Here is a 42,054-nt window from a genome sequence, read left to right as displayed (position 1 = left end):
CCAGTTGAACTCAGTTGTATCGGTGCGGGCGCCAATATGAAAAATGAATTCCACTTCCTGATAATTCTGATCAAGCCAGTCAAAAAAGGCTTCCCGATCTACCCGTTCCTGAATCCGCTTTCCGGTCAGATTAGCTTCTTTCTCAGGATTCGAGAAATCATCAACAGCAATGATGAAATTGAAATTTTCCTGATTCAGTTTGCTGATCAAACAACTTCCGATAAAACCAGCGGCTCCCGTAACTATGATCATAAAGCGGTAATTGTAAAGGTATTCGATCCGATAATTCAGTAAGTATCAGTGGAAACGAAACGAAATTGGCTGTAAATATACACTTTTTAAATTGGACTATAGAATAGCGTTTTTAGGGATTAAATTGTATTTTTCTTATATAGAACGATGGGTGTCATCATAACACTTATCGGAATCGTCGTTTTCATTTTTGTGAGCCTGGAACAGTTTGTACCTTTGCACTTCATTAACCAATCGGCGTTTCTGGCAACCGCCCTATCTAAACCAGAAAAATGGTATACATTAATCGAATAGAGCATTTTAACGCGGCTCACAGGCTCTTTAATCCAGCCTGGTCGGAAGAGCGTAATCAGGAAGTTTTTGGACCCTGTGCCAATGCCAACTGGCATGGGCACAATTTTGAACTCATCGTAACGGTCAAGGGAGAACCCGATCCTGACACGGGTTTTGTTATTGACCTGAAAGTGTTGGGTGATATCATCAGGCGGGAAGTGATTGAGAAAGTTGATCACAAAAACCTGAATCTTGATGTCGACTTTATGCAGGGGAAAATGGCCAGTTGCGAAATTTTTATTAAGGAAATCTGGAAAATTCTCGAACGCGCTCTTGAGCCCGTTACAGAAGCACATCTGCACCAGCTTCGGTTATACGAAACTCCGAAAAATTTTGTGGATTACTTCGGTGAGTAGAGACGCAACCGAGACGTCGGACCGCCCTTGCGTCTCATTGGCGTCAGCAGCAAACCATCCGGATAGGAGACGACGGGCATTGACTCTCTACAGATACTAATGACGTACTACGTAATTGCTGGTGAACGTTCGGGCGATCTTCATGGCGCTAACCTGATAAAAGCGATTCGGCATCATGACCCTGAGGCACAATTTAGAGCGTATGGTGGTGAACAGATGGAAGCGGCTGGCGCAACGCTCGTTCGGCATTACCGCGACATGGCGTTTATGGGCTTTTGGGAGGTTGCAAAGAACCTTGGCACAATCCGGCGTATCATGCGCGAGTGTCAGACTGATTTGCTGGCCCATCGCCCTGACGCGCTGATTCTAATCGACTACGCTGGTTTTAACCTTCGGATGGCCCGTTTCGCGAAAAAAAACGGCATCCGGGTGTTTTACTATATTTCGCCGAAGGTCTGGGCCTGGAATCAGCGTCGGGCGCTAAACATCAAAGCCAACGTAGATCGACTATTCACGATTCTACCATTTGAAACGGAATTTTTTGCCAAATACGATTATAAAGTCGACTACGTCGGAAACCCATTGCTGGATGCCCTCGCTGATTTTCAACCTGATGTAGCGTTTGCACAGCGAATCAATAATCCTTCCAAACCAATCATCGCTTTATTGCCAGGTAGCAGGCGTCAGGAAATTACGTCTATATTACCTACAATGCTGGCTGCTACGCGTCAGTTCCCAGACTATCAGTTTGTGGTGGGCACAGTAAGCAACCTTCCCACTACGTTGTATGATAGCTTTATGGCGGAATTTCCAGACGTATTGCGGGTCAGTGATGCCGCTTATGATTTGTTACACGTTTCGACGGCTGCGCTTGTTACATCGGGTACGGCTACACTCGAAACAGCTCTGTTGAACGTACCGCAAGTGGTCTGCTACAAAACAACGGGCGTATCCTATGCTATTGCCAAACGACTGATTGCGGTGCCCTTTATTTCGCTTGTCAATCTGATTGCGGGAAGTGAGGTGGTGAAGGAATTGATTCAGGACGATTTAACGCCTGCTAAGGTAACTGCCGAATTAAAGAAAATAATGCCGGGTGGCTCAGGTCGGGAGAAGCAATTGGCGGGTTACGGAGAGATACAGAAAAAAATGGGCGAACCAGGTGCTTCTGAACGTGCTGGAAAGCGAATGGTGGAAGAATTGTTACCGGCACAGGAAGCGTAGTACGTCTGACTAGTACGAACCTATCTGCGTTTTACTGCGTATATAATTCACATGTATCAACGGGTTGATCACTAACCTATTACTGTATGCTCTATTACACCCAACTTATTTTTGTGAAAGAAGGACAGGAGGCTGTTTTTCAGTCTTTTGAAGAGAAGGTATTGCCTTTACTGGAAAGCCACCACGGCGAATTGCTTCTCCGGGTAAGACCGTCCGACTCGTCAATCATTGCCGCTACGTTCGATAAGCCGTACGAGATACATCTGGTCAGTTTTCGTAGTCGGGAAGATTTCGAGACGTACCGGGACGATCCGCAACGGATTCAGCACATGCACCTGAAAGACCAGTCAGTCAGTCGTATGATACTGATTGAAGGCAAAGCCCTTTAGTGAACGGGGCACGGTTTATAGCTAACTCTTTGCTCAGTTCATTACCAGGGTGTAGGTTTTATTCGGCTGAGTCGGGAAATCATAAACCTGCGTAGTCGACGGTCCCGTCGCTGGCAACGTAGCATTGCCATAAAATGGGTTCGGGTTATTGCCCTGAGCGGGTTTAAGAGACACTCCATTGGCCGCCTTCAATCTATTCGGAACGCGGATTCGACAATTTCCGCCGAGCATAGACCGAATAACAACTTTATTGATCTTTCCTTCCTGCCAGTCCAGCGAAACGATTTCGAAACCACCTCTTGCACGTAGCCCTTTCACTTGTCCTGCTTTCCACTGATCGGGGAGAGCCGCTAATAACCAGATATCGCTCAGATGACTTTGCAGCAACATTTCGGTCATGCCCGAAATGCCGCCGAAATTACCGTCGATCTGAAAAGGCGGGTGTGCGCAGAACAGGTTTGGATACGTACCGCCAGCTTTGGCGTACTGGGTGCCTTCTACGCCGGAAATTTTCAGTAATTCACGCAGCAGTTTGTAGGCATGATTTCCATCGTTCAGGCGAGCCCAGAAGTTAATTTTCCAAGCTTTGCTCCAGCCCGTACCATCGTCGCCCCGCAGTTCCAGGGTTTTCCGGGCGGCAGCTGCCAGATCGGGCGTCGTAAGCGGAGCAATCTGACGGCCGGGGTGAAGAGCAAACAAATGGGATACGTGCCGGTGAAGCGGGTCAACATCGTCAAAATCTTTGTACCATTCCTGCAAATTGCCTTTTTTGCCAATCCTGAAAGGATACAATTTACTACGTTTCTCAATGAGCTGCCGACGGAAATCCGGATCGTTATTGAGTGCCATCGACGCTTCAATTACGTTCGTAAACAAATCCCGGATGATGCTTATATCCATTGTCGTCGCTACCGAAACCTCTCCTTTTTTGCCATCGGGCGCAATGAACACGTTCTCAGGCGTAGTGGAAGGAGCCGTAACCAGATAACCATCTTTGTCGGCTATTAACCAGTCGGAGCAGAACTGAGCTGCCCCTTTCATTAATGGATAGGCTGTTTCGCGTAAGAACTTCTGATCGCCTGTAAAGCGGTAATGATCAAATAAATGCTGACAGAGCCAGGCGCCCCCCATTGCCCAATTGGCCCACAATGGACTGCCTTTGCCCATATTGCCAACCGGATTCGACAAGCCCCAGATGTCGGTGTTGTGGTGGGCGACCCAACCACTGGCGCCGTAGAAATTTTTGGCCGTCGCCTGTCCCGTTGACGCTACGTCCTTAATCAGTTCAAATAAAGGCCGATGCAGTTCCGAGAGATTACTCATCTCGGCGGGCCAGTAGTTCATCTGGGTATTTATGTTGATCGTAAAATTGCTGCTCCAGGGTGGACGAACATGCGGATTCCAGATACCTTGCAAATTAGCTGGCGTACCGCCCGGACGGGAACTGGAAATGAGCAGATAACGGCCAAACTGATAATACAGGCTCTCTAAAGTCGGGTCGTTGGCTCCGTTCGTATATTGCATCAGCCGTTCGTCGGTCGGTAAAGATTCAGACGCAGCTTGGTTGGAAGGCTTCGCGGCACCGTTCGTCAGACGTAGCGATACGCGGTTGAAAAATGAATGATAATCGGTCAAATGTTCCTGATAAAGAGCATTGTATGATTTGCTGGCCGCTTTATTCAGATAATTTTCAACCAGCAATTTTTCGTTTTTGCCGTCTTTATCCGGGCACTTGTCGAACCCATTAAAGCTTGTAGCGGCTGAAAGCAGTAGTACTACGTTTGTAGCGTTGCTGATACGCAAACCCGCCGTATCGGCGACTGAAACGCCGTCGTTCGACAGGACGCGGACGCGTAACGCAAAGCGCATCCCACGGCACTGCGACGAATCATCATAGACAACAGGCTGAGCGTTTTCATTGAAGTAATTAGGATCAGTATGGGCAGGTGCTTTGCCGTTGAGGGAAATCTCCCGATTGTCGACTACGGCATTCCGATAACGGAGCTTACTTCGCGTAGAGGCTGTAAAATTCAGCTGGCCGGGTTTATCGGCCATTAGCCGAACCACAATCACCTGATCGGGTGCTGATACAAACAACTGGCGGGTATACGTAACGCCGTCTATTGTAAATCGGGTAGTGGACGTTGCCTCAGTAATGTTCAGGTCGCGGTAATAATTGGTAGGTTGTCCAGTGAACGGCTGCCGAATAACCAGATCGCCCAATGGTTCGTAGGACTCTGTGTAGAGCCCCTGCATTTTTTGGGTCAGCGACGTAGCAAGTTCGTAATTTTCCTCAGTCAGCGCTTTTCGGATTTGCGGCAGATAAGTAGGGGCTTCAGGATTGGGATTCGAATTAACCGGACCGCCTGACCATAGCGTGCTTTCATTAAGTTGTAGTTGTTCCTCCGCTACGTTTCCCCATACCATAACCCCTAAGCGTCCATTACCAATGGGTAAGGCTTCATTCCAGTTACGGGCTGGCTGTTTATACCAGAGCTTGAGCGATTGAGCAATGGTCGGGTGAATCAAAAAAGTGAAGAGGGAAATCAGAAGTATAAAAGCACGCATGTAGTTAAAGAACAGAGGCTAGACAACCTGTAGAGCGATATGTGAGCTAAGCGATTCCGGGTAACTTTTTACTGGTATATAGCACCATTTCGTTCCCAGCCGGAAATTTAGTGATTAGAACGACTTACTGCTCCGTCGATTCGATAAAATCCAGGTTTTCGGTGATACGTTCTTTCGTTAAGGAACGTATTGGTGTAGATAGTAATCGCCGTATAATTCATCCAGGTAAATCAGGAATTGTAAAAACGGGTCTCGTATTTTATTGACCAAACCCTGCTTACTTTTACCTTATCTAGTGGCAAGATAGTAAACCTTCTATGCGTATGAAACGGTTTTTTCTCTCGGCTATAATCGTAATGGTTGGCTACGTAACAGCATCGGCACAATGCTGGCAAGGCCAGATTGGCACAAATCTCGCTACGTTGCCGGGGCGTTCCATTGAACTCGCTACAGCCTGGAGCCCCGACCTGAATCGGTGGGCGTTAACGATTAATGCAGGCTATACGTATCGAAATCATTTCAGTGCCGCTCCGTCCGGTTATATGTGCGACTGCGGTCTGGATAAAGTAAACACATCGGGGGCTTTTTTGAAAGTGGGTTACCGAACCGACGTACTACGTTCCATAAGGCCGCAGGCTAAAATAGGCATACCGATCGGACTGATTTTGATTGGTTCGCAGTACCAGCAGGAAGGCGTAATTCAGTCATTTCCAGATGGTAATAGCCGCTATATAACGGAATCGGCGCGCGGGTTTGTGATAGGAGCCGGATTGACGGCGGCTATGAATATTCGGTTTTCGGAGCGCTGGAATCTGGATCTGGGTCTTCAGAAATTCGTCGGCTTCAAAAGACGTACTGATTATTTGCTGCTCAGGGACTACATGACCCATCAGCCTGGGGTTGGCCTTACCAACTGGAAGAGTTTCTGGCCCGGTATGCAGGGCATCGTTACGGTAAATTATCGCTTACGCGGATTGTAGAGCCAGTCATCGTTAGTATGCTCCTGATGAGCTTGTTAGGGTCGGGTGAAAAACCTTTACAGCCACTTCGGGGTTATCGGCGAAAGTTTTCATCAATTCAGTTCACGTTACGTATGGCAGATAATATCAAAACGGCGCTCGTTACGGGCGGCTCAAAAGGCATTGGCTATGGCATTGCGGAAGTTCTCATCAACGATGGTATTCGGGTTGCCATTACCAGCCGTTCATCGGTAGCCGCCGAGTTGGCTGCAAAAAAACTCAATGAAATTAAAGAAGGATATGCACTCGGTGTGGCCGCTGACGTACGTGATCTGGCGTCGCAGCAAAAAGCGGTCGATGCGATAATCGGCGAGTGGGGACGGCTTGACTACGTAGTGGCCAACGCAGGCGTAGGACACTTTGCTTCGATTCAGGAACTAACCCCCGAGCAGTGGCATGAAACCATTGATATTAACCTGACGGGCGTTTTTTTTACCGCCAAAGCGACACTCGGCGCATTGAAAAAATCGGAAGGTTATTTTATTACGATTGCGAGTCTGGCGGGTACCAATTTCTTTGAAAAAGGGGCGGCCTACAATGCCAGTAAATTTGGCTTAGTTGGTTTTACACAGGCGGTTATGCTCGATTTACGTAATGAAGGTATCAAGGTGACAACAATTATGCCCGGTTCCGTAGCGTCGTATTTCAACGACCATCAGCCTAGTGAAAAAGACGCCTGGAAAATCCAGCCTGAAGATATTGGTCAGATCATCGTAGACCTCATTCACATGCCTGCCCGTACGCTGCCCAGTAAGATTGAAGTGCGTCCGACACGGCCAGGTGGCAACTAATGCTGAAAAGCCGAATCACCACCAATCCCATCGAAAGCAGTGACATTTTTAGTGAGGCAGTTATCTCTGATTCCTATATTCAGAAATACGAATGATCGAGGCTGATTCTACGATGGGGTCAGCCTCGGCTTGTTTTCGGCCAGTAAAGGAAGCTTTACCGTAAAATGACCGTCGCTGTCGGTAATGATGGGGGCTGGCTGATCGAGCAGACGGTATTTGGCTGTAATGTTGGATAAACCAACCTGGTTGGAAGCCATGCGTATGCTTTTGAGTTGGAGGTTGTTCTGCACACGGAGCCAACCATCCGACGTAGTATCAATCGTAATATGCAGGGGCTGAGTGAGCTGGACTCGATTGTGTTTAACGGCGTTTTCAACCAGTAGTTGCAAAGTTAAGGGGGGCAAAAACTGGTTTCTGAATTCGGGCGTTACGTTTATCGTCAGCCGAACGCCTTTCTGATGGCGGGTCTTCAGAAGATAGTAGTATGACTCAATAAAAAATAATTCCTTGTCCAGCGTCGTCAGATTTCCTTCATTAGTTTGCAAAAGGTATCGATATACTTTCGCAAGTTCATCAACAAATTGCTCAGCCTGCCTCGGTTCCTCGCTGATTAGCGAAGAAAGTGAATTCAGGCTGTTGAACAGAAAGTGAGGATTCACCTGGTTTTTCAGGACGTCGAGCTGATTCAATAAGGCTTCCCGCTTATAAGCCTCAGCTTGCAGACTATTTTCCCGCCATTTGGTAAGCGTATAATACAGCTCATACATGCACAGGGAAATGATATTTGAGCCGAGTCCTATCCAGAAAATCGTTATCTGAGTCGAACGGGTAGGGGTAAATTCAAAAAATGATACGTTCTGATAGATATAAAACGCGCTTAATTCTGTAGCGAGCGTAAGAAAAAAGAAAACCGGGAATTCAAACACCATGCGTTTAGGCGTTTGTGAAATCTCCGGGTACTGATTCGTAATCCAGCGTATTATTGCTGTCTGGGCTACCAGTAAAAATAAGCAAATCAGATAAGCACTAAGGGATGCGATCAGGAAAATACGCCAGTCTTCGAAATAACGTGATCCGAGCCAGACGTAGTTGCCCAGGGGAACAGTCCACGATACCAAACCAAGAAAGATCCAGATACTCTGCGTCGGTATATTAACAAAAGGAAGCGGAAAAAGCCGACGGGAAAAATTGGTCATAGAGGAAAGCACCGGTCGCCCGATTCAGACAAATGTTTTCATTTAATTCTGATCGTTGACAACAGGTGCTAATATCCGCAATTATTTTAATGGAATCAATAATAGCCAACGTAGTGATGTCGGCGGGTCCGTTCATGCGGTTCTCAAACCCGACATCACTACGTTAAATCACAAATTCTCGAAGAGCCTAATGGCTTCTTGATTGCCTTTCTGGCGCGCTATATCGAGGGCCGTCAACCCCTGAGCATCTCGTATCGACGGATCAGCACCGCGATTGAGCATAGTTTTAACCAACTCGTTTTGGCCAAACATCGTAGCAAACATGAGGGCTGTGCTGCCATTTTTGTTCTGTAGGTTCAGGTCAGCGCCGAATTGTATCAATAGTTCGGCAATCTCGCGGTAACCTTTGAAGCAAACGCCCATTAAAGCTGTATTACCGGCAACATCCTGAACGTTGACGTCTGCTTTCGCATCCAGCAAAAGTTGTGTCGCTTCAAGATGTCCGCCGTAGACTGCCAGAACCAGGGGCGTAAAACCTTTGTCATTTTGTACGTTGACATTAGCAGTGGTGCTGATCAGTTGATTGAGGTGATCGACATCGCCCTGGCGGGCTGCGTCGAATAATGGATCATTGGTTTGGGCAGAATAGAAAGACATAGATGAGACGTATGTAGCTGTTTTGAACGTAACAAACAAAAGCTGACTCTGTGTTTCAAAAAGAGCCCGGATCGCTGAGAAACGCTAAAAGAATGCCTGGATGCTGATGACTACTGACATAGGGCTGTCACTATCGACACGTTACTTTGTATAGTCAAAACCAACACAACTATGCTTCTCGAAACAGCCCCCAAAACCGCTTTCACCATTACGTCCTTCATCAGCGATTGCACGGCCTATAATAGTTGGGCCAACCGGCAACTAGCCAACTGGTTACAGGAAAAACCAGCCGAGCTTATGGATCAGGTGGTGCCGTCGAGTTTTCCAAGCCTGAAAGAAACGCTGGTGCACATCTGGGATACGCAACGGTTCTGGCTGTCGGTGTTACAGCAGGTGCCCCCTCCGTTATCGTTTCGGTTACATGGATTTTCCGGCAACGTCGAAGAGGTGTTTGCGGAAATTGTGGCCCAGTCGGAAGCGTTCGCTACGTATGTCGAAGCGCTTTCCGAAGAAGAGTTACAGGAGAATGTTCATTTTGACACGCCCTGGGTGTCAGGGAGTCGTACCCGGCTCGAATTCATTCAGCATTGCCTTAACCACAGTACGTATCACCGGGGGCAGCTGGTAACCATCGGACGTAACGTTGGCCTGACGGACGCGCCTATGACGGATTACAGCTTTTACTTCTTGATTGTAAAATAAAGACTATGTTCAGAAAAACGGGTTTGCTACGTCTGTCTCGCAGAAATGACGTAGTAAACCCGTTTTAAGTGTATGTACTATTCGCTTTCGCTGTTGACCTGTTACTTTCTGATCGTCCTGATTTCCTGACCGTCGCGGATTTCTTCGGAAGCGCTTTTGACGATGGTAATGCCCGGCTGTACATCCCCGAACACTTCAACCAGGCTATCCACTACGTTCCCTTTCTGCACCGATACCCACTGCGCCCGGTTGTCGGTCACCTTGATTAAAAACATTTTTTCGCTGGAACTGACGACGGCCGTTGTGGGCACAAACATCGTTTTTGTTGTTCGTTCGATGGGCATCAGTACGTCGGCATACATACCCGCTTTCAGTTCATGCGACGCATTCGGTACGTCGAACTCGGCCATCATCGAGCGATTGGCTTCGACCAGGCTCTGTGCTGACCGCGCCAGTTTTGCGTTGAAACGACGATCGGGCATCGAATTGACCGTGAATGAAACGGAACTCCTGGCGGGCAACTGATTCGCGAACGTTTCGGGAATGGCCACCGTCAGACGTAACGTCCGGCTGTCTTCCAGCACAAACAACGGTTTCCCGCTATCGCCTGCACCTACCAGCGCCCCCGGACTGATGTTCCGTTCAATAACAATCCCATCGAAGGGGGCTGTAATAGTCAGATACTGACGCAATTCGCTTTTGGCCTGATAGTTCGAACGGGCGGCCTGAACCGTGCCGCGCCCCATGGCTACCAAAGCACTATCTGACTGCATTTTCGCCTGTGCCTGATCAAGTTCGTTCAGAGAGACAGCGCCTTCCATTTTTGCTGTCTGAAGTAAACGCTGATACGTAAGCCGACTAGCACGGGCGCGAGTTGTCTGCTCAACCAGATTGGCTTCCTGCGCCTGAACCTGCGCCTGCGCCTGGCTAAGTTCCGAAATGACTTCGGGGGCATCGAGACGAGCCAGAACCTGTCCTTTACGTACTACGGTTCCCCGGTCGACCGAAATGTCGCGTACAAATCCTTTTACTTTAGCATACATATTAACCCGGTTCCAGGGCTTCAACTCGCCGGGCAACGTAACGCGCTTGCTCGGTTGCAGTGCCTGAACAGTTGTTACGCCAACCTGTTGTATGTCAGGCTCTTTTGCGGGTGTTTTGTTGTCGCTGCTGGCTGTTGAGCAGGCCGTCATGGCAACAGCAACGGAGGCAGTGCCGATAAGTGTCAGAAGCGGTTTCATATGGATAATGATAAAATGTCTGAAGATTGAATGATCGAATTACAGGCTATGGCTCAACTCTTGTTGTTCCTGGCGATAATATTTACTTTCAGGATCTTCGGGGTCGAGTGATACGGACTGAGTTGTTGCTTTCGCCTGAAGTTGAGTAAAGACACAAGGCAAAATCAGCAGGGCCGCCAGCGTGGAGGCAATCAATCCACCGATAACAGCCTGACCCAGGGGGGCAATCTGATCACCGCCTTCCCCCAGTCCCGACGCCATCGGTACCATTCCTGCAATCATCGCGATACTGGTCATTAGAATCGGGCGAATCCGGCTGTTGGCTGCCATAACCGCAGCTTTACGCGTATGGCCAATTTCCAGCCGCAGGTTTTCAGCATTGGTTACCATCAGAATAGCATTGGCAACCGATACGCCCACCGACATAATCAGCCCCATATACGATTGCAGGTTCAACGTAGCGCCACACGCCAGCAACATCAGCAAAGCCCCAGCCACCACCGCCGGGATGGCCGCCAGAATCACCAGTGATAATTTAAATGACTGATAATTAGCCGCCAGCAGCAGGAAAATAATCACAATGGCTACCAGCAGACCCGTTTGCAAACTGCTCAGTGTATCGGTCAGCAGATTGGTTTGTCCGCCCATTTCGACCAGCACACCACGGGGCGGTTCGCCTGCTTCTTTGATGGCATTCTCAACAGCTTTCTGGGCCGTACCGAGGTCTTTCTTCTGTAAATTAGCCGTGATTGTCACCAACCGGTTTGGCCCAGCGCGGTCGTATTCACCCGGTGCCGTTCCTTCCGAAAACGTCGCTACGTCCGATAGGAGCGGGCGCATCTCACCACTACGTAACGGAATATTGCCAATGTCGTTGGCGCTGCTCATCTGGTATTCTGGAATCTGTACCTGCACCTGATACGCCAATCCTTTTGACTCATCGAGCCATAAGTTTTTGTCTGTAAAACGGCTCGACGACGTAGCAGCCACCATCGAACGAGCAACCTGTGTTGACGTAACACCCAATTGACCGGCTCGTTCACGGTTCATGGTTACGTTGAGAACTGGATAGGTTAGCGGCTGCGCAATCTGCACGTCGCGTAGGAAGTCGATCTTCGCCATTCGCTCCCGAATCTTGGCCGCAAACCGTCCCGCTTCGGCCAGATCTTTCGCGGCAACCGTTACTTCGATAGGCGTGGAAGCGCCCTGACTCATGATCTTTTCGGTTAACTCAATCGGTTCGAACGAAATACTGGCATTCGGCAAAGCTTTGGCGATACGTGTCCGCAAATCTTCTTTCAAATCGTCCATTTTTACTGGATGCTCTTCGTTCAGCGAAACCTGCAAAACGGCCTCGTGCGGACCACTATTGAACACGAAGATATTCGACGTACCGTAGCTGGACGGAACCGTGCCGACATAAGCTGATGAAATCTCGACGTTGTCTTTTCCGACCGCTTCTTTAATAATGTCCAGCACTTTCAACGTAGCCATTTCGGTACGTTCAACCCGCGTGCCATCGGGAATCCGAAGCCGCATCTGAAACTGATGACTGTTGCCATGCGGCAGAATGTCCGTACCGATCACCATAAAACAGACAACAATAATGGCCAGACTGCCCATGAGATAGCCACCTACAACCAGCCCGCGCCGATTCAGGATTTTTTCGAGTGTGGCAGTATACCGTTGCTTGAATTTTTCAAATCCTTTGGCGTTGACAACCGGTTTCTCGTCCTCAATCATGTGCCGTTCCTGCGCATCAAGCGCCAGCGTTGGAGCTTCGTGGGCTGGATGACTTTTCAGCAGCCAGTTGGCCATCACCGGAACGAACGTTTGTGAAAGCAGAAACGACGCAATCATGGCAAAACCTACAGAAAGCGACAGTGGCAGGAACATCGAACGTGGTACGCCACTCATCACAAACGCGGGTGCAAACACAGCCAGAATGGCGAGTAAAATCAGGAATTCCGGGAAGACGATTTCCTTACAGGCGTCCCAGATCGCTACGGCTTTGGGTTTGCCCATTTCCAGGTGCTGGTGAATATTCTCAATCGTCACCGTGGCCTGGTCAACGAGAATCCCGATGGCCAGCGCCAGCCCGGATAAGGTCATAATATTGATCGTTTGCCCGAACAGGTTGAGCATGATCACCGCCGATAGAATCGAAATCGGAATAGTCAGTACCACAATGATTACGCTACGCCAGTCGCGGAGGAACAGCAGCACCATCAGACCAGTAAGCACAGCACCCAGGATACCTTCCGTTGTCAGGCTTTTCAGCGCGTTCGTTACGTAGACCGACTGATCGAATTCGTAGGAAATCTTTACGTCTTCTGGTACGGCCGCCTGGAGTTCCGGCATGGCCTTCCGAATGTTGTTTACTACGTCCAATGTTGATGCATCCGATTTTTTTACCACCGGAATATATACCGCCCGACGACCGTTGACCAGCGCATAACTTACCGTTACGTCGGCGCCATCCTCTACCGTGCCAATGTCCCGAACGAACACCGTCGGACCGGAACCTACCCGAATCGGGATGTTCAGAAAATCTTCGGGACGCTTTACCAGTGAGTTAACGGGCGTCATCAGCGTTTTTTCGCCGATGCGGATGTTACCGGCGGGGGAGGGCTGGTTGTTAGTCACGATGGATTTAATGACCTCTTCCGGCGTCAATTGATAACTACGTATCAACTGTGGATTAACCTTGATAATGACTGTCCGCTGGTTTCCCCCAAACGGTGGCGGACTGGAAACGCCCGGAATCCGCGAAAACATTGGCCGTACGCGTGAAGAAGCGTAATCCTGAATTTCGTTCAATGATCGGCTTGGACTTTCAAAGACGAGTTGGCCAACGGGTACCGAACTGGCATCGAATCGGACAACCTGGGGCGGTACTGTCCCTTCGGGCATGTAGGCTTTGGCGCGCGATACGTTGTTAGCGACCTCTGCGGCTGCCTGCGCCATGTCAGTTCCGGGATAAAATGAGAGTTTGATGAGCGATAACCCCTGAATGGTTTTTACGTCGATGTCGCGGATACCCGATACGTAGAGAAAGTGGTCCTGATAACGGGTGGCGATGAAGCCGTCCATCTGGTCAGGTGCCATGCCGCCGTAGGGTTGCACGACGTAAATCGTAGGCAGATCAAGGTTGGGGAAAATGTCGACCGGTATGGTAAACAGCGACATCACCGAGAAAAAAAGAAGACCCATGACCGCTACGACAACCGAGATAGGCTTTCGAAGCGCCGAACGAATGATGTTGTACATGATTGATTAGTTTTCTGTTTTCCGTTTACAGTTTTCCGTTGCTGGCGCGTCAGCCAACTGTAAACCGTAAACAGGGAACTGTAAACCCATTTATTTTACCTGATTCATAAATAGCGACAGATCTCCTTCGGCGGCAGCTTTCAGGAGCAGAAAACGCCAGACATTGCTAACCGCTACGTAGCCATCGACTTCGGCGCGATTTAACGTAACGACGCTCTGGAGTAGCGTAGGCAAATCGGTCAGACCACTGGCATAACGCGATTTCGCCTGGTTGTAAGCCTGCCGGGCAGCCTGCAACTGAATTGGTGCCTGCCGGGCCTGTTCCATAGCTACCTGATACTGGGTTTCGGCTTCCTGATATTGACGGGTGATCTGTAATCGCTGCGTGTTAAATAATTGCCGTGAACGCTCAACCTGAAACTGTTCGGCCCGGTAATCCTGATGGGCACGTAGCAGATTGGTCAGATTCCAGCGCGCAACAATGCCGAACAGGTAATTCCCGACCTGATAGCCAAGTCCGTTGATCTGATTATTTAGGAAAATATCGCCTTGATTCGAGAAGCCCGAACCGCGAGCATTACCCACGCCAACCAGCGAAATAATAGGCATACCCGACCGCTGAGTGGCTAAACTCCGGGCCGCCGACAAGGTAATCTGCGATTGAAATAAGCGTAACGTAGGGTTTTTGGGCGAAAGCGAATCGGACAGGAAAGTGCTGTTTGGAAGCGCGTTATAAAATCGCATACTATCCACTTGCATACCGCTCTGAAGCTGCCCTGCCAGTTCAGAAAGGCGCAGTCGTTGCACTTGCTCCCGTTGCTGACTTTCCAGTAAAAGCAGTCGGGCACGTACCGCTTCGGCCGTTGCCAGCGCACTATCGACACCTGCCCGCATACCCGAGCGAACGCCCGAGTCGACTACGCGCTTAAACGTCTGCGCCCGCTCGAGGTTGCTTTGCTGAATATGAACGAGTTTTTGATTGATCAATAGAAGCAGATAGGCGTCAATCGTGCGTACCTGATGCTGGAAAATCTCGTTTTCGTAATCGGCCTGGCTACGTTGCAGATCGGCTTTCGCTACGTTAATATTCGCTTTTATACGCCCAAACGTAATGGCTCGCCACTCGATTGAAGCGGTAGTAAAACTGCCGAAACTGGCTTGCGAAACCGCAACCGGCCGTACCCCGCCCGAAGTCGAAATATTGACCGCTTCATTCGGAAAAAACGACCCATTCAAGCTATTGCTGGTGGCGTAATTGTACTGATGCTGTAGCGATATAATCGGCAACAGATCCGTCTGACTGGCCTGTATCCGCCGTTCGGCACTACTGATTTCGGCCTGCTTGGCTTTGAGAAATGGATACTGCCGAATACTTTGCTCGAGCACCTGGCTGAGATTCAGGGACTGTCCCCACGCCGGAAGCACTAGTAGACTGAGAATTAGTAGAAACAGCCAGTTTGCGGACGTAACAACAAATCGTTGTCGAAACCGGGAGAATGGTATGTTCTTCATGCTCAATAACCCGACCGCTCTTTATTACCATTACGATCAAGTGATTGCAAAACACGAAACCAATTCTGGAAACATTTTGGAAAACAAACTATTGACAGAAGATTCAGTCGCTTTTTGTTAATTACGGTTCCCTCAAATACTTACACATACGTAATGGAAGTAATAGTACTACGTTGCATCAAAACAAAAAGTCCAGAATCTTTCCAACATTGCCTTTTACTTTAGCGGCTGTGTAAGCTGACAAAAGTATGAAAGTATTGGTTGTAGAAGACGAGCGAGGGCTGGCTGAGAGTATTACTGATTACATGGAAAAAGAAGGTTACATCTGCGAAACCGTGTCGACTCTCATGGAAGCCGATGAGAAAATCCACCTGTATGCGTACGACTGCGTGATCGTTGATCTGACCTTGCCCGACGGTAACGGCTTTCAACTGATTGAAAGCCTGAAACGGCTGGTTGCCACCACGGGCGTGATCATTATTTCGGCACGTAACGCGCTGGAAGACAAGTTAAAAGGGTTGGAAATCGGCTCAGATGACTACCTTACTAAGCCGTTTCATCTGTCGGAGCTGAATGCCCGCGTGAAATCACTGCTACGTCGAAGGCAGTTCGGCGGACATACGGAAATCCGCTTTCGGGAGATCAACGTCGTGCCGCATAACCGCAATGTATTTGTTAATGGTCAACTGACGACGCTCTCACGTAAGGAGTATGATCTGCTGCTGTATTTTCTGTCGAATGTCGACGTAGCGCTTACCAAAGCGTCTATCGCTGAACACCTCTGGGGCGACAACATCGACTCGGCTGATTCGTTCGATATGGTGTACTCGCACATTAAAAATCTGCGCCGGAAGTTGCTCGAAAAAGGAGCTGCCGACTACGTGCAGTCTATTTATGGAATCGGCTATAAATTCAGTCAGCCTTGAAACTGCTCACGAAAACCAACCGTATTTACCTGGCGTTCTCGCTCGTGATTTACCTGCTTACCGCGCTGGCCATTTACCAGATTGTGCGTTTGCTGATTTACGAAGAGGTTGAGAATCGGTTGAAGGTCGAACGGCGGGATTTTGAGACCTATGTGCGGACACACAACAGCTGGTCGACGATTCCTTATTTCGTTGAGAATAAAATTCAGGTAACGCGGGTACGTCGCCCGGTAACGCTCAGGGAGGAGTTTTCGGATACGCTGATTCGCAATCGCTACGATGATGAGCTAATTCCGTTTCGGCAACTAACGTTCTATCAGCCAATTCAGGGGGTAATGCACCGGGTCGAAATCCGTAAGTCGTTGATTCATACGTACCGACTCATTGAGGTTATTACCGTGACAATGATTCTTTTCCTGGGGCTGCTGCTGCTGGGTACGTTCTGGTTTCAGGGGAAGCTGTCGGGTCAGCTCTGGCACCCTTTTTACGACACGCTCTCCCGGATCAAGCGATTCGACCTTAGTAGCGACACGTCCCTGCAACTGGATAAACCGGAAATTACGGAGTTCAGCGAATTGAACGACGTACTGCAAAAAATGGCGGCCAAGATGCAGCAGGATTACCGGAGCCTGAAAGAATTTACCGAGAATGCGTCGCATGAAATGCAAACGCCCCTGGCGCTCATCAACGCCAAAGTAGAACAACTTATCCAGACGGAACAACTGACCGAAATTCAAACCCAGTGGATTGAAACCATTTACCAGGCCTCCCGACGAATCTCGCGACTCAATCAGGGATTGCTCTTGTTGGCTAAGATCGAGAACCGGCAATTTAGCGATCGGCAACGTATCGATTTAGCTGATTTACTGGTCCAGAAACTGGCTGATATGGAAGAGGTGTTGGCGTTCCGGCAGATATCGATAGAATCCAAAACGAATGCTATGTTCGAAGTTCAGTTGCCGGGTGCACTGGCTGAAAGCCTGGTCACAAATCTGGTGAGCAACGCCATTCGGCATAATTACCCAAATGGCCGAATCGAATTGACGTCGACAGCCGACAAGCTATGTCTGAGTAATACTGGTGGGGAACTGACTTCCGACCCGGAGCGACTGTTTGAGCGGTTCAAGAAGGAAAGTGCCGGCCCCGATTCGGTTGGCCTGGGGCTGGCCATTATCCGGCAAATCTGCGATAGTTACGGCCTGCGGATTGCGTACCAGGAAGCCGGAGGTATTCACCAGTTTTGCATTACCCGTTCGACGCCCTAATCAGGCTGCGAGGGTAGTTTTTCCGATGAACTGTGGCGTTTGAACCGATACGTCAGTCCAACCACTACGTTATATTTTCCGGAAGCCTGTTGAGGAGTAAACACGCCACTCTCGAACGTAGCAGGGTTATAATTTGTCTGGTTGACGGCGCCCACCTGCACAATCCAGTTTGGGCTTAACTGATAGCCAATGCCTGCATAAAATCGGTTTCGTTCGAAAACTGGTCCGATGGGGTTCAGGAAAATCTCATCATAAATCGACAAAAAGAAGGTTTTATCGGTAATCGTTCGGTTGTTGATCGGTATGAATGTATTCAATCGGTAACGAATACGGTTGCGGAACGATTCGGCTCCATCTCGAAAGGTAAACCAACGCTGTTCAATTCGGTACCTATGTTCAAATTTCAGGCGTGAAAGGTACTGATTAACAATAAGTTGTTCCCATAACCGCTTTTCGCTATTGAGCGGACCTGCTGAAAGATCTTTATAATCATACGTAGCGTATTGCCCGCCAGCCACCATCAGCGTGAAGTTCCGGTCAATGTCGTAGCTGATGCCACCTTTGAGCTCATAGTAAAAATACTGCTTAAACATGGCATTGCTACGTGCCTGAATTTCAGCAAAACCGCCCCACTTTTTTTCACCGCCTGGTACCTGAATCGTACCTATAAACCACGATCCCCAGGGAGTAGGCGAGGTCAGCGATGTTTGGGCCAACAAAGAGCGAAAGGAGAAAACCGTCAGAAAAGCGGTCAGGAAGAGAGCGAAGCGAAAACGATTCACGTAGGAAATACTTAATTGCGTCCGGGCAAAATTAGGTACTGTTAACCAGCAGTGAATCTGATAGAATGAGAGTTAACAATTTCATAATCTATAAATTCGGTTGTTAACAATTTGGTAATATTTCGCCCTCAACAAGCCGATCGGGCTTCTTTTGAAATTTCCGTAACTGCCTTTTAATCAATTCAATTTGCAAAAAACGGCTGCCGTTGTTCTTCATATACCATTATTTCCTACTTTGTTTTTAATCCCTCTTAACTAAAACCGTATGCTCATGAAAATCTCCTTTACCCAACGGACGCTGCTCATGCTGAGCCTTTCAGCAGGCGTTACGTCCACCGTACTGGCCGGTCCGGCTCCAAAACCAAGTGCTGTCCGTAAATACACCATCGAACAGTTTATGAAAACCATTCGCTTCGGTGGATCAGACATCTCACCCGACGAAAAGACCGTGCTGTTCAGCAGCAATCAGGATGGCGTTTTTAATTTGTACGAAATGCCATTCGATGGTTCTGGTCAGCCCAAGCAGATCACAACGTCGAAATCGGATGCCATCTTTGCCCTTGGTTACTTGCCCGACGGCCGAATTCTTTACACCAGCGATCAAGGTGGAAACGAGCTGGATCACATCTACCTACGCGAAAAAGACGGAACCGTTAAGGACTTGACAACTGCGGAGAAGGCAAAATTTCAGTTTGGCGGGCTGAGCCACGATCGCAAGAGTTTTTTCTATCAGTCGAACCAACGGAACAAGGCGGCTTTCGATGTATATGAAATGGACGTAGCGACGATGAAGCCGAAATTGGTTTTTGAAAATCCTGGCGGCTTTTTTCCCGGCGACGTATCGCCCGACAGACGTTACGTTACACTTGCTAAAGTCATAACAACGGCGAATAGCGATGTATATCTGTATGATACGCAGACCAAGGAAACCAAGCTGCTCACCAAACATACAGGTGATGTGAATAACGGCCCGGCTGGGTTTACGCCTGATGGAAAAAAACTGCTGATTTCAACGGACGAAGGCAGCGAGTTCTCGTACGTGAAAGCGTATGATCTGTCTACTGGACAAAGCACGGTGCTGGACCAGGCCAAATGGGATATCGTAGCCGATTATCCTTCTTACAAAGGACGTTACCGCGTTTTGATGATCAACAACGATGCCCGGACCGAGTTGAAAATTATTGATACGCGAACGAATCAGACCGTCAAACTTCCGACACTTCCCGGTGGTGACGTAACGGGTGTAAGCATTACCGATAGTGAGGATCGAATGACGTTTTATGTCAATAGCTCTAATTCGCCCTCAACGCTTTATTCTTACGATTTTAAAACGGGAAAGGCAACGCCGTTGGTGCGTGGTTTAAATCCTGAAATCAACGCCGACGATCTGGTGGCGGGCGAAGTGATTCGTTATAAATCGTTCGATGGTATGGAAATACCGGCTTTGCTGTATAAACCCAAAGACACAAAAGCGGGCGATAAACTTCCGGCGATTCTTTCGATACACGGCGGGCCGGGTGGCCAGACCCGGTTAAACTATTCTCCTTTGGTGCAATATTTAGTAAACAGTGGCTACGTAGTGCTGGCCGTAAATAATCGGGGCAGTTCGGGCTACGGTAAAACGTTTTACGCAGCTGATGATCTAAAGCACGGCGACGCTGATTTGAAGGATTGTGTTGAGTCGAAAAAATTCCTAATTGGCACAGGCTACGTTGATCCCACAAAGATTGGTATTATGGGCGGCTCGTATGGTGGCTACATGACACTGGCCGGGCTCACCTTCACCCCCGATGATTTTGCCGTGGGGGTTGATATTTTTGGCGTAGCGAACTGGCTTCGTACGCTGAACAGTATGCCCGAGTGGTGGGGACCGCAACGCGAAGCCATGTTTAAAGAACTGGGCCATCCGAGAACGGATTCGGTTGCGCTCTACAACAAGTCGCCCCTGTTCCATACGAAGCGAATCAAAAAACCGCTGTTGGTTATTCAGGGCGCGAATGACCCACGCGTACTAAAAATCGAGTCGGATGAGATTGTTGCGAACGTCAAAAAGAACGGCGTTCCGGTTGAGTACGTTACGTTTCCGGATGAGGGGCATGGGTTTGTGAAGAAAGAAAACGAAATCACCGCCTACAAAGCCGTTCGGGATTTTCTGGATAAATACCTGAAAGGAGCCGGGCAGTAGTGAAGCCAGATAAACGTAACAGCCCGAAAGCGTCTAACTTTCGGGCTGTTACGATATAAAAAGAAGTGCGCTAAATTAATTCACTTTGGTAAAAACCACACTGCCAAACAGCTTTACGCCTGTTACTTTCGATTCACCTTCATAGACGAACTCAGCCCGTTGGCCATCGCGCATAATGAACAGTGTTTTGCTTTGAGGAATCAATTCGCGGGATTCGCTTTCCCAGCGAGGTTTTGCGTAGAGTTTGCCGTCTCGCTGGATTACTTCAAAAACGTAGTTGTCCCGTTTGTAGCTACCCAGGAGCGATTCCGTTTGAGCGCTGCTCAAGGGTGATCGTTGCAGTTGCAAGGTTTTGCTGAAGTCCCATCCGTAAGCTGCCGAAATGCTGTTGAGCAATTCCTGAGCCATCTCCGTACCGTTGTCCGAATTAGTCATAATGATCACCCCATCGCCTTTGTAAGCATGAGCCACCATCAGGCATCGAAATCCTTCGTTGGCTCCATTATGACTAAAAATCAGCGAGTCGCCGGAACTACGTAGCGCCGGACCCAGACCCGTACTTCCCAGATGTTTGGTAAGCATCTGTTCAGCCATCTTCCTGGAAATTACTTTGTTCGATTTTCCCTGTAACGATTGCTGAACCTCGATAACGTAGCGGGCCAGGTCGGATGGCGTTGTCCACAAACCAGCGGCTGCCATTTCGGGATACGTGTGCCACAAACCCTTTACCGGTTGCTCATTTGCTTTGTAGGCTGTAGCGGCTAGCGCATCAAATCTGGAAGGTAGCGGCTGCTCATATGTACTGTGCGTCATGCCGAGTTTCGATAAGACGGTTTCCTGCATGATCTCAGGAAAGGATTTGCCAACCTGATCAACCATTGCTTTTTGCATGACGGTATATCCTCCACCCGAATACCGATTGATTTTGCCCGGAATCGTGTCGGGTAAGATAGCCCTGGAGTTTGCCGGGCCTTCGCCTTTCAGAACCTGAATCAGCGTAGGAACGGGTCTGCCTTTTGCGTAGCCACCAAAGCCGTGAACCGTCAGCCCGGCGGTGTGGGTCATCAACCGACGTAGCGTGACTTTTTCGGTTGTTGTGAACTTGTTGTCCGGTACCTGCCAGTCTTTCAGATACGTATTGATATTGGCATCCAGAGATAGCTTACCCGCTTCGACCCAATGCAGTGCAGCAAAGGCCGCAACGGGTTTACTGATCGAAGCTGCCTGAAACAACGTGTTGGCATCAACCAGCCGGTTGGCTTCCCGGTCAGCAAAGCCGTAACCTTTGGCCCATTCGATTTTACCATCCCGAATCACGGCAACACTAAGGCCCGGCACTTTATAATGCGCCATCCGATCCTGAATCGAAAACTGCTTAACCGAATCGCCTGCAACGACGAGGATAGGAGAAAGATTGGTTTCTACCTTACGGATCTTTTCAGAGAGCGGTTGGCTGTTAGCTGAAGACCATAGGATCAGGCAGGTAAGTAAAAGAAACGTAGTACGCATCTTGGCATAAATAATTTTTGCCCGTAAGGTAACTAATTCCAGCGTCCGTATACAACAAATAGGCACATGAAAAATAAGACTACGTTCAGCCAGACGGTTCGTTTCTCGTTACGTTGGTAATGAATCATGCCAGCTGGCAGCATAATCAGCCCCAAACACGCAGCTGCAATTGGCGTTAGCATCGGCATAATCTGCGTGTACCATGGAACCAATAAACCCACCGCTCCCAGTAATTCGGATACGCCAATAAAACGAATAAGTGGTGTCGACAGATGTTCAACCCCGGTCTGACCGATAGCCACCAGTTCAGAAGCTGACCGGGTCGATTTCATCCAGCCAGAGTAACCAAAGACGATAGCCAGAAAGAGTTGACTTGCCCAAAGTGCGACGTTCATATCCTTGATTTTGAGAGTGATTGGTCGCAAAATTGGGTGACGTCGCTACGTATTCCTTTGACAATTGTCAAAATCGGTAAGCTTAACCTTTAAATCTGCGCGCGCATTCGGCTAAGGGTTTCGGCGCTCATACCTAAGTACGATGCCACCATGCCAAGCGGTACGCGCTGCACGATAGTTGGGTTAAGCGCCATCAGGTTACGATACCGTTCGAGAGCTGTAGCAAAATGAAGTTCGTCGAACCGCTGCTGCACTAGTAATAAACCTTGACTGGCAAGCAGGCGTCCTAATCGCTCGATCTCGTGATGCTGCTGGTAAAGCTTTTCCAGATCCTGATGCGATATGGCCCAGAGTACAGAAGGCTCCAGCAGTTCAACGATACGTCGGTCGGGTTGCTGCGTAATGAAACTACTGATTGATACCGCAAACTGGCCTTCGGCACTCAGCCAGTCAGTTACGTCTTTACCGTCTTTGTAATAATACGTCCGGGTTAAGCCACTTTCAATAAAATAGACCCATTGACAAACCGTATTCTGCTGTACCAACACATGCCCTTTCTCCAGCGCCAGCCGCTTAAGCACGCTCGCCAGCGCTGACTGACTAATAGACGACAACGTAGTGATATGGCTAATAGCCTCCAGAAATGGGTTGTTCATGGGCATTAACTCATTGAAAAAGAAAGTAATCGTATATCGTTCGCGTGACTTCGGCGATGGTACGTTCGCGGACAGCGCCAGGTTTTTTTGACGATTTGACAAAGACGGAAATCGCTACGTGTCCGGCGCCATCTGGCAACGTAATGATGCCCACATCACTGGCAGTCAGACCGATGGTTCCGGTTTTGTGCAGAACCTCTGTGTCGGGTGGCAGCGAACCTTTCAGGCGGGCCAGTCCGGTTTCGCAGCGTTTCATGATGTCGAGTATCAGGGCTTTACTATCCGGCTTAAGAACGGGCTGCGTGTATAACTTGCTGAGCAGCAACGTCATCGCTTCCGGGGTCGACGTATCGCGGATGTCATTCTCAAACGCTACGTAGCTGGCTTCCCGGTTTTGGGGCGTATTGAATTTAGCGAGGGAATCGTAACGCGCTGGTGACCAGGCCTGATTTATATCCATCGGTATTCCTACACAGTCGGCTATGAGCCAGGCCGTCGGACGATTCACCTGCAGACCTTCGACGCCGAGCCGTTTCATACAGGCGTTTACCGAAGCTGGTCCACCCGCCAAACGCAGACAGATATCAGTTGCACTGTTGTCGCTAATGAGCAGCATCAGTTCGAGCAAACTTCTGACCGACAACGACAAACCGGGGCTGGTTGCATTGGGCCAATCGAAACGCTCTGAAAGCATGCCACTGCCCGGATGTAAGTCATTTTTCGTGATCGGTACCAGTTGATCGAGCGTTACGCTACCGCTATCTACACGGCTCAGCAACTGCGTAGCAATTGCCACTTTGTAGGAACTCGCCATTGGAAAGGGTTCCTTGCCGTTTTGCGTGATGGTTTTGCCGCTCTCGATATGCGTAGCGCATATTCCTACTTTTCCAGCCGACAGATTCGACAAACGAAGAAGTTCCTGTTCAAGACGAACGGGTACGGTAAATGCGGGCTGAACGTTGACCGCTTTACTTGCTTTGGGTTTCTGGGCAAATGTCAGTAGGGAACAAAAAAGTAACGTGATCGTAAGTAGTCTGGTAAAGAAGTGCATAGGTTATCGATGATTGAGTAAATGATTATTTCTTACGGGCTGGGATGGCCGCTGTTATGGTCATTTCAACGCTGGCACCGAATACCAGTTTAGCTACGCCCACCGTTGTTCGGGCTGGGTAATTGCCTGCTCTGAAATACTTCTGATAAACCGCATTCATTTTCGGGAAATCATCCATATTGCTCAGGTAAACCGTTACACTAACCACATTCTCGAGCGATGTACCGGCGTCTTTCAAAACCGCTGCAATGTTCTGAATCGTCTGAGCGGTTTCGGTTTCAATTCCTCCTGCTACCAGCTTACTGGTTTGCGGATCAGTACCGACCTGCCCCGATACAAACAAAAAACCGTTGCTGATAACCCCCGGACTAAACGGATAGGGAAGAGGTGGTACGTTGCGAGGCTGAACAATCTGCTTTGTCTGTCCAGACGCAAAAAAGCTAATGCTTAGGCAAATTATACAAAGAGCAAGATGCTTCATACGATAGAGTCGATAAAGTTGGCATTGCCAACATGAATACTGTCTTTTATTTTTGTATTCTTAATTATGAGGCTGTTTAAACTTTCAGAGAATAAATAGCGGAGAGATCATTTTTTGTCATTTCGACCGGAGGGAGAAATCTCAATTATCCTATTAGTCAAGCTTGAGATTTCTCCCTCTGGTCGAAATGACAAAGCCACGTTAGTTTAACCCTCTTTTTAGAAAGTTTAAACAGGTTCTATATAATTTCTTGATAATAGAGGAGTTAAAACAATAATTCCTGCCAGGTTGCTGAGGCAGGAATTATTGCTTAGAAGCTAAATTTATCCGGTATCGGCAAAGTCAACCGTTACGAAAAAGCTTTTTCCAGGGTTTTTTCCGGGCCGATTGTCAATAACGACGTGAGATTTTTTGTTACCTGATCGGCAAAGCCGGGTAAGGCCGACAGGTCGGTTTGCCACAGCTTTACGTCTGACAAAACGCTTTTGACGAACGACTGAATCGTTGCCGGAGCGTTAGCTTTTACGGTTTTCCAGTCGCCATAGAAATAACCGGCTTTGTCGTCGCGAATTGGGTAGGTAATCTTACCGTCGTTTGCAATGGCGATTTCACCGTAAAATTGCCCATCTTTTTCTCGAACAGCTTTCATGAAAAGCAGATAGGCGCCAAAACCGAGCGCCATTCGCTGGGGTACAGCGTTAAATTTCTCGTAATAGCGCTCAAGTGTCGCTACGTTCCGGGCCTGCATTTTAGCCGTTTCCTGAAGCGAAATGTTGAGCAGTAAATGATCGAGGTAAGGGTTGCGGAACCGATCCAGCACGTCGTGAGCAAACTGCTTAACGGCCTCTTTATCCATACCTGGAATGCCATAGTCAGGAACGGTGGGTACAATTTCATCCAGCATGAGCGATTCGATAAACTTACTCATAGTTGGGTGCTTCATCTCCTCGGCAACTGTCTCCAGGCCAAGTAAATAGCCCAGTGGCATGGTCAGCGTGTGCGTCCCGTTCAGAACGCGCAGCTTCCGCTCCCGGTAGAAGTTTATGTCTTCGTCGATAATGATTTGGGGCGTATCGCCATCCGCAAAACCCAGTGTCTGCTTAACTCGGTCGTCCCCTTCAATAGCCCACAGATGATACGGCTCCGTCATGGTGAGTAATTCATCTTCATAGCCGGCTTCCGCTTCGATTGACTTTTGGGCTTCGTCGGTGGGGCGGGTCACGATACGGTCGACCAGCGAGTTGCAGAAGCGAACATGGAACTTGAGCCACTTCGTAAACAATTTACCCAGCTCGTTGTATTGCGCTAATTTTTCAACGGCTTCGCGAAGTTTCAGTCCGTTGTCCGTAACGAGTTCGGTTGGAATAACAATCAGCCCTTTCGCTTTTGAGCCGCCAACGCTACGGAAACGCTCATACAGAAACGACGTTAACTTGGCCGGAAACGATTGAGGAGGATTCTGAAAAATGCTTTCTTCAACGTAGTCCAGCCCAACTTCTGTTGTGTTGGAAATAATGATCTGCAACTTCGGGTTACGAGCGAGCATCAATACCTGGCTCCATTGCGTCTGGGCTGCCAGAACCCGACTGACTGCCGATACAACCGTCGTTTCGGATACGTTCTGTCCTTGCTGAACGCCACGAACCGCTACGGTATAAAGGTTGCCCTGATCCGTAAACTCATCCGTCTTGCTATCGGTAGATTTTACAATGACAATTGAACCTTCGAATTTTCCCTGGGCATTGGCTTTGTGGACCAGGTAGTCAGGCAATCCGCGTAACAGAACGCCGGTGCCGAATTGTAAGATTTTTTCAGGAAATGTGGGAGCGGGGTGAGTTGAACGATTTAGTTTGGCCATAGTTGGTCGGGATACAGTCTGCTCAGCAATCATCGGATAAAAGGCTCTACAACTAAAAGCTGGTGTCGGATTGGTTATAATTCAGCAATTATACGAACTACATCGTTACGGCGGTTAATTTCCTGATTAGGTGGTATAACTTCTCTTTAAAGCTACTTATTTGGTGTTTCTACGCGCAGCTACGTAGCGTACAGATTAAATTATCGCTTTAGTTTACCCGAACTGTCTCCCCGTTCCAGCGTTTCTACTTCGGCTACGGTTGCCAGGTTTACGTCTCCCGGAATGGTGTGCTTCAGAGCCGAAGCCGCTGCGCCAAACTCAACGGCCCGTTGCAAATCGTTGAAGGTCAGCAGCCCATAAATTAATCCGGCAATGTACGCATCCCCCGTTCCAATACGGTCGGTAATGGGCCGAATGTCATACACTCTGGACTTGTAGACAGCTTTACCATCGAATAATTTTGCCGACAGCTGATTGTGAGAGGCACTGATGGAATTACGTTTCGTGTCGGTTGTGTACCGGATGTTCGGAAAGCGTTTCATCATGGCCAGACCGGCTTCCTGAAACGTACTGCCTACTACGCCATAAATTTCGGAGAACAAGCCTTTGCCACCCAGAACCAGGGTACATCCTTCGGTTAAGGCAGGCATAATCTCCTGCGGAGTGCGTCCGTATTGCCAGAGATTACTACGGTAAACAATATCGGCCGAAACAGGAACACCTAATCGGTTTGCTGTTTGAATACCCGCCAGCAGACAGTCGGCAGCGCCTTGGGAGAGGGCGGGCGTGATACCTGTCCAATGGAACCAATCGGCTCCGCTCAGCACCGTTTCCCAATCAATTTCGTTGGGCTGGATACGTGCAAAAGCCGAATCGAACCGATCGTAAATAATCTGACTGGCCCGACTTCCAGCGCCCGTCTCCAGAAAATAAAGCCCTAGTCTGCCATCGCCATAGCGAATATACTCTGTGTTGACATCGTACTTTCTGAGATAACCCGCAGCCGCCCGGCCCAGCGAATGGTCGGGAAAACGCGTAACGTGGTAAGCACGTAACCCAAACTGAGAGAGTGATACCGCTACGTTCGCTTCTGTCCCGCCAAAGTGCATTGCTAGCGTATCTGTCTGCGTAAACCGTTCAACTCCGGGTGGACTTAAGCGGAGCATAACTTCGCCAAATGTGATAATTTTCATGAGATTGATTGGTTGAATGATTGAACAAAATTCAGGAGGCAGTAGTGTACCGCTCCGGTATTCCGGTCAATCACTCATTAAATAAACTGACTACTTTTTTCCAATTCTTCGGCTTTAACCGGCTCCAACTTAGGCAGGACCAGGTGAATAATGATTAAGGCCAGCAAATACGTACAACTGGCGATAATAAACATTGGCAGGTAACCAAAGGCGGTAATGATACGTCCGGCCAGCAGAGCCAGCAAAATGCCGCCTACCGCCCCAAACATACCACCAATGCCGGTTACTGAAGCCACTACGTTCTTGGGAAAGAGATCGGACGCGAACGTATACATATTGGCCGACCAACCCTGATGAGCAGCTGTTGCCAGCGAAATTAAGGCAATGGCAACCGTCAGGCTACTTGTCTGGGCCGCAAAAAATATCGGAACAACACAAAGGGCACAGATCAGCAGGGTTGTTTTCCGGGCACGATTCGCCGACCAGCCCCAGTGCATAAACTGGGTACTGAGCCACCCGAAGAAGATACTGCCCGCGTCAGAAACCACGTAGATAATCAGGAAAGGAATCCCAAAACTTTTCAGGTCGAGCTTCTGATCGAGCGCATCGTTCGAGTTGAAAAAATCAGGTAACCACGACATAAAGAACCACCAGATTGGGTCGGCCATGAATTTTCCGATGGCAAAAGCCCATGTTTGCTTATAGCCTAGCAGACGTGCCCACGATACGTTCGCCCGGGGCATTTTTTCCACGTCACTACGTATATAAGCCAGCTCATCGGCCGAGAGTTTGGCACTGCGCTCGGGTTTGCTATAGGTAAACCACCAGAAAAGTAAAAGACCAAAGCTGAGGAGTCCCGTTACCAGAAAGGAACTTCGCCAGCCGAATTGTAGAATCAGGTAGGGGATGACAAGCGCGGTCAGAATGATTCCGACGTTAGTACCTGCATTGAAAAGCCCACTGGCAAACGAGCGTTCGTGCCGGGGAAACCACTCAGCTATGGTTTTTATGGCCGCCGGGAAGATAGCGGCTTCGCCCAGACCCAGAAAGGCCCGTGCCCACCGTAGCCCGGTTATGTTTCCAACAAAAGCAGTCAGAACGGCTGCAATGCTCCAGGTTAGAATACCCAGCGAAAAGCCCCGCTTGGTACCAATGCGATCAATTAACCATCCAACCAGCAAAAAACCAAGGGCATAAGCAAATTTAAAGGCCGCGTCGACATCCCCATACAGTACTCTAAACCGATCCGTTGCTTCCTGAGTAAGAACCGAATTCGGCGACAGATCGAGCATTTCCTTGCGAAATACTTCGTCGGTCATGGTGAACGATAAAACTTGCCTGTCGATGTAATTGATTGCCGTTGCCAGAAACAGCAGGGCAACAATGCGCCATCGGAAGCTGCCCGAAGTAGTAGGCGTTTGCAAAACAAATTAAGGTTTAGGGGAGAAAAGGTCGAAAGATAACTTATATATCGAAAATAGTCGATAGTCGTCGGGCGATAGAAGCTTACTACTTACTGACGATTATGGACATATAGTTATTGACTATCAACTATCATATGCTTGAACAAACCTGGCGGTGGTTCGGTCCGAACGACCCCGTATCACTGAGCGATGTCCGGCAGGCAGGGGCTACCGGTATCGTAACGGCCCTGCACCATATTCCGAATGGCGAAGTATGGCCACGTAGCGAAATTGAAAAGCGAAAAGCGTTCATTGAAGAAAATCATCTGACGTGGTCAGTCGTGGAAAGTATTCCGGTGCACGAAGCCATCAAAACCCGGACCGGAAACGTTCAGCAGTACATCGAAAATTATAAAGAATCAATCGTCAATCTGGCCCAGGTGGGTATCGATACGGTCTGCTACAATTTCATGCCTGTTCTCGACTGGACGCGTACAGACCTCGACTATCCCATGCCCGACGGTTCGACGGGTCTGCGTTTCGATGCGACGGAATTTGCTGCTTTTGAGCTTTATATTCTTCAGCGAACGGGTGCCGAATACCTCTATACTGATGAGCAGAAACGCCGGGCAAAGGCTAAACTCGACTCCATGACGGATGCTGAGGTGAAACGCCTGACGAGAACGATCATTGCCGGGCTGCCCGGTTCCGAAGAAAGCTATACGGTTGATCAGTTTCGTGATGCGCTGGCTACGTATGCCGACGTGGGTGATCGCGAATTGCGCCAGAATCTGTACGCCTTCCTGCGTGAAATTGTACCCGTGGCAGAGTCAGTGGGCGTTCGGCTGTCGATTCATCCTGATGATCCACCGTATCCAATCCTGGGATTACCGCGTGTGGTGAGCACGGAAGCCGATGCGCGTGCATTACTGGCCGCTGCCGATTCGCCTGCAAACGGAATTTGTTTCTGTACAGGTTCCTATGGCGTTCGGGCGGATAATGATCTGGCGGGCATGGCCGAACGACTGGGACCGAAGATTCACTTCATCCACCTACGTAGTACGCAGCGCGACGCGAACGATTATTTCGAGCGAGGCAGCTTCCAGGAGGCCAATCACCTCGAAGGCGACGTACCAATGCCGAACGTAATGCTGGCGCTGTTGAATGAGCAGAAACGACGGAAAGCTGAAGGACGTACAGATTTGCGGATGCCTTTCCGCCCCGATCACGGTCATCGCATGCTCGACGATCTGACATCAGGAAAACGGGCCAATCCAGGCTACACTGCCATTGGGCGATTGCGCGGCCTTGCAGAGCTACGTGGTTTAATGGCGGGGTTGTCGGTTGAACGATAAGTAAGTTGTCGACAGGCTTTATGACCGAGTTTTCCGTTCGTGCCAATAGCTAATCAAAACATTAAAAAATAAGAAGAGCCGGGAGAAACAACTCGGCTTTTGCTTTTACTACTATGACGACAACTGCGCCCGCTCCGACGTTTTTATCCGACGATTTCCTGCTGCAAACTGAAACCGCCCGTCGACTTTATCATGATTACGCCCGGCCGATGCCAATTATTGATTACCACTGCCATCTGCCACCCGATCAGATAGCGGCCAATAAGCAGTTTGAAAATATTACTCAACTGTGGTTATACGGCGATCATTACAAATGGCGGGCCATGCGTACACACGGTGTTGATGAGCGTTACTGCACCGGTGACGCGTCGGACTGGGAGAAATTCGAGAAATGGGCCGAAACGGTTCCGTATACACTACGTAACCCGCTCTATCACTGGACGCATCTGGAGCTGAAAAATCCGTTTGGCATTACGGACGTATTGAAGCCAACTACGGCCCGATCTATTTACGATGCCTGCAATGAGCAATTGCCGCATTTGTCAGCACAAAATCTGCTGAAGCATTTTGACGTTCGGGTTGTTTGTACGACCGACGATCCGCTGGATTCGCTGGAGCACCATCGGGCACTTGCAAAAAGTAATTTTAAAGGTAAGGTTCTTCCCACATTTCGGCCAGATAAGGCAATGGCAGCCGACGATCCCGTTGCTTTTCGGGCGTATGTACAGAAGGTCGGCGAGGTGACAAACCGCGAGATTCGGACCTTATCGCACTATCTGGATGCGCTCAAGTCCCGGCACGATTACTTTGCTGAAATGGGTTGTCGGCTGTCGGATCATGGTCTGGAAATGATTTATGCCGAGCCGTATACCGAAAGTGAAATCGAAACGATTTTCACGAATCTGACCCTGAACTGGCAGGAGGGCATGAACGTATTTAGTCCAGTCGACATTCGGAAGTTTAAGTCGTTCATGCTGGTGCAATTTGCCGAGTGGGACCACGAAAAGGGTTGGACACAGCAGTTTCACCTCGGCGCACTACGTAACAACAACCTACGCCGATTGCGCGAACTGGGCCCTGATACGGGTTGGGACAGCATCGGTGATTTCCCGCAGGCAGTTTCTCTATCCCGATTCCTGGGTGGCCTCGACGACCGCAACAAGCTGGCGAAGACGATTCTCTATAACCTGAATCCGGCCGATAACGAAGTGATAGCGACCATGATTGGAAACTTCAATGATGGCTCGGTACGAGGTAAACTCCAGTTTGGTTCAGGCTGGTGGTTTCTAGATCAGAAAGACGGTATGGAAAAGCAAATCAACGCGCTCTCAAACATGGGTTTGCTCAGTGCGTTTGTGGGTATGCTGACCGATTCACGAAGCTTTGTGTCGTATCCTCGCCACGAGTATTTTCGGCGAATTTTGTGCAATATGTTCGGCAACGAAATCGAAAAGGGTGAACTCCCTAATGACGTAGACTGGGTCGGTCAGATTGTGCAGGACATATGCTATCACAATGCTGAACGGTATTTTGGCTTTAAGCTGAGTTAATGCACCATACGTTTGTCGAAACGAACGGCCTGCGGCTACATGTCGTTCAAGCCGGGCCAAGTGATGGTCAGCTTGTTATTCTGCTGCATGGATTTCCTGAATTCTGGTATGGCTGGCGACATCAAATCGATACGTTAGCTAAAACCGGTTTTTGTGTTTGGGCTCCCGACCAGCGCGGATATAATCTGAGCGATAAACCTTCCGGCATTGCAGCTTATGGCCTGGATACGTTAGCTGCCGACGTAGTGGGATTGATTGATGCGGCCGGTCGGCAGAAAGCCGTAATTGTAGGCCATGATTGGGGAGCGGCCGTTGCCTGGTGGACGGCCGTTCTTTACCCGGAACGTATCGAACGATTGATTGTCCTGAATGTTCCTCATCCGATGGTTATGCAACGGTTTGCCCGTCGCGATATGGGGCAGATGCTACGTAGCTGGTACATCGGGTTTTTCCAGTTGCCGTGGGTGCCTGAAGCCTTATCCCACCTGGGCAATTGGTCTATGCCTGTTCAAACGCTACGTTCAACTAGTCGACCCGGTACGTTCACAGATGCCGATTTACAGCAATACCGAACGGCCTGGTCGCAGCCAGGGGCGTTTACAGCGATGGTCAACTGGTATCGGGCGGCCCTGCAAAAACCACCCGCTCGCCAGCCTTCGATTCGTGTTACGGTTCCGACTCTGTTAATCTGGGGCGTCCGCGATCAGTTTCTGAAACGCGAAATGGCTCAGCTTAGCGTGGATTTATGCGACACCGGACGTATCGTATTTTTTGAAAATGCCACGCATTGGGTGCAACACGAAGAAGCCCAGCGAGTAAATGAGCTGATAACTGATAGCAACAGTCGTTAGTGATTCTACTGCTTGTAGACCTTACCGTCTTTCATAACGAACATAACGGTCTGTAGCGTTTTGATATTCTGAATCGGATTTTCGCCAACAGCGATAATATCGGCTAGCTTTCCTGCTTCAATCGAACCAATTTGCGAATCCATACCCAGCAGTTTAGCATTTATCAGTAACGCTGATTTGATCGCTTCAACGGGTGGCATGCCCGCTTCAACCATGTATTCAAATTCTTTGGCGTTGTAGCCATGGATGAACACCCCCGCATCCGTACCAAAGGCAATTTTTACGCCTGCTTTGTACGCTTTCCCAAATGTTGCCTGAATTTTTGGCCCAATCGCTAAGGCTTTGGGCACCACCAAAGGCGGATAGTAACCGAAGTGCCGCGCCGAATCAGCCGCCGTTTTGCCCGCAATGATCGTTGGGACATAGTACGTACCGTATTTTTTAAATAATTCGATCGCTTCGTCGTCCATCAGCGTACCGTGTTCAATCGTTTGTACACCTGCCCGAATGGCCCGTTTCATTCCCTCAGCACCGTGTGCGTGAGCGGCTACGGGAAAGCCGTAATCTTTGGCAGCATCGACCACCGCTTTGACTTCTTCCTCCGTAAACTGAGGGCCAGAACCATCTTTCGCATTACTCAAAACGCCACCCGTTGCCGTGATTTTTATCAGATCAGCCCCATCCTTGTAGCGTTGCCGAACGGCTTTGCGAGCGTCTTCTGGACCATTAATCACGCCATCTTCCGGGCCAGGATCACCCATTAGATCTTTGCGGTAGCCGTTGGTTGGATCAGCGTGCCCGCCAGTTGTGGCAATGGACTTGCCGACCGTCAGGATGCGCGGCCCGTCTACCAATCCCGCGTTGACCGCGTTACGTAGTGATACGTTCACACCCGAACCACCCAGGTCGCGAACAGTCGTAAAACCTGCCAGTAGCGTTGTTTTGGCATAGCGAGCGGCCCGATATGCTACGTCGGCCGGATTACTGGTGAAGCCATCAATTGCACCGCCCCGGCGTGTCTGGCCTTCCAGGTGAACGTGCATGTCAATCAGGCCGGGGAGAACGGTTCTGGATTTCATATCCAACACCTGATCTTTACCCGTTGGGGCTGTGTATCCCTTTTGAACAGCCGTAATTTTACTGCCCTCAACGACAATAGTCATTTGCGGTTGGAGATTATTACCAACGCCATCAAATAGATTTCCGCAGTGAATAAGCGTTCGTTGGGCGAATAGGGGAGAGGACAGCAGAGCTAGCGCAGCCAGCAGGTATAGTTTTTTCATGAAATAAGTTGGTTGGGTACAAAAAGGGCTGTAACCGTTCGTTACAGCCCTAAAATACAGCTTATTAGTATTAAAATCTATCGCTTCACAATAACGCCGTCGGCTACGAAGGTCAGCGCTTTTTCGGGCTCGGTAATTTTTTCAATTTCTTCCTGTGATTTACCCGCGTCTTTGGCAAAATGACGCAGATCGGCTACGGGCGTTGTGGTGGTTTCGGCCGTGCCTTCAACAACCACGGTTTTGCCAACAATGTCTTTCGGAACAAAGAAACCGTAATCTTTAAACGTAACGCGCATGGTTTGGCCATCGCCGGTTTTTACATTCATCCAGCAGCCTTTCACTTTGCAGACCGACTCAACTGTACCTTCCACTTTGGCGGGAATTTCGGTTTTATCGCCCATTTTGGTGGCTAACTGCGTAGCGGGGATGGCACCGTTATCGGTGATTTTTTTGCCGTGGTAGCTGATTTCACCCTGGGCGAAAACGCCAAACGAAGCGGCTACGAGAAAGCTGGTAATCAGGAACGTTTTCATAATATTTTGGAGAATAGTACGTCTACTACGTCAAAAACACTACGTGTGTTGTTTGCTCAAAAGTAATTATTTAGATGCATTCTTAAAAACACGTATTTTTCACGGCGCTCTGAACGAAGGGTTTCGGTAGCGTACGAATGCTAAGTTCGCCAAAATTTTGGTTAATTTTGGTAGAAATGAACCCGCTTATATCGACAATGAGTTCATGCTACAGAAGCCATCGTGATGAAAAATTGGATCAAACGATTCGGGAAATTCTTTTCGTACTCTTTTGCTGAGCAGGCATTAGTGCTGAAGGCTTTTTGGCTTGTTCTGATGATTCGGTTAGCCTTAAAGTTTTTCTCGTTTCATCAATTCAGGCGACTGTATGCTTCTTTTCTGCAACCTGCTTCCGCGACAGAAGTGGCCGATGCGCGTATCAGGCAGTACGTCTGGGCAATCGAACGGGTCAGTGGTCCGCTGGCGGCTGTCTGTCTGCCACAGGCATTGGCGTTGAAATTCTTTCTACGAAGTGACAAACGAAGCGAAATAGTTATCGGAGTCGATAAAAAGAGCGGTTTCAGTGCGCATGCGTGGGTAGAAAAAAACGGCAAAATCCTGATTGGCGATACGCCCCAAATGAGTTTTCAACCCCTGTGGAAGTGGCAATAAGTTATTATGTACTACGTGCTTTTAACGCCTGAAAACCAATGGAACAACTGCGTTTAAGTGAGCAGCAGAAACGCCTTTTTGCCGATTATCAAGCATTTGTTAACATAGTAGATGGGTTTTCGGAAGAGCAATTTAAGCAACACATTGGTGAGAAATGGGCGGTAGCAGACGTAGTACAGCATCTCTATCTGTCCGCTCGTCCGGTAGCTCGTTTGATGGCTGGTTCACGCGACGTACTGCTCCAATGGGGCAAGCCTGACGGAGAATCGAGAGCCTATGATGCTATTTCGTTAGCCTATCAGCAACGGTTGAGAATGGGTGTTAAAGCTCCTGAACCGTTTACGCCCCGGCCGGAGGATATGCAGGCTGACAAACGGGATATTATTGAGCGATTGGTCACTACGTATCAAGCCATCATTGAGGCCCTGAACAACTGGACTGATCAGGAATTAGACGACTACGTAATACCGCATCCGGCGCTGGGCAAATTAACGGTCCGGGAAATGATTCAGTTTATCAGCATTCACACACAGCATCATTTGCGGTTGCTGCCAAAATAAAAAAAGGAAGGTGAATGAACCTTCCTTTTTTATACGACTCAATCGGCAGTTTATCGGGCAAGACGTACCCCTCCACGGCCCACTTGTCCAAAATAATAGTTTACGCCAATTTTCAGTCGCCCGCCTTTGCCCCGGCTAACGGTTGGGTCAATTTTGTTGTAAAAGCTACTTTCGTAAGAAAGCTCGGCTCCTAACCGGCGTAAAATCCAGGCCATTACGCCAATTTCTAAGCCGACACTGGTATATTTTGCCTTCGTTTCGGCTGAGATATTATCAGAAAATTCGCGGCCGCTGTTCAAGCTGGCACCAATAAAGCTGCTAATACGAGTCCGGAATGGATAATAGCGGGCAAAAGCGCCAATCTGGCGAGCCCGATACTTATTGCCCACCAGTCGATCGCTGTCGTACCGCAAACCGGCAGCAAAGCCCGGCTGAAAAAAATAGCCTGCCCGCAAATTCGCTGCTAAATACACCTGGCCGCTTGTTGTGCCCATACCGATACCACCACCGCCAAAAAGATTACCCTGCTGAAACCAGTTTAGCTGGTGTGTTTGCTGATAGTTTAGCGATTTGTCTACTTCTTCCTCTAATTTTTCGCTGGCTCGAACGGCCTTCTCACGCGTTTCTTCGCTGATAATCGGTTTGGATCGACCCGTTGAATCGGATTGATTCTGGGCTAGTGAGACTGCCGATAAGCACGAAAGCAGTGTTATAGTGGTAAGTATTTTTTTCATCGTCGTTGAGATTAGTACCTTAAAACCTTTGTCCTATTAACTGTAAAGCCAAAATAAGGTTTGGTTACAGGACCGTTATCCTGAACCGAATCAACAAAAAGCGTCTTCCCGATTATCGGGAAGACGCCGTGTGAGATCTGCTACGTAGTGTCGATTTATTTTTTCAACTGGTCGATCAGCAATTCCGTTTGTTCGATGGATACGGCCGGGAAATTGGCAATCCGAATCTGCGACTCTTTAAGTTTGCCATAGCCACTTCCTACAATCATATTAGCTGCTTTTGCATTGGCTATTACGTCTGGAGATGGTTTGGTTGTGTTTGCTACAACGACCGTTTGCGACCGATGCCGCTCCTGTTTTACGAAAGGTTCGTAATCGGCTGAAGTCTCTAAAAACTTATAGAGCATGCGGGCCTTTTCCTCTGTTTGTTTCCGAATCGTATCGATGCCGATGCGGTTAAAATCTTCTGCGATTTTTCCGAGCAGATAAATGTACAGTACGTTTGGCGTGGCTGGTGTTTCAAACGTTTTATAGTGTTTCCAGAGCGTCGGTAGCGTGTGGTGGGCTCCAATCGTCAGGGCATCGTTCTGCAAAAGGTATTCCGCTTTCTCCAGACAGCTTTGGTTCGAAATCCAGACCCCCAGACCAGCCGGCATACCAAACGCTTTTTGAACGGAGAAAAATGCCGAATCAATCAGGTTGAAATCCAGATCGGGGTATGGTGCCGACGAGACGATATCGACACAGAACAATTTCTTTGGGTATTTGCGCTTTAGCTTGTGTATCTCGGAGGTGCGCATCTGAACGCCCGATGAGGTTTCGTTGTGCGTCAGACAAACAAGTTCTGCGTACTCAGGTACGTCAATATCCGCTGCGTCAAAGCCTTCGCCAAATGGCTTTTCCTGTAAGTGTGCATGCTTTTGCAGGGCGTTGGCATAATCGTAAAATTTTTGCGAGAACGAACCATTGACGAGGTGAAAGCTTTCATGCTCTACACAGTTCAGGATTATGCGTTCCCATACTTCCGAAGCCGATCCTGTAAAGAAAATTCCGTGTGATTTTGGAATACTCAGCAACACACGTAGCTGCTCATCCGCAAATTGATAAATATCCCGAAAGCGTTGGCTGCGGTGCGAAATGGAGCCAATTTGCTCATCCAGTGCCCGTTGCAGATGCTGGTAAAAGGTAGGATAAAGCTCGGCTGGACCGGGAGTGAAGTAAGTGTTTTTCATAGATAATGATTGAATTGTGGATGATTGAATAATTGAACAGGGTTCGCGTCCGCTGTTCAATTATTCAATCATCTACAGTTCATCAATTAATATAAAAGTCTAAACTTAATCGTGTTATCAATACCTTTCAACTCCTGCACAACTTCGTCGGCGTATTCTTTTGCTACGTCCGTAATTACGTAGCCAATCTGTTCGTTGGTTTTCAGATACTGACCGTGAATGTTGATGTGGTACTTCGCAAAAATATTGTTCATCTGAGCCAGAATACCCGGTACGTTCGCATGTATATGCAACAGGCGGTGAGCACCTTTCAGGAGAGGCAGTTGTAGTTCAGGGAAGTTTACGCTACCGTACGTACTGCCATTGTTGATGTATTCGAGAAGCTTGCCAGGTACGAAATTGCCGATGTTTGCCTGCGCTTCTTCCGTGCTTCCACCAATATGAGGTGTCAGAATGACATTCGGCAGGTTACGTAGTGCGTTGGTAAATTCTTCGTTGTTGGTTTTCGGTTCATGCGGAAACACATCGACACCCGCTCCCGCAACTTTACCGCGCTCAATGGCATCGACCAGAGCCGGAATATCCACGATATGGCCACGCGAAAGATTCAGGAAAATAACCCCATTTTTCATCAGACTAAACTCCCGATGGCTGATCAGGTTCTTGTTTTCCTTACGTCCATCCGTGTGCAGACTGATAATATCTGATACGGCCAGCAACTCATCCAGCGATTTGCATTTGCGGGCGTTGCCAAGAGCGAGTTTATCGACAACATCGTAGAAGTACACTTCCATGCCCAGCGCTTCAGCCACTACCGACAGTTGCGTGCCAATGTTTCCGTAACCGACCAGCCCCAGTTTTTTACCCCGAACCTCGAAGCTATTTTTTGCCGATTTGTCCCATCCGCCGTTATGCATCGAATTACTCTTCGGCACAATACTCCGAATAAGCATGATAATCTCGCCAATGGCTAGTTCAACCACCGAACGTGTATTGCTATATGGCGCGTTAAAAACAGCAATGCCTTTTTGGGTGCAGGCGTCAAGATCGATCTGGTTCGTACCGATGCAGAACGCTCCAACGGTCATGAGTTTATTGGCATGTTCCAGAACACGCGCCGTTACGTTGGTTTTCGAGCGAATTCCCAGAATCGATACGTCCCGAATGGCTTCAATCAGTTCGTCTTCGTCGAGGGCACCTTTTCGGATCTCTACATTAAAGCCCTCCTGTTCAAACAGTTGAACCGCTACGGGGTGCACGTTTTCCAATAGTAGAACTTTAATTCGGCTTTTCGGATACGACTGGCTGCGGCTCAAATTGTTGTGGTATAAAAATTCATCGAGAGAAGGTGCCACATAATCAGCTTTTTCCACAACGCGGGGACGCATTACGTTTTCAGTGAAGGCATAAAACCGATTCGCCAGGCCCGAAGCTCTGATTTCATAATCGGTATAACCATCGCCAATGACGTACACTTCGCCATCGAGATTCAGATTCCGAATTACCTGCGACTTGCCGCCGTTCGCAGAAAGCGGATTTTCTGGATCGAAGCTGGTAATGGCCCCCGATTCATCAAAAATGAACGTATTGGCAAATACATTTTCTTCACGAACGCCCAGCGACGTAACGATCGGAACAATGAATTCTTTGAAGCCATTCGAAACGACGTATATGTGCTCGGCGTTCTCGGTCAGAAACTGTTTGTTACGTTTAAACGAATCCGAAATCTTACCCATCAGATTCTCGATAAGCGCAGGCAGTTGGTCACGGTGAGCTTTCAGTAAACCCAGTCGTAGGTTAAGCGATTCAGTAAACGAAATTTCGCCCGACATGCCGCGATCGGTGATGGTTTTAATTTGATCGAGTACATCATCCCGATCGGGACGGCCAACGAGCGAGATTTCACCCAGTACGTCGAGAGCTTCGACCTTTGTGAAGGTGCTGTCGAAATCGATAATGTAATACGTCTGTTCGAGAGATTTGGTAAGCATGGTTGAAAGACCGCCGTTTCAGCGATTTGTTGAATCGTCTTGTTGTTGTGTCAAATTAGAATCGGATAAAAACGATAACGCCCGTTTTTCTGACCAGGATGTACTCTGAATACCACCGTTTTTAGACGGAAATCCACAGTGGCCGCCTTGCTCTGGAAACTCCATCCATACGTTGGGGAGTTCCCGGGCTAACGTAGCAGGGAAGCATTCGGGTGAGAGAAACGGATCATTTTTAGCGTTGACGATTAGTGTAGGAATGGTAATTGTTGGTATAAACTGTAACGAACTGCTCCGGGTATAATAATCTGTTACGTCCCGAAATCCGTTCATGGGAGCCGTAAACAGATTGTCGAACTCCCGAATGCTACGTGCCTTACGTACTGCTTCGGTTGGAAAAATTCCCGGCATTACGGCGGCTTTCTGCATCACTTTCTGCTTGAGCGTTCGATTGAACCGGTAGTTGTAAACCAGGCTATCCCATTGTTCAAGCCGCCGGGCCGACCCCATCAGATCGAGCGGTACGGAAAACACAACGGCTTTTTTGATCGCCGGATTGATCGACCGGCCCTGCTCTCCCAAATATTTTAGCGTTACGTTGCCGCCCGCACTGAAACCCGTCAAATAAATAGAGGAATACCCTTTGTTGAGCGCGTACTGAATCACAAAGTGTAAATCGCCCGTTTCGCCTATGTGATAAAAACGCTCCCGGCGATTCATTTCGCCACTGCAGGAACGGTAATGCCAGGCCAGACAATCAAAACCGTTTTGCGTCAAATGTCGCACCATCCCGGCCAGATACTGGCTGGTTGAACTTCCTTCAAGCCCATGGGAAAGGATGACGAGAGGCAGAGGGCATGGGGCATTGGGACTGGTGGGGGGGGACGCTACACCCTCTACCCTCTGCCCTCTACCCTCTGCCCAATCTAAGTCCAGAAAATCGTCGTCGGGGGTTTCAATACGTTCGCGGACGTAAGAAACCTCAACCTTGCGAAAGAGCGAGGGAATTATGGTTTGCAGGTGGCCATTCCACAAACGAGTGGGCGGCTCATAACTTGATGGGGCAATCAGCGGCATTATCAGACGCGGGCGATTGAAGCCGCAAAGGTAACGCTTCTGTCGGTTAGACGGTTGGTAAATGCTAAAAATCGTAGGTTTGCTCTGCCTAGATACGTTTAGTAGCCTGTTCTCCTACATAACTTAAAAAATCTATAGCGCTAGTTCCTTCTCAGTTACAATCGTCAGGACTTCGGTATCCGTAAGCCGTTGCGCCAGCCCCAGTGTTTTGGGTAGCTCATAATGAAAGAAAAACTTCATCGTATGAATTTTTCCTTCGTAAAAGGACAGATCATCGCCCTGTGGAATTTGAGTGAGCAGCGCCTGTTTGGCAACAATCGCCTGTTTAAGCCATTGCCAGGCAACAACCACAATCCCGAATAATTCCAGAAACAACGTAGCGTCGGCCAGATACCGTTCAATATCACCCTTCTGCGCATGGGGCATTAGGCTTTTTACTACGTCCTGTGTTCGTTTAAGCTCAGCGGTCAGTTTATCGGCGTAGGGTTTCAGATCGTCGAACGTACTGGCTTCAGCAATGGTTTTGCCTATTTCGGCAAACAGCAACTGCGGAGCTTTACCGCCTTTCATCGTCATTTTTCGCCCTAGTAAATCCTGCGCCTGAATACCTGTTGTGCCTTCATAGATGGGCGTGATACGTATATCGCGGTAAAGTTGCTCAACCGGAAAATCTTCCGTAAAGCCGTAGCCACCAAAGGTTTGAACGCTCTGACTAACCGATTGTACACCCATTTCGGATGGATACGATTTGGCGACCGGCATTAACAGGTCAAGGAGCAAAAAGGCGTTTTCTTGCTCTTCGCCCTCTGCTACTTCGCTGATGTCGTACAGGCGGGCCGCTTCCAGCAACAGCGACAGCGAACCCTCTGTTACGGCTTTCTGAAACAAGAGCATTCTGCGCACATCTGGATGATTAATGATGGGTGTCTGGGGAGAATCCAACTGACCTTTTTCATTCAACCGTCGGCTTTGCGGACGTTCTTTGGCGTATTGTAAGGCCGCATAATAAGCCGCCGTCGCGATGGC

Annotated in this window: 37 protein-coding genes; 14 read left to right on the top strand and 23 right to left on the bottom strand. The window is 48.9% G+C overall.

Annotated features, from left to right (window positions below):
* A partial coding sequence (locus ACOJS8_RS26130; RefSeq protein ID WP_420151502.1) for an NAD-dependent epimerase/dehydratase family protein occupies window positions 1–252 on the bottom strand: 252 nt, incomplete at its 3' end.
* 272 nt (window positions 253–524) lie between these two features.
* On the opposite strand from ACOJS8_RS26130, the gene ACOJS8_RS26125 reads away from it, so the two are divergent.
* The 3 genes from ACOJS8_RS26125 to ACOJS8_RS26115 all read left to right on the top strand — a co-directional run bounded on the left by ACOJS8_RS26125 (window position 525) and on the right by ACOJS8_RS26115 (window position 2,554).
* Complete coding sequence (locus tag ACOJS8_RS26125; protein ID WP_420151501.1) at window positions 525–941, top strand: 6-pyruvoyl trahydropterin synthase family protein; 417 nt, start codon at window positions 525–527, stop codon at window positions 939–941.
* A 99-nt stretch (window positions 942–1,040) separates the two neighbouring features.
* Complete coding sequence (lpxB, locus tag ACOJS8_RS26120) at window positions 1,041–2,165, top strand: lipid-A-disaccharide synthase (protein ID WP_420151500.1); 1,125 nt, start codon at window positions 1,041–1,043, stop codon at window positions 2,163–2,165.
* Window positions 2,166–2,251: 86 nt separating this feature from the next.
* Window positions 2,252–2,554, top strand: coding sequence for a DUF1330 domain-containing protein (locus ACOJS8_RS26115; protein WP_420151499.1), 303 nt, complete (start codon window positions 2,252–2,254; stop codon window positions 2,552–2,554).
* Window positions 2,555–2,587: 33 nt separating this feature from the next.
* Here ACOJS8_RS26115 and ACOJS8_RS26110 read toward each other — a convergent pair whose 3' ends face one another.
* Window positions 2,588–5,122 carry a glycosyl hydrolase family 95 catalytic domain-containing protein gene (locus ACOJS8_RS26110; RefSeq protein ID WP_420151498.1) on the bottom strand — a complete coding sequence of 845 codons (2,535 nt, stop codon included), beginning with the start codon at window positions 5,120–5,122 and terminating at the stop codon, window positions 2,588–2,590.
* A gap of 323 nt (window positions 5,123–5,445) precedes the next feature.
* Here ACOJS8_RS26110 and ACOJS8_RS26105 point away from each other — a divergent pair, with 323 nt between their 5' ends.
* Together ACOJS8_RS26105 and ACOJS8_RS26100 are read left to right on the top strand one after the other, a co-directional pair.
* Window positions 5,446–6,102, top strand: coding sequence for a hypothetical protein (locus tag ACOJS8_RS26105; RefSeq protein WP_420151497.1), 657 nt, complete (start codon window positions 5,446–5,448; stop codon window positions 6,100–6,102).
* A 113-nt stretch (window positions 6,103–6,215) separates the two neighbouring features.
* Window positions 6,216–6,932 (top strand): SDR family oxidoreductase, encoded by a 717-nt coding sequence (locus tag ACOJS8_RS26100; protein ID WP_420151496.1) that lies wholly within the window; start codon window positions 6,216–6,218, stop codon window positions 6,930–6,932.
* Window positions 6,933–7,039: 107 nt separating this feature from the next.
* Here ACOJS8_RS26100 and ACOJS8_RS26095 read toward each other — a convergent pair whose 3' ends face one another.
* A complete protein-coding gene (locus ACOJS8_RS26095) occupies window positions 7,040–8,128 on the bottom strand; it encodes a sensor histidine kinase (RefSeq protein ID WP_420151495.1) in 1,089 nt (362 codons plus the stop codon).
* A 168-nt stretch (window positions 8,129–8,296) separates the two neighbouring features.
* Entirely contained in the window at window positions 8,297–8,785 is a 489-nt protein-coding gene (locus ACOJS8_RS26090; protein ID WP_420151494.1) for an ankyrin repeat domain-containing protein, read from the bottom strand.
* A gap of 171 nt (window positions 8,786–8,956) precedes the next feature.
* Between ACOJS8_RS26090 and ACOJS8_RS26085 the strand changes: the two genes are divergently transcribed.
* A complete protein-coding gene (locus ACOJS8_RS26085; protein ID WP_420151493.1) occupies window positions 8,957–9,487 on the top strand; it encodes a DinB family protein in 531 nt (176 codons plus the stop codon).
* Between the two features lie 101 nt (window positions 9,488–9,588).
* Here the strand turns inward: ACOJS8_RS26085 and ACOJS8_RS26080 are convergent, their stop codons facing one another.
* The 3 genes from ACOJS8_RS26080 to ACOJS8_RS26070 all read right to left on the bottom strand — a co-directional run bounded on the left by ACOJS8_RS26080 (window position 9,589) and on the right by ACOJS8_RS26070 (window position 15,510).
* Window positions 9,589–10,728, bottom strand: coding sequence for an efflux RND transporter periplasmic adaptor subunit (locus ACOJS8_RS26080; protein ID WP_420151492.1), 1,140 nt, complete (start codon window positions 10,726–10,728; stop codon window positions 9,589–9,591).
* A gap of 39 nt (window positions 10,729–10,767) precedes the next feature.
* Complete coding sequence (locus tag ACOJS8_RS26075; protein ID WP_420151491.1) at window positions 10,768–13,998, bottom strand: efflux RND transporter permease subunit; 3,231 nt, start codon at window positions 13,996–13,998, stop codon at window positions 10,768–10,770.
* A 90-nt stretch (window positions 13,999–14,088) separates the two neighbouring features.
* Entirely contained in the window at window positions 14,089–15,510 is a 1,422-nt protein-coding gene (locus tag ACOJS8_RS26070) for a TolC family protein (RefSeq protein WP_420151490.1), read from the bottom strand.
* A gap of 248 nt (window positions 15,511–15,758) precedes the next feature.
* Here ACOJS8_RS26070 and ACOJS8_RS26065 point away from each other — a divergent pair, with 248 nt between their 5' ends.
* Window positions 15,759–16,436, top strand: coding sequence for a response regulator transcription factor (locus tag ACOJS8_RS26065; RefSeq protein WP_420151489.1), 678 nt, complete (start codon window positions 15,759–15,761; stop codon window positions 16,434–16,436).
* The gene (locus ACOJS8_RS26060) at window positions 16,433–17,701 is read left to right on the top strand and encodes a sensor histidine kinase (RefSeq protein ID WP_420151488.1); all 1,269 of its coding nucleotides are present in this window, start codon (window positions 16,433–16,435) and stop codon (window positions 17,699–17,701) included. Before ACOJS8_RS26065 ends, ACOJS8_RS26060 begins: the two co-directional genes overlap by 4 nt.
* On the opposite strand, the gene ACOJS8_RS26055 is transcribed toward ACOJS8_RS26060, so the two are convergent.
* On the bottom strand, window positions 17,698–18,483 hold the full coding sequence (locus ACOJS8_RS26055) for a DUF2490 domain-containing protein (protein WP_420151487.1): 786 nt from the start codon (window positions 18,481–18,483) through the stop codon (window positions 17,698–17,700). The two genes, ACOJS8_RS26060 and ACOJS8_RS26055, sit on opposite strands and share 4 nt — an antisense overlap.
* 271 nt (window positions 18,484–18,754) lie before the next feature.
* Here ACOJS8_RS26055 and ACOJS8_RS26050 point away from each other — a divergent pair, with 271 nt between their 5' ends.
* Window positions 18,755–20,668, top strand: coding sequence for a prolyl oligopeptidase family serine peptidase (locus ACOJS8_RS26050; protein ID WP_420151486.1), 1,914 nt, complete (start codon window positions 18,755–18,757; stop codon window positions 20,666–20,668).
* 75 nt (window positions 20,669–20,743) lie between these two features.
* Here the strand turns inward: ACOJS8_RS26050 and ACOJS8_RS26045 are convergent, their stop codons facing one another.
* The 8 genes from ACOJS8_RS26045 to ACOJS8_RS26010 all read right to left on the bottom strand — a co-directional run bounded on the left by ACOJS8_RS26045 (window position 20,744) and on the right by ACOJS8_RS26010 (window position 29,235).
* Entirely contained in the window at window positions 20,744–22,177 is a 1,434-nt protein-coding gene (locus ACOJS8_RS26045; RefSeq protein WP_420151485.1) for a serine hydrolase domain-containing protein, read from the bottom strand.
* Between the two features lie 32 nt (window positions 22,178–22,209).
* A complete protein-coding gene (locus ACOJS8_RS26040) occupies window positions 22,210–22,572 on the bottom strand; it encodes a DoxX family protein (RefSeq protein ID WP_420151484.1) in 363 nt (120 codons plus the stop codon).
* A gap of 89 nt (window positions 22,573–22,661) precedes the next feature.
* Window positions 22,662–23,228 carry a Crp/Fnr family transcriptional regulator gene (locus tag ACOJS8_RS26035; RefSeq protein ID WP_420151483.1) on the bottom strand — a complete coding sequence of 189 codons (567 nt, stop codon included), beginning with the start codon at window positions 23,226–23,228 and terminating at the stop codon, window positions 22,662–22,664.
* Window positions 23,229–23,238: 10 nt separating this feature from the next.
* The gene (bla, locus tag ACOJS8_RS26030; protein ID WP_420151482.1) at window positions 23,239–24,279 is read right to left on the bottom strand and encodes a class A beta-lactamase; all 1,041 of its coding nucleotides are present in this window, start codon (window positions 24,277–24,279) and stop codon (window positions 23,239–23,241) included.
* 25 nt (window positions 24,280–24,304) lie between these two features.
* Complete coding sequence (locus ACOJS8_RS26025; RefSeq protein WP_420151481.1) at window positions 24,305–24,760, bottom strand: RidA family protein; 456 nt, start codon at window positions 24,758–24,760, stop codon at window positions 24,305–24,307.
* A gap of 349 nt (window positions 24,761–25,109) precedes the next feature.
* Window positions 25,110–26,618, bottom strand: coding sequence for a tagaturonate reductase (locus tag ACOJS8_RS26020; protein WP_420151480.1), 1,509 nt, complete (start codon window positions 26,616–26,618; stop codon window positions 25,110–25,112).
* A gap of 200 nt (window positions 26,619–26,818) precedes the next feature.
* Window positions 26,819–27,811, bottom strand: coding sequence for a PfkB family carbohydrate kinase (locus ACOJS8_RS26015; protein WP_420151479.1), 993 nt, complete (start codon window positions 27,809–27,811; stop codon window positions 26,819–26,821).
* 77 nt (window positions 27,812–27,888) lie between these two features.
* Complete coding sequence (locus tag ACOJS8_RS26010; protein ID WP_420151478.1) at window positions 27,889–29,235, bottom strand: MFS transporter; 1,347 nt, start codon at window positions 29,233–29,235, stop codon at window positions 27,889–27,891.
* 134 nt (window positions 29,236–29,369) lie between these two features.
* On the opposite strand from ACOJS8_RS26010, the gene uxuA reads away from it, so the two are divergent.
* The 3 genes from uxuA to ACOJS8_RS25995 all read left to right on the top strand — a co-directional run bounded on the left by uxuA (window position 29,370) and on the right by ACOJS8_RS25995 (window position 32,970).
* Complete coding sequence (uxuA, locus tag ACOJS8_RS26005) at window positions 29,370–30,569, top strand: mannonate dehydratase (protein ID WP_420151477.1); 1,200 nt, start codon at window positions 29,370–29,372, stop codon at window positions 30,567–30,569.
* 113 nt (window positions 30,570–30,682) lie between these two features.
* Entirely contained in the window at window positions 30,683–32,119 is a 1,437-nt protein-coding gene (uxaC, locus tag ACOJS8_RS26000; RefSeq protein ID WP_420151476.1) for a glucuronate isomerase, read from the top strand.
* Window positions 32,119–32,970: an alpha/beta fold hydrolase gene (locus ACOJS8_RS25995; protein WP_420151475.1), complete on the top strand. Its 852-nt coding sequence runs from the start codon at window positions 32,119–32,121 to the stop codon at window positions 32,968–32,970. The genes uxaC and ACOJS8_RS25995 overlap by 1 nt, the downstream gene beginning before the upstream one ends.
* Window positions 32,971–32,975: 5 nt before the next feature.
* Here ACOJS8_RS25995 and ACOJS8_RS25990 read toward each other — a convergent pair whose 3' ends face one another.
* A complete protein-coding gene (locus ACOJS8_RS25990; RefSeq protein ID WP_420151474.1) occupies window positions 32,976–34,253 on the bottom strand; it encodes an amidohydrolase family protein in 1,278 nt (425 codons plus the stop codon).
* A 77-nt stretch (window positions 34,254–34,330) separates the two neighbouring features.
* Window positions 34,331–34,786 carry a DUF4920 domain-containing protein gene (locus ACOJS8_RS25985; RefSeq protein WP_420151473.1) on the bottom strand — a complete coding sequence of 152 codons (456 nt, stop codon included), beginning with the start codon at window positions 34,784–34,786 and terminating at the stop codon, window positions 34,331–34,333.
* Window positions 34,787–35,011: 225 nt separating this feature from the next.
* Here ACOJS8_RS25985 and ACOJS8_RS25980 point away from each other — a divergent pair, with 225 nt between their 5' ends.
* Window positions 35,012–35,437, top strand: coding sequence for a lasso peptide biosynthesis B2 protein (locus ACOJS8_RS25980; RefSeq protein ID WP_420151472.1), 426 nt, complete (start codon window positions 35,012–35,014; stop codon window positions 35,435–35,437).
* A 38-nt stretch (window positions 35,438–35,475) separates the two neighbouring features.
* The gene (locus ACOJS8_RS25975) at window positions 35,476–35,997 is read left to right on the top strand and encodes a DinB family protein (RefSeq protein WP_420151471.1); all 522 of its coding nucleotides are present in this window, start codon (window positions 35,476–35,478) and stop codon (window positions 35,995–35,997) included.
* A 50-nt stretch (window positions 35,998–36,047) separates the two neighbouring features.
* Here ACOJS8_RS25975 and ACOJS8_RS25970 read toward each other — a convergent pair whose 3' ends face one another.
* From ACOJS8_RS25970 to ACOJS8_RS25950, 5 genes are all read right to left on the bottom strand, one after another.
* The gene (locus ACOJS8_RS25970; RefSeq protein ID WP_420151470.1) at window positions 36,048–36,731 is read right to left on the bottom strand and encodes a hypothetical protein; all 684 of its coding nucleotides are present in this window, start codon (window positions 36,729–36,731) and stop codon (window positions 36,048–36,050) included.
* A 155-nt stretch (window positions 36,732–36,886) separates the two neighbouring features.
* Window positions 36,887–37,963, bottom strand: a complete 1,077-nt coding sequence (locus ACOJS8_RS25965) for an aminotransferase class V-fold PLP-dependent enzyme (RefSeq protein ID WP_420151469.1) — start codon at window positions 37,961–37,963, stop codon at window positions 36,887–36,889.
* Window positions 37,964–38,049: 86 nt separating this feature from the next.
* Window positions 38,050–39,954, bottom strand: coding sequence for a phosphoglycerate dehydrogenase (serA, locus tag ACOJS8_RS25960; RefSeq protein WP_420151468.1), 1,905 nt, complete (start codon window positions 39,952–39,954; stop codon window positions 38,050–38,052).
* 18 nt (window positions 39,955–39,972) lie between these two features.
* Complete coding sequence (locus ACOJS8_RS25955; protein ID WP_420151467.1) at window positions 39,973–41,028, bottom strand: YheT family hydrolase; 1,056 nt, start codon at window positions 41,026–41,028, stop codon at window positions 39,973–39,975.
* Window positions 41,029–41,160: 132 nt separating this feature from the next.
* Window positions 41,161–42,054 (bottom strand): acyl-CoA dehydrogenase (locus ACOJS8_RS25950; protein WP_420151466.1); only part of this gene is annotated, 894 nt, incomplete at its 5' end.

It is taken from the genome of Spirosoma sp., assembly GCF_048594605.1.
Lineage (GTDB): Bacteria > Bacteroidota > Bacteroidia > Cytophagales > Spirosomataceae > Spirosoma.
The sequence above is the reverse complement of the archived record's forward strand: the minus strand, read 5'-3'. Positions and strand labels throughout refer to the sequence as shown.

What these genes read in the sequence shown, in the direction of transcription:
- ACOJS8_RS26125 (WP_420151501.1), top strand. Translation starts at nt 525, where the DNA reads ATGGTATACATTAATCGAATAGAGCATTTTAACGCGGCTCACAGGCTC.
- lpxB (WP_420151500.1), top strand. Translation starts at nt 1,041, where the DNA reads ATGACGTACTACGTAATTGCTGGTGAACGTTCGGGCGATCTTCATGGC.
- ACOJS8_RS26115 (WP_420151499.1), top strand. Translation starts at nt 2,252, where the DNA reads ATGCTCTATTACACCCAACTTATTTTTGTGAAAGAAGGACAGGAGGCT.
- ACOJS8_RS26110 (WP_420151498.1), bottom strand. Translation starts at nt 5,122, where the DNA reads ATGCGTGCTTTTATACTTCTGATTTCCCTCTTCACTTTTTTGATTCAC.
- ACOJS8_RS26105 (WP_420151497.1), top strand. Translation starts at nt 5,446, where the DNA reads ATGAAACGGTTTTTTCTCTCGGCTATAATCGTAATGGTTGGCTACGTA.
- ACOJS8_RS26100 (WP_420151496.1), top strand. Translation starts at nt 6,216, where the DNA reads ATGGCAGATAATATCAAAACGGCGCTCGTTACGGGCGGCTCAAAAGGC.
- ACOJS8_RS26095 (WP_420151495.1), bottom strand. Translation starts at nt 8,128, where the DNA reads ATGACCAATTTTTCCCGTCGGCTTTTTCCGCTTCCTTTTGTTAATATA.
- ACOJS8_RS26090 (WP_420151494.1), bottom strand. Translation starts at nt 8,785, where the DNA reads ATGTCTTTCTATTCTGCCCAAACCAATGATCCATTATTCGACGCAGCC.
- ACOJS8_RS26085 (WP_420151493.1), top strand. Translation starts at nt 8,957, where the DNA reads ATGCTTCTCGAAACAGCCCCCAAAACCGCTTTCACCATTACGTCCTTC.
- ACOJS8_RS26080 (WP_420151492.1), bottom strand. Translation starts at nt 10,728, where the DNA reads ATGAAACCGCTTCTGACACTTATCGGCACTGCCTCCGTTGCTGTTGCC.
- ACOJS8_RS26075 (WP_420151491.1), bottom strand. Translation starts at nt 13,998, where the DNA reads ATGTACAACATCATTCGTTCGGCGCTTCGAAAGCCTATCTCGGTTGTC.
- ACOJS8_RS26070 (WP_420151490.1), bottom strand. Translation starts at nt 15,510, where the DNA reads ATGAAGAACATACCATTCTCCCGGTTTCGACAACGATTTGTTGTTACG.
- ACOJS8_RS26065 (WP_420151489.1), top strand. Translation starts at nt 15,759, where the DNA reads ATGAAAGTATTGGTTGTAGAAGACGAGCGAGGGCTGGCTGAGAGTATT.
- ACOJS8_RS26050 (WP_420151486.1), top strand. Translation starts at nt 18,755, where the DNA reads ATGAAAATCTCCTTTACCCAACGGACGCTGCTCATGCTGAGCCTTTCA.
- ACOJS8_RS26045 (WP_420151485.1), bottom strand. Translation starts at nt 22,177, where the DNA reads ATGCGTACTACGTTTCTTTTACTTACCTGCCTGATCCTATGGTCTTCA.
- ACOJS8_RS26040 (WP_420151484.1), bottom strand. Translation starts at nt 22,572, where the DNA reads ATGAACGTCGCACTTTGGGCAAGTCAACTCTTTCTGGCTATCGTCTTT.
- ACOJS8_RS26035 (WP_420151483.1), bottom strand. Translation starts at nt 23,228, where the DNA reads ATGAACAACCCATTTCTGGAGGCTATTAGCCATATCACTACGTTGTCG.
- bla (WP_420151482.1), bottom strand. Translation starts at nt 24,279, where the DNA reads ATGCACTTCTTTACCAGACTACTTACGATCACGTTACTTTTTTGTTCC.
- ACOJS8_RS26025 (WP_420151481.1), bottom strand. Translation starts at nt 24,760, where the DNA reads ATGAAGCATCTTGCTCTTTGTATAATTTGCCTAAGCATTAGCTTTTTT.
- ACOJS8_RS26020 (WP_420151480.1), bottom strand. Translation starts at nt 26,618, where the DNA reads ATGGCCAAACTAAATCGTTCAACTCACCCCGCTCCCACATTTCCTGAA.
- ACOJS8_RS26015 (WP_420151479.1), bottom strand. Translation starts at nt 27,811, where the DNA reads ATGAAAATTATCACATTTGGCGAAGTTATGCTCCGCTTAAGTCCACCC.
- uxuA (WP_420151477.1), top strand. Translation starts at nt 29,370, where the DNA reads ATGCTTGAACAAACCTGGCGGTGGTTCGGTCCGAACGACCCCGTATCA.
- uxaC (WP_420151476.1), top strand. Translation starts at nt 30,683, where the DNA reads ATGACGACAACTGCGCCCGCTCCGACGTTTTTATCCGACGATTTCCTG.
- ACOJS8_RS25995 (WP_420151475.1), top strand. Translation starts at nt 32,119, where the DNA reads ATGCACCATACGTTTGTCGAAACGAACGGCCTGCGGCTACATGTCGTT.
- ACOJS8_RS25990 (WP_420151474.1), bottom strand. Translation starts at nt 34,253, where the DNA reads ATGAAAAAACTATACCTGCTGGCTGCGCTAGCTCTGCTGTCCTCTCCC.
- ACOJS8_RS25985 (WP_420151473.1), bottom strand. Translation starts at nt 34,786, where the DNA reads ATGAAAACGTTCCTGATTACCAGCTTTCTCGTAGCCGCTTCGTTTGGC.
- ACOJS8_RS25980 (WP_420151472.1), top strand. Translation starts at nt 35,012, where the DNA reads ATGAAAAATTGGATCAAACGATTCGGGAAATTCTTTTCGTACTCTTTT.
- ACOJS8_RS25975 (WP_420151471.1), top strand. Translation starts at nt 35,476, where the DNA reads ATGGAACAACTGCGTTTAAGTGAGCAGCAGAAACGCCTTTTTGCCGAT.
- ACOJS8_RS25970 (WP_420151470.1), bottom strand. Translation starts at nt 36,731, where the DNA reads ATGAAAAAAATACTTACCACTATAACACTGCTTTCGTGCTTATCGGCA.
- ACOJS8_RS25965 (WP_420151469.1), bottom strand. Translation starts at nt 37,963, where the DNA reads ATGAAAAACACTTACTTCACTCCCGGTCCAGCCGAGCTTTATCCTACC.
- serA (WP_420151468.1), bottom strand. Translation starts at nt 39,954, where the DNA reads ATGCTTACCAAATCTCTCGAACAGACGTATTACATTATCGATTTCGAC.
- ACOJS8_RS25955 (WP_420151467.1), bottom strand. Translation starts at nt 41,028, where the DNA reads ATGCCGCTGATTGCCCCATCAAGTTATGAGCCGCCCACTCGTTTGTGG.